This is a genomic window from Pseudomonas sp. BIGb0558 (genome assembly GCF_024807515.1).
Taxonomy (GTDB): Bacteria; Pseudomonadota; Gammaproteobacteria; order Pseudomonadales; family Pseudomonadaceae; genus Aquipseudomonas; species Aquipseudomonas yamanorum_A.
In genome coordinates this window covers 1-57671 of sequence record NZ_JANUEW010000014.1, presented here as the reverse complement: position 1 = coordinate 57671, position 57671 = coordinate 1, and the positions used below count along the sequence as shown (strand labels likewise).

Here is a 57671-nt window from a genome sequence, read left to right as displayed (position 1 = left end):
CTGACCCGCAGCCGGACTTCCCAAGGTTCCACCGTGCTGCGCGGCCCATGCAGGGAGTCCATGCCGATCAATTCGGCGCGTACGTCCTGCATTCGCACCCCGGTCAATTCCAGACGTTTGAGGACCACATCCCGAGCCAACTGCGCTCGGGCCACCGCGCCCGGGCCACCGTAGGAAATCTGACCTTCGCCGATCCAGCCGTCCAGATATCCGACACTGACTTTCAACTGCTCAGGCCGTGGCTGCCCGTTCGCGCCGCCGGCCCGCACCCGGTCCACTGCTTCCTCGGTAAACGACACCCGGGAAAAATCCGCGCACACGTCCGGCGTGAGGTACGCCGCCGGGTCGTGCACTTCGTAGATCAGTTGCTCGGTGCAGGTGGCACGGCTGACGCGCCCGCCGGAACCTGCGACCTTGGTGATCAAGGCTTCGCCGTCTGCGTCAATCTCGGCCAACGGAAAACCCAGGCGCGCCAGGTCGTCCACATCTTTGAAGCCCGGGTCGGCAAAGTAACCGCCACTGACCTGCCCCGCACATTCCAGCAAATGCCCCACCAACGTGCCGCGCCCCAGGCGCAGCCAATCATCGGCCGCCCAGCCGAATTCGAACATCTGCGGCGCCAGGAACAACGACGGGTCGGCCACCCGGCCGGTGATCACCACGTCGGCATCGGCGTGCAAGGCCTCGATAATGCCCTCGGCACCCAAGTAGGCATTCGCGGAAATCAGCCGCTCGCCCAATGAGCCAAGGGTCTGCCCATTGTCCAGCAACTGCTCCGGCTCGCGGCGCAACACCTCAAGCACGTCATCCCCCACCACCGCCAGTACCTTGAGGGTAAGCCCAAGTTCACTGGCGATCCGCCGCACTTCAACCGCCGCGGCCACCGGATTGGCCGCGCCCATATTGGTGATCACCCGCAAGCGCCGGCGCCCGTCAGGCTGGCCGACAAAGGGCAGCACGCGGCGCATGCGCTCACTCAACAGCGGGTCGTAACCGCCTTGTGGGTCGCTGATGCGTGCCTGTTGCGCCAGGGCAATGGTGCGTTCAGCCAGGCATTCGAAGACCAGGTAATCCAGGTCGCCCTGTTCGGCCAATTCCACCGCAGGTTCGATACGGTCGCCGGAGTAGCCGGCGCCGGAACCGATGCGCAAGGTTTTCATCTCAAATCACTCCCAGGAGCAAAGCCGTCAGGGTCATCAACACCGACGCGGCAAACAGAAAGGGGATGGTGAAGCGCTGGTGATCGGCCAGTTCAATCTTGCACAGGCCCACCAACAGGAAGGTCGCGGGCGTCAGCGGGCTGACCGGGAAGCCGGTGGTGTGCACCCCCAGCAGCGAGGCCTGGGCCACTTGCAGCGGGTCGACGCCCAAAGCCTTGCCGACTTCGGCGATCACCGGCATCACGCCGAAATAGTAGGAGTCGGGATCAAACAGCATGCTCAACGGCATCGACAGGAAACCCACCACCGCCGGGATCAGCTTGCCGTGGCCCGCCGGAATCTGCGCCACCGCCACTTCGGCGATGGCCTTGAGCATGCCGGTGCCTTGCATGATGCCGGTGAACACCCCGGCGGCGAGCAGGATGCTGGCCATGGTCAGGGCGGTTTTGGCATGGGCGTCGATCCGCGCGCGTTGGGCGTCGACATTCGGGTAGTTGATGCACAGCGCGACCACGGTGCCGAGCATGAACATCACCACCGGGTCGACCCAACCGGCGATCATCACCACCATCACCAGCACGGTCAGCACCAGGTTGACCCAGAACAGCCGCGGGCGACGCAGGGCGATGTCATCGTCGCTGAGCACCCGTTGCGGCACCGCGTCCACGCTGGAACCGGCGCCCAGGCCCAGGCGTTTTTCTTCGCGATGGCCCAGCCACCAGGCGCAGGCAAACACAAAGACCAGGCCGACGATCTGCACCGGGATCAGTGGCTGAAACAGGTCCGCCACCGGCACATGCAGTGCCGCCGACGAGCGCAGCACCGGGCCGGTCCAGGGCAGGAAGTTGACCCCGGCCGCCATCGCCGCCACGCAGGCCAGGATGCGTTTATCGATACCCAGCCGCGTATACAGCGGCAGCATCGCCGGTATCGTCACCAAAAAGGTCACCGCGCCGGAGCCGTCCAGGTGCACCAGCAGCGCCAGCGTCGCCGTACCGACGACAATTCGTGTAGGACGCGTCCCTACCGTGCGCAGGATGCGATCAATGATGGGGTCAAGCATGCCGGCATCGGTCATGATCCCGAAAAACAGGATCGCGAACACAAACATGCCCACCACGGGGGCGACGTTCTTGATGCCGGTGATGATAAAGGCGCTGGTTTGCAGGCCGAACCCGCCCAGCAGCGCGGCGATGATCGGCAAGGCAATCAGGGCCACCAGTGGCGAGAGGCGCTTGCTCATGACGGCAGTGAGCAGGCACAAGATGGTGATGACACCCAGGGTAGCGAGCATGGGGTAGCTCCAGAACGGCGTTTTCGGCCGGTTATTGTTTTCCCTGGAGTATTGGAATCGCGTTAGGCTTTGTAAATTGGAATATTCGGCACTCCATATTCGAAAAAACAAAACGCTCGAGCAAAATAAAAATGAAAAATTCGATCCAGCATATCCAGGCGTTTCTCGCCGTGGCCCGCACGGGCAGCTTTACCAAGGCCGCCAACGAACTGCACCTGTCGCCCTCGGCGCTGACGGTACAGGTACAGCAACTGGAGGAGTGGCTGGGGGTTGCCCTGCTCGACCGCAGCCCGCGCCACGTCAGCATCACCGCCGCCGGGCTGGACGCCCGCGGGCCGATGGAAAAGCTGTTGCTGGACCTGGACAACATCGTCACCGGCTCCCGCGACCTGGCGGCCTTGCGCCGGGGCGTGGTGACCATCGCCGCCCTGCCCTCGGTGTGCGCCGGCGCCTTGCCGCCGGCCCTGCGCCTGTTTCGCGAGCGCTTTGCCGGGATCGAGGTGCGGCTGCACGACCTGGTGGCCCATCGGATTCATGCGCAAGTGCGTTCGGGTGAAGTGGATTTCGGCATTGGTGTACGGGCGCGGCTGAGCCACGGATTGGCGTTTGTGCCGGTGCTGAATGACCGGCTGTGTGCGTTTGTGCCGCTGGATCACGCCCTGGCGCGCCATGGCCGGCTGACCCTGCCCCAACTGGCCGACCAGCCGATCATCCTCACCGGGCGTGACAGCAGCGTGCGCGAACAGGTGGACGCGTTGTTCGATGAGCGACAGGTGACGATGCAAGCCGGGATGGAGGCCAATTACATGTCGACGGTGTTGGCGCTGGTGCGACAGGGATTGGGGATCAGTATCTTGCCGGAGTCGGCGGCGGACAGCCTGGAGGGGTTGAAGCGGATTACGATTGATCATCCGGGGGTGAACCGGGAGATCGGGTTGATCAGCCGCAGTGGGCAGCCATTGAGCCCGGCGGCGCAGCGCTGTTTTGAGTTGCTGAATGAAGAACTGCGCCCCTTGTAGGAGCCCGGCTTGCCGGCGATGGCGTCCTTGAGGGCGCTATCGCCGGCAAGCCGGGCTCCTACAGGGTTTCGGTGATCAGCCCAGCATTGCCACATGCTTTGGATGGCTGGCCACGCGTTTCAACCAGGCCTGCACGCCCGGATAAGCGCCCAGGTCAAAGCCACCTTCATCCGCCACGTGGGTGTAGGCATACAGCGCCACATCGGCAATCGAGAACTGGTCGCCCACCAAGTACGGCGTCAACTGCAACTGGCGCTCCATCACCTTGAGGGCCTTGTAACCGCCCTTGTGCAGCTTCTTGTATTCCTCCATACGATCTTCCGGCAGCCCCAGGTAAAACTGGATAAACCGCGCCACCGCGATGTACGGCTCATGGCTGTACTGCTCGAAAAACTGCCACTGCAGCACTTGGGTGCGCAGGCGCGGTTCGGTCGGCAGGAACTCGCTGCCGTCGGCCAGGAAGTTGAGGATCGCGTTGGATTCCCACAGGCAGGTACCGTCTTCAAGCTCCAGCACCGGGATCTTGCCGTTGGGGTTCTTGGCCAGGAACTCGGCGGTCTGGGTGTCGCCCTTCAGGATGTCGACATCGATCCACTCATAGTCGATGCCCAGCAGGCTGAGCATGAGTTTGACCTTGTAGCAGTTGCCCGATTTGTAATCGCCGTAGACCTTATACATGGAGGCTCCCCTTATGCCGCTTGCGCGTGCTGTGCTTGACGGACCACCGCAGCGAGACGCTTGAGACCTTCGTCCAAACGCGCCGGGTCGATATGGCTGAAATTGAGCCGCAAGTGACCGTGATGGTTATCCGGCTCGGAAAAGAACGGTTCACCGGGCATGAACGCGATGTCCTGGTCGAGCGCAGGTGCCAACAAGGTGCGGGTGTCGAGCGGTTGTTTCAAGGTCAGCCAGAAGAATAATCCGCCCTGGGGTATTTGCCAGTCAGCCAGGTCGCTGAAATGCCGCTCCAGTGCCGCCTGGAACGCATCACGGCGGCCGCGGTAGAAACTGCGCAGCTCCACCAGGTGGTGCTGGTATTTTTCGGTGCCGATCCATTGCATGGCCTGCCACTGGCCAACACGGTTGGTGTGCAGGTCGGCCGACTGCTTGAGCTTGAGCAGATGCGGGAACAGGTCGGGGCTGGCGATCAGGTAACCGACCCGCAAGCCCGGCAACAGGGTTTTGGACACGGTGCCGGTGTAGATCCAGCTGGCCTTTTTCAACCGGCTGACGATGGGCTGCGCGCTGGCGCCGTCGAAGGTCAGCTCGCGGTAGGGTTCGTCTTCGATCAGGGTCACGCCGAACTCGTCCAGCAACGCGGCGACGGCCTCGCGCTTGGCATCGCTGTAGCGTACGGCCGACGGGTTCTGGAAGGTCGGGATCAGATACACGAAGGACGGCCGATGCTGCTCCAGGCTGTTGCGCAACGCCGCAAGGTTCGGGCCATCGGCCTCAAGCTGCACCGTCAGGCAATCGGCGCCGAACAGCTGGAAAATCTGCAACGCCGCAAGATAGGTCGGGCCTTCCAGAAGGATTTTGGTGCCCTTGTCGATATACAGCTTGGCCGCCAAATCCAGGGTTTGCTGGGACCCGCTGACCACCATGACCTGGCTGGCCTGGCAAGGAATGCCCAGCACTCGCGCCTCGGCCGCCAACAGCTCGCGCAACTGCGGCTCGCCTTCGCTCATGCCGTACTGGCCGATGTTCAAGGGCATATCCGTCCAATCCAGCTTGGGTAGCATCACTTCAGCCGGCAGGCCACCGGCGAAGGACATCACCTGTGGCTTTTGCGCCGCCGCGAGGATTTCACGGATCAAGGAGCTTTTAAGACGCGAAACACGTTCTGAGAAGGCCATAAGGGTCACCGGTAGCAAAGCCAGGGAAAAATACGTCAAACTGCTTGACCGAAATTACGACGACTTGGGCAGATACGTCAATATGCTTGACCTTAAAAACCAGACCAGCCAACAAACCGCCATGGAAGCCTTCTTCTTCGGCTACCAGGCGTTCACCGCCAAGGCCGACGAAATGCTCGAGCGCCGCGGCTTGAGCCGGGTGCACCAACGCATCGTGTTTTTTATCGCGCGCTACCCGGCCTTGAGCGTCAAGGAGCTGCTGGAACTGCTCGGGGTGAGCAAGCAGGCGTTGAACATGCCGTTGCGCCAATTGCAGGAAATGCACTTGGTGGACAGCGTGGCGTCCGAGACCGACAAGCGTAAGCGTTTGCTGGAGCTGACCGAGGAAGGGCGACGTTTCGAACAGTCCTTGCGACGCGAGCAGGTGAAGCTGCTGCAACGGGCGTTTGCCGGGGCTGGCGAGACTGCAGTTGAGGGCTGGCTGGCGGTGAACAAGGCACTCAGTGGCCAATCCTGAATTGCCTTTCATCCTTTTCGCACACAAAATAGAAAACATTATTTGCTTTATTTGTATACAAAAGCATAATTCGCTTCGTGCGAGTTCCTGACCTATTGGTCAACAAAACCCGCTGGTACCTCAAAGCGCTGCTGCCCACTCATGTGTCCGGCGCTGGAAATAACAATAAAACTCTTGAGGAGTACTTGCTGTGGAAAGCCGCAAATCCGAAGCCCCTACGCTCGACCTCTCGCCAACCCACAACGGTTGGCTGGAACGCCTGTTCAAACTCCGCTTGCATGGCACCACAGTGAAGACCGAGCTGATCGCCGGCCTCACGACCTTTATCACCATGGCCTACATCATCTTCGTCAACCCCAACATCATGGCCGACGCCGGCATCGACCATGGCGCGGCGTTTGTCGCCACCTGCATCGCTGCGGCACTGGGTTGCCTGTTGATGGGCCTTTACGCCAACTGGCCGGTAGGACTGGCGCCGGGCATGGGCCTGAACGCATTTTTTACCTACACCGTGGTCGGCACCATGGGCTACAACTGGGAGACCGCACTGGGTGCGGTGTTTATCTCCGGTGTGTTGTTCATGATCCTGACGCTCTCACGCATCCGCGAGTGGCTGCTCAACAGTATTCCGGTGAGCCTGCGCCACGCCATGGGCGCCGGTGTGGGGTTGTTTCTCGGGGTGATCGGCCTGAAAACCGCCGGCATCATCGTGCAAAGCCCGGCCACCCTGATCAAGCTCGGCTCCCTGCATGAACCCGCCCCGCTGCTGGCGGCCATCTGCTTCCTGCTGATTGCAATCCTCAGCTATCACCGGGTATTCGGCGCGATCCTGATCAGCATCATCGCCGTGACCCTCGCCGGTTGGGGCCTGGGCCTGGTGGAATACCACGGCATCCTGGCCACCCCGCCAAGCCTGGCACCGACCTGGATGGCCATGGACGTGATGGGCGTGTTCAACGTCAGCATGATCAGCGTGGTGTTCGCCTTCCTGTTTGTGCACATGTTCGACACCGCCGGCACCTTGATGGGCGTGGCCCAGCGTGCAGGCCTGGTGAATGCCAACGGCAAGATCGAAAACCTCTCCCGCGCCCTGAAAGCCGACAGTGCTTCCAGCGTGTTCGGCGCGATGGTCGGCGTACCGCCCGTGACCAGCTACGTGGAAAGTGCCGCCGGTGTGGCCGCCGGTGGCCGTACCGGGTTGACCGCCGTCACCGTGGGCGTGCTGTTTATCGCAGCAATGTTTTTCGCCCCGCTGGCTGGCATGATTCCCGCTTATGCCACTGCCGGCGCGCTGATCTATGTGGCGATGCTGATGATGAGCGGCATGGCCCATATCAACTGGGATGACGCCACCGACAGCATTCCGGCGATCGTCACCGCGATCATGATGCCCCTGACCTTCTCGGTCGCCGACGGTATCGCCCTGGGGTTCATCACCTACGTGGCGCTGAAAGCCGGCACCGGTAAACACAAGGAAATTTCCATCAGCCTGTGGGTGCTTTGCGCGATCTTTATCGCCAAGTTCGCGTTCCTGTAGGCCAACCCGTTTCACCCCGCCTCACCCCGTCGGGTGGGGCTTTTGTACGAATGGAGGAATGCAATGAGTCTGGAAACCTGGCTGCTGTTCAGCGGCGCTGCGCTGGTGGTGATCCTGATCCCCGGCCCCCTGTCCTTGCTGATGATCAGCAACAGCCTGAACTACGGCCTGCGCCGTTCGTACCCGGCCTTTCTCGGCGGGGTGATTGCTTCGATCTGCCTGTTGAGCGCGTCGGCGCTGGGTCTTGGGGCCTTGCTGTTGGCGTCGGAACAGCTGTTCAGTGCACTGAAAATCGTCGGTGCGGTGTACCTGTTCTACCTCGCCTGGCAGAGCTGGCAGCAATCCCGGCAACCCTCCCACGGCGCCGACGTGCCGCAAGTGGCCGCCACTCCGCGTTTTGGCGCGTTGTTTGGCCGGGCGTTTGTACTGGGTGCAAGCAACCCGAAAGACATTCTGTTTTTTGCCGCCTTCCTGCCGCAATTTCTCAGCGCCCAGCAGGCCTTTCTCCCGCAGTTGCTGATCATGATCGCCACCTGGACCGTGCTCGACCTGCTGTGCAAGCTGGCCTACGGCCTCGGTGCCCATGGCGCCGCGCGTTACCTGCGCAGCGGCAAGGGCCAGAGCTGGTTCAACCGGATCAGCGCGGGGCTTTTTTCCGGGGCCGGGGCGGCCTCGTTGTTGAGCCGCTAGAGGTCCGTCAGTTTGACGAAGTACACCGTGGCGCTGTTGGAGCGGGTGTCATGATGTATGCCCGCGACGATCCTGACCAGGCGCCCCTCTGCCAGCGCCCGGAGGACCGACTGGTGCGCTTGCGCCCGCCCCAGGACCTTCGACCCGGCGTTGCTGCGCAGCCAGGCGTCGGAGAGTTGCACCAGGCGTCCCGAGCCCAGGGCAATGCTCGGTGTTTCGGTCCAGCGCGTCAGCACGTAATACAGGTTGTTCGACTTCGGATGGGTGCAGACAAAGTTGACCAGGGTGGCCGGGCTGCCTTTGCGCAGCGTCTGCAGCACAAACCCCTGCCGCTCCAGCACTGACCTCACAGCGGCTTGCGCCGCAAGGGGCCGGGCGTTGTCCAGTGCCCTCGCCGTATGGGCGAATAACCTCGGATCAAGGGCGGTTGGCAACTGGAAGTCCACACGCTCCAGGCCCGGCGCTTGCCCTGCATGACCAATATTGACACTGACCTGGCGCCTTCTTGAAATAGGCCTGAGCAGGCGTAACAAATCATCCGTTTGCCCAGCCAGTGCGGGCGCAGGTGGCAGCCAGTCATCCAGCGTGGCGCGGATATTGAGGATCCGGGTTGCAGTCATCGAGCGTCCGGAATCCGCCAACTCAATCAGGCGCTCCGTCACAAAGCGCTGGCTGGCCTGGGTCAAGCCGGGGAACGCCATGCCCACCGACGTTGACAAGGGATGGCTGAACAACGGTTCGCGAGGGACCCACACCTGATCCGCGCCCCAGGTGGCCGGTATGGGTTGCTCGCTGACCACGCCAGGTATCAACCAGCGGCCCAGCTCATCCCGGGCGGGAGCGTAGGGCAACTCGGGAGCTCTTAAAAAGATCACGCCGTCCGGTACCGTCGAACCAGTGGGCAGCAGTTCGTAGTAATGGCTACCCAGTTTTACCGCGTCGTAGCCGGGCGCACCCGGTACCCGATGCAAGCGGCGTGACGCCGAAATATCCAGTACCGCCTGCTCGTTGAGGTGGCGGCCCCAGGGGTGCCAGTGGGTGGAGGCCAATGGTGGTTGCCGCTCCACCCGTTCGACAGGGGAGGCCGATGGCGCCACCCACTCTGTACCACCCGCCGGCGCTTCCCATGGACGCCGTATACCGGAGCTTGGGCCTGCACGAGGCGCTGGCGGCGCATCGGCGCCCAGCAGCCATTCGCCAGGCTCCTCGATGGACAGCAACAGTTCGTTCTGGCCGCTGTCCCCGGCATTTTTCAAGCGCAATGCTGGCTCGTTCCGGCGTCGATAAACCGGATAGGCATGGCTGCCCTCGACCACGAACTGCTCGCCGCCCTTCACATGGCTGCCTTTGTTGATAGGCCCGTGCAAGGCCACCGCGCCTTCCGGCGTGAGGTCCTTGCGATAGCCCTCAAACCCCTTGAAGCCTCGGGCTACAGGCGGTAATCCGGAACTCATGCCATAGGCCCGTTGCGGGCGGCGGATCACGTTCAAGGCCGACAACATCGAGACCCGCCTGACTGGCAACCCGGGTTTGGGAGCCCCTTTGGCCAGCGGGAATGCCGTCAGCGCGACGTCAGCAATCAAGATCAATGCGGCAAAGCCGGTAGCGATGCCATCGCGAGCGTCACCGCGGTGGTGAAAACGCCGGGCGGCCAGCAGCACCTCGTAGAGATTCACCCCGATACTCACCCCGGGGATGAACGACAACAGCCCGCGTACCCGCGCCGCCGATTGCTCGCCCAGGCGCAATTGCCGATAACTGACAAGGTTTCTGGCGGAGTTGGCAACCGCCTGTACATCGCGCTGCATCGCCAGTACCCGGGCGTGGGTCAGCATGCGCAGCAGGTCGCAGCCGGTGGTCGGGGTAATGCCCAGCCACTGCTGCGGCGCCTGTTCGATCTGTTCGCGAATCTCTTTTTCAATCTCCCCCAATGCCACCGCCGGCTGCGCCCGACGCACCCCGAACCAACCCCGGAGCACTTGCGCCATGGTCCACAGGGAGGCATAGGAAAAGGGCCAGATGGCGCCCCACGCCGACAAGACCTGATAGCTGCGGTCAGGCTTGCCACGGGTAGGCCGAACCGCCACCGGGTAGCTTTCCAGGGCTTGTGCCTCCCAGCCGGGAGCGATGGATTGAGCCAGTACTTCAAGGTTTCCAGGGCTCAGCGCCGCCGTCATTAATGCTTGCCGCGCCGCTGCCACACTGTCGTGCTCGGTCAGCGGTGGATAGCCCTTCACCGCCGGCCAGTAGAGCAGTGTCTTGCCCAGCACTCGGTCATCAATCACCAGCACCCCGGCGACATGCCGCGGCTGCTCCAGGGTGAGTGCCGCCAGATGCACACAGCACAGTTGTAAGTGATGACCATTTTTCTTCAAGTCCTCGGGCGTCCTGGCCGCCAGGGCCGTGGAGAACGCACTCAACGCACCCTCGCTCAAGCCTTGCTGTTGAGCGCTGAAATGATCCCGCCGCGCACGCTGCAACCACGGGCGCTCCAGCAGCGCAGTGGACAAGCTGGCCGGTGCCCCGCTGGCATCCGGATAGAACGTGCGGGCAATCAATCGCTCGTATTGGCCCCCCAGGTCCAGGCCGGCGATCAGCCGGGTCAAGTCCTCAGCCGGCAGATGCTGCGCCCACAAGGGCTCAAGGTAGCGGCTGTAGTGCAGGCGCTGGCGCGTCCAGGGCGCGTCGGCATCCAGGTTGTGCAAGGCCAATTGCAACAGGCTGTAGGTATGCCGCTCCTGGCTGACCACCGTCCGAACCCCGGAATCCCCGGCTGGACGCTGTGGATGAGATTCCCAATGGGTGCTGACATCGTCGGGCATATCTAGGAACGGCGTGGCGATATCCAGCTGCAAGGGCAACCCTTCGCGAATTAATGCCTCGACCAGGGTCTTGCGGGCGAATGCCTCAAGGCTCGGCAGCACACGCCCCAGTTCCTGCTCAAGAGCACTGGCACTGGCCAGGTAATGCGTGTGCAGACGCTGATAGCGCTTGCGCAGCGGGCGCGAAGCACTCGCAAGCCACGCCGGCAATGTGTTGGCCTGGGCCACCGCCAGGCGCAACACACTGATATTGGCGAACGCCTGGGCACGCGCGGTGCTGAGGGGCAGGCGCAGGCTGTCGGCCAGCTCGCGGGCGAGCAAGGTGCGTGTCAGCGCCAGGTCGGTGACCTCGCTGAACGGTCGCCCGCCCTGGCCTACCCAACGGTCGGTCTGCGCGTAGCGATTGATCTGTTCCTTGAACGGATCGGACAACACGTTGCCTTCCATCGCCTCGTAGTACACGAGTGTCGGCTCGCTGGCCGCCAGTGCCCGGATCAGCTCGCGGGCTTCGCGCCGTTGATCCTGCGGGATGCAGTGCCAGAGCATCGAACCGTCCGGGCTCCTGAGGCTCGCATCGAGGCTGGCGGACAACTCATCCAGCGAGCCGAAGGCCTGAAAGCCACCGTACTTTCCAGGCACCTGGAGCACTACAGGGTGCGGGCGATCAGCCTGGCTGACGGCTTCCCGGGTGGTGACGACCAGCACCCCGAGCAATCGGTAGAGCGGCTGCCGCGCGCGCCCGATGGACAGTTGCAGGACCCGGGTGGTGCTGGCCGCCCGGTCGCTGGCGAGTGGCGCTGTGTACACCTCGGTCAGCAACGTGCGCTCGACCTCATCCAGTAATCCCAGCCGATAGTAAAGGTGCGCGTCTTTGATCAAGGCCAAACGCTGGGCATTGAGGCGTTGTACGCCCCGACTGGCGATCGAGCCGGGCTCTTTTTCCAGCCAGAAAGCCCTGTCACCCAGCCGATGTTCCTGGCCGTCCAGCATCCCGTGCAGCGTCTCTACGCCTTCAAGCCATTGCCTTTGCAAGGTTTCAACCTCGCTGAAAGGCCGGAAGTCCCGGCTCAGGTCCGAAGGGTTCAGCAACGCCAACAACCCTTGCTCATGACGCCGCACCACCGCCTCGGCGGTGCCCATGGCCAGGCCCGGCGCCAGTGCTGCGCAGATGACTTGCGACGCCCGGCGCTGGCGGTCCCACTCCAGCAGTTGCTCCACGGCTACGCGCAACAGTTCGTCGGCAGGCGACCGACGCCGGGCCTGTTCAACCCGGCGCAATCGTTGGGACGCGCTCCACGAGACGCTTGCCCTATCCACACTCACCCTGGACGCATGACGTGCCAGCAGGCACTCCCACTCGTTGTTCCGCTGAAGGTACAACTGCGCCAACGCACTGTGCCTGAGTGCATCCCCTGCCAGCGCCGGCCCACGGTGTACGCTGAAATCCTCCGCCAACCCGTGCCGACGCCGCAGGGGCAACTGCTGCCAGAGGGTAGCTCGGTGTACACCGTTGATCAGTGCGGGCAACTTGACCTGCATCTGGGCCAGGCTGGCGAACTCATGAAACCCCTGGCCAAGCCCTGGCAGGTAAACCACCTGGCGTTTGTCCAGGGCGTCGTCGGAGCGGTAGATATGCAGCGCGCCGGCCAGGGGCACTTCGCTCCCGGCCTCCGACGGCCACAGCACCGGGCTGACCTGCAAGCGCTCCCAGGCACCGCCAGCCTGCGTACGGGCCTGCGGAGTCGGCGCATCGAGAATGCCCAGCGCCATGGCAAACCCATGATCCGACAAGTCGTACAGCGCATGGGCGAGGTACGCGCGTTCAGCAAAGGCCTCGAGGTGCACTTGCACCCACCGCTCCTCCCGGGACAGCGCGCTGCCAAATGCCAACCCTTGCCAATAACCGGACATCGCCGCCTGAATTTGCCCGGGCAATCCCAGGGCATTGACCTTGTTCAACACGTCGCTGACGCTGAACGGCAATGTACCCGTGGTATCACCTTGAAGGCTCAGGGTCGCGTAGCGATTGATGTTGATCGGGAACTGCGGGTTATCCAGCAGGCCCAGTGCCCGGTCGGTGAGGCTATCCACCGCCTGCGGCCCGCCCGGCGTCACCGGCTCGCTGAACAGCAGGCGGTCGGGGTCGAGGTCGAACGCTTCACGCAGCGCCTTGCGCACCACACGATGGATACTCGGCGCCTGTTCCAGCAACCGCCGCAGCTGCCTGTTGGCCTCGCGGCAGCGCACTTGGGCGCCCCGCAGCTGGTTGATGAACCGGCTGGGCCTGGGGCTTGATTCAATCCTGCGGGGCAGACGGTGACGAAGGCGTGCCAGCTCGTCCAGGGCGTCATCGGGGTCAGGTTGGGGAGAATCGGGGTCGGTAGTCATGTCGCCATCGGTTCCAGATGAAAAACCGAGGGTAAGCAGCGCCTTGATCTACAGGGCCTTACATAGTTAGGCCGATCACCAGGCAAAAAAAAGCCCGCAGTGTGAGCGGGCGAAAAACCAACGAAGAGCTTTGGGGGTGTGAAGCGCGGTGACGACTCAGCTACCGCGATAGGTCGAGTAGCTGTAAGGCGAAATCAGCAAAGGCACATGGTAATGATCCTGCTCGGCACTGATGCCGAAGCGCAGCACCACCACATCGAGAAACGCAGGCTCGGGCAGTTGCACACCGCGGGCGCGGTAGTAATCACCGGCGCTGAACTGCAACTGGTAGACACCACTGCGGTAGTCATCGCCTTGCAGCAGAGGCGCATCGCAGCGGCCATCGCTGTTGGTCAAGGTACTGGCCACCAGCTCAAGCTGCGTGCCTTCGACACGGTACAGCTCAACCTTGATCGCGCTGCCGGGGCAACCGTGCGCGGCGTCCAATACGTGTGTGGTCAAACGTCCCATAGCGTCTGCGCGCCTCCCGAAGTCAATAAAGTGAAAGACCGCACCTTTTCAGGGCACTGAAAAGGCCGGCGATGACTGATTAAGACACTTTTCAAAAAAATTGTACACAATAAATTCAACAAGCTCGTTTTCCGTTGCTGGCGCCGATTCTGTAGGAGCGAGCTTGCTCGCGAAGATCGTCAACGATAACGCAGCACTTGAGGGTTACCGAGGCGTTCTCAGGTTTTTCGCGAGCAAGCTCGCTCCTACAGTGAATGAGGTTTTTTCAATTTAGTTGACCAGTCAGGCAGGTTTCTTGCAATGCTATCCTGCAAAGACCCTGCGGAAAAAATGCAGAAATACAGGCTTACAAAGTGCGCATCAAGTTGTATACAATCAGTCATCGTCGTGACGCCATCCAGTCTTTCCGCTGCCCGGCCGCCACACACACCGCTACCACGAACAAGAAGGAAGACTGCAGTGAGCGCTGACTACCCACGCGACCTGATCGGTTACGGCAGTAACCCTCCTCACCCACACTGGCCAGGCAAGGCCCGTATCGCCCTGTCGTTTGTACTCAACTACGAAGAAGGCGGCGAGCGCAATATCCTGCATGGCGACAAAGAGTCGGAAGCCTTCCTCTCGGAAATGGTGTCGGCGCAGCCGCTGCAAGGCGAGCGCAACATGAGCATGGAGTCGCTGTACGAATACGGCAGCCGGGCCGGCGTGTGGCGCATCCTCAAGCTGTTCAAGGAATTCGACATCCCGCTGACCATCTTCGCCGTGGCCATGGCCGCCCAGCGCCACCCGGACGTGATCCGTGCGATGGTCGCCGCCGGCCACGAGATCTGCAGCCACGGCTACCGCTGGATCGACTACCAATACATGGACGAGGCCCAGGAACGCGAGCACATGCTCGAAGCGATCCGCATCCTCACCGAACTCACCGGCGAACGCCCGCTGGGCTGGTACACCGGACGCACCGGCCCCAACACCCGGCGGCTGGTGATGGAGGAAGGTGGCTTCCTCTACGACTGCGACACCTACGACGACGACCTGCCCTACTGGGAACCCAACAACCCGACCGGCAAGCCGCACCTGGTGATCCCCTACACCCTGGACACCAACGACATGCGCTTCACCCAGGTCCAGGGTTTCAACAAGGGCGACGACTTTTTCGAATACCTCAAGGACGCGTTCGACGTGCTGTACGCCGAAGGCGCGGACGCCCCGAAGATGCTCTCCATCGGCTTGCACTGCCGCCTGATCGGCCGCCCGGCACGCCTGGCCGCCCTCAAGCGCTTTATCGAATACGCCAAGGGTCATGATCAGGTGTGGTTCACCCGCCGCGTCGACATCGCCCGTCACTGGCATGACGTACACCCTTTCCAGGGAGCCGCCAAATGACTGCGTTCCAGACCTTGAAACCGTCGACCCTGAGCCGCGACGCATTCGTCGCAGCCTTCGCCGACATCTACGAACATTCGCCATGGGTGGCCGAAAAGGCCTTCGACCTGGGCCAGGACGCGTCGATCGACGAGATCGAAACCCTGCACCAGCGCATGAGCGACATCCTGTTGAGCGCCGATCACACCAGTCAACTGGCCCTGATCAACGCTCACCCGGACCTGGCAGGCCGTGCGGCCGTCCAGGGCCAACTGACCCAAGCCAGCACCGATGAGCAAGCTGGCGCGGGGATTCACCAATGCTCGAGCGACGAGTTTTCTCGCTTCACCGAGCTGAACGATGCCTACAAGGCCAAGTTCAAGTTTCCCTTCATCATGGCGGTAAAAGGCAGCAACCGGCATCAGATCCTCGCCGCGTTTGAAACGCGCATTCACAACTCGGTAGACGCCGAGTTCAAATGCGCGCTGGCCGAGATCAATAAAATCGCGTTGTTCCGATTACTGACCCTTTAGCAGACCTGGCCCGAGCGGTTCATGAACGCCCAGGGCCTCGCGAGCATCCCAAGCCACTTACTTTAAGGCAGACAAGAAGAATGAAAGCTTACGCCGTACCTTTCGAGAAGTTCGTCAACCTGGCCGACGCACGCCTGGGCACCAAGATCATCTCGGTGACCGATGACTGGTTCGCCGACGCCAACCGCCTGTTCCAGCCGACCCCGGCCGTGTGGAAGGAGGGCGTTTTCGATGACAACGGCAAGTGGATGGACGGCTGGGAGTCGCGCCGCAAGCGCTTCGAAGGCTACGACAGCGCCGTGATCCGCCTGGGCGTACCGGGTTCGATCAAGGGCGTGGACATCGACACTTCATTCTTCACCGGCAACTTCCCGCCATCGGCGTCCCTGGAAGCCTGCTTCCTGGCGTCCGGCGAGCCGGATGACAACACCCAGTGGGTTGAAGTGCTGTCGGCCGTGGAGCTGCAAGGCAACAGCCATCACTTCCACGAGATCAACAACGACCAGGCCTTCAGCCACCTGCGTTTCAACATCTACCCGGACGGTGGTGTAGCCCGTCTGCGTGTGTACGGCATTCCGTTCCGCGACTGGTCGGCCGTGGGCGACAACGAACAGGTTGACCTGGCTGCGGCACTGAACGGTGGCCGTGCACTGGCCTGCTCCGATGAACACTTCGGGCGCATGAGCAACATCCTCAACCCGGGCCGTGGCATCAACATGGGCGACGGCTGGGAAACCGCACGTCGTCGTACGCCGGGCAATGACTGGGTGATCGTCGCACTGGGCCACCCGGGCGAGATCGAGAAGATCGTGGTCGACACCCTGCACTTCAAGGGCAACTACCCGGACACCTGCTCGATCCAGGGCGCGTTCGTGAAAGGCGGCACCGACAGCCAGATCGAAACCCAATCGCTGTTCTGGCGCGAACTGCTGCCGGCGCAGAAACTGGAAATGCACGCTGAACACACGTTTGCCGAGCAGATCAAGGCGCTGGGCCCGATCACTCACATCCGCCTGAACGTGTTCCCGGATGGTGGTGTGAGCCGCCTGCGGGTTCTCGGTAAGGTAGCGAAATAAGCGGCGAACCGAAATCTGTAGGAGCCCGGCTTGCCGGCGATGGCGGTCTCACGGACGCCATCGCCGGCAAGCCGGACTCCTACACAGAAATCACATCATTCAAAAGATTAAGAAGACAGCCATGCGCACACTGATGATCGAACCCCTGACCAAAGAAGCCTTCGCCCCTTTCGGAGACGTTATCGAAACCGATGGCAGCGATCACTTCATGATCAACAACGGGTCGACCATGCGCTTTCATAAACTGGCGACGGTGCAAACCGCCACGCCAGAAGACAACGCGATCATCAGCATCTTCCGCGCCGACGCGCAGGACATGCCGCTGACCGTGTGCATGCTGGAACGACACCCGCTGGGCAGCCAGGCTTTCATTCCGCTGCTCGGCAACCCCTTTCTGATCGTGGTCGCGCCCGTTGGCGATGAACCTGTATCGGGCTTGGTCCGCGCCTTCGTTACCAACGGCAGGCAGGGCATTAATTACCATCGCGGCGTCTGGCACCACCCGGTGCTGACGATCGAAAAGCGGGATGACTTCCTGGTGGTTGATCGCAGTGGCACAGGCAATAACTGCGATGAGCATTTTTTCAAAGAGGATGAGCGGTTGATCCTCGCCCCCCACCAATAAGAGAAGGTCTGATCACTCGACGACAGAGTGACAGGCGAGAGGTAAAGACTGTGGAAGCACATTTGATGGAATGGCTGAACCTTAGCGTGCGCTGGGTTCACATGATCACCGGCGTCGCCTGGATCGGCGCTTCGTTCTACTTCGTCTGGCTGGAAAACAACCTCAATCGCGTCAACCCCAAGGACGGCCTCGCCGGTGACTTGTGGGCGATCCACGGTGGCGGTATCTACCACCTGGAAAAATACAAACTGGCCCCGCCGACCATGCCGGACAACCTGCACTGGTTCAAATGGGAAGCCTATTTCACCTGGATGTCCGGCATCGCGCTGCTGTGCGTGGTGTTCTACGCCAACCCGACCTTGTACCTGCTGGCCCCGGGCAGCAGTCTCAGCGGTCCGGAAGGTGTGTTGCTGGGCCTCGGCTCGTTGCTGGCCGGCTGGTTCATCTACTCCTTTCTGTGCGACTCGGCCCTGGGCAAGCGCCCTGCCCTGCTCGGTTTGATCCTGTTCGTGCTGTTGATTGCCGCCGCGTACGGCTTCAGCAAAGTGTTCAGCGGCCGTGGTGCGTACCTGCATGTAGGCGCCGTGATCGGCACCATCATGGTGGGCAACGTGTTCCGCATCATCATGCCGGCCCAACGTGCGCTGGTGGCGGCGATTGCGGAGAACCGCACACCCGACCCGGCGCTGCCGGCCAAGGGTCTGCTGCGCTCACGTCACAACAACTACTTCACCTTGCCGGTGCTGTTCATCATGATCAGCAACCACTTCCCGAGCACCTACGGCAGCCAATACAACTGGCTGATCCTGGCGGGTATCGCGGTGGCGGCGGTGTTGGTGCGTCACTATTTCAACACCCGTCATAACAGCCAGAAATATGCCTGGACCCTGCCTGTGGGCGCGCTGGCGATGATTTGCCTGGCCTACGTGACCGGCCCAAAACCGGTGGCGACTGCACCGGATGTGGCCAAGGCGCCAGCAGCCATCGAGTACCAGCCGCTGCCGGAAACGGCGTTGGGTGGCGGGCTTAAGCCAGCTGCGCCAGCAGCACCTGCACCGGCACCCGCCGAAGCGGCACCGGCCCAGGCGTCGATTGATTTTGACAAGGTCCACGGGGTGATTCAGGAGCGCTGTGCGGTGTGCCATTCGGCCAAGCCCACCAGCCCGCTGTTCAGTACGGCACCGGCCGGCGTGATGTTCGATACGCCGCAGCAGATCCAGCAAATGGCGCCGCGCATCCAGGCACAGGCCGTGGCCAGCCAGATCATGCCGCTGGGCAACATCACCCAGATGACCCAGCAGGAACGGGACTTGATTGGCACCTGGATCACTCAGGGGGCGCGTACCAACTGACTGATTAACGCAGGACCCAATGTGGGAGCTGGCTTGCCTGCGATAGCGATGTTGAATTCACCGCCGCTATCGCAGGCAAGCCAGCTCCTACAGTTGAGAGTTGCGGTGTGCTTTGACGAATGAGTTCCACCCGGCAATTGAATGCCGAACAACACAACAATAAAAAGATTCGAGGTGTTGCATGTCCCAGTTAGAAACGCAGATTCCTGCCGCGCCTCCCATGGTGCGGCTTCCCCTCTTGCAACTGATTCTGGTAGGCCTGCAACACGTCTTGCTGATGTACGGCGGCGCCGTTGCCGTGCCTTTGATCATCGGCCAGGCCGCGGGCCTCAGCCGTGAAGAAATCGCCTTCCTGATCAACGCCGACCTGCTGGTAGCGGGCATCGCAACCATGGTGCAGTCGTTCGGCATCGGCCCCGTCGGCATCCGCATGCCGGTGATGATGGGCGCCAGTTTCGCCGCAGTCGGCAGTATGGTGGCCATGGCGGGCATGCCCGGTATCGGCCTGCAAGGGATCTTCGGCGCCACCATCGCCGCCGGCTTTTTCGGCATGCTGATCGCGCCGTTCATGTCCAAGGTCGTGCGCTTCTTTCCGCCGCTGGTGACCGGCACCGTGATCACCGCCATCGGTCTTTCGCTGTTTCCCGTCGCGGTCAATTGGGCCGGCGGCGGTGCTGCGGCTTCCACGTTTGGCTCACCGATTTACCTGGCGATCGCCGCACTGGTGCTGGCCACCATTTTGCTGATCAACCGTTTCATGCGCGGCTTCTGGGTGAACATCTCGGTGCTGATCGGCATGGCCCTGGGCTACGGGTTGTGCGGCATGATCGGCATGGTCGACCTCAGCGGCCTCGCGCAGGCGCCGTGGGTGCAAGTGGTGACGCCGCTGCATTTCGGCATGCCCAAGTTCGAGTTGGCGCCGATTCTGTCGATGTGCCTGGTGGTGGTGATTATCTTCGTCGAGTCCACCGGGATGTTCCTCGCCCTGGGCAAGATCACCGGCCAGGACGTCACGCCGAAGATGCTGCGTCGCGGCCTGTTGTGTGATGCCGGCGCGTCGTTTTTTGCCGGATTCTTCAACACCTTTACCCACTCCTCGTTCGCGCAGAATATCGGCCTGGTGCAGATGACCGGCGTGCGCTGCCGCTCGGTGACGATCATGGCCGGTGCGTTTCTGATTGTGCTGAGCCTGCTGCCCAAGGCCGCGTTCCTGGTGGCCTCGATTCCTCCCGCAGTACTGGGCGGAGCGGCGATTGCCATGTTCGGCATGGTGGCGGCCACCGGGATCAAGATTCTGCAGGAAGCCGACATCGCCGATCGCCGCAATCAGTTGCTGGTGGCGGTGAGTATCGGCATGGGGCTGATCCCGGTGGTGCGTCCCGAGTTCTTCGCGCAACTGCCGCTGTGGATGAGCCCGATCACCCACAGCGGTATCGCCATGGCCACGATCAGTGCGCTGTCGCTGAACCTGTTATTCAACATTCTGGGTGGCGCCGAACGCGCTGCCGCAAGCGAACACGCTCACCAACATTGATTCCTGCGTCACAACAAAAACAATAACGATCAGGGAATACACCATGCACGCCATTCACCCGGGGCCGGCCACGCGCCGTGCCCCATTCTCGCCCCGCGCGCTCTGTAACGGCGCACTTGAGCACCAGCCTCTGAGTCAGTATTCTCGGCGCCCGCTCAAATCGACTCAAAAAAAAACAGCAAATGTAAAAGCTGACTGCAAGGCCAACTTATCCCGGCCCCAAGTCCGCAGCCAATGTGTGCAAAAACTCTCCGAATTCGACTGTGTTCATCACAGCCGACGGGGATTTTTTGGCTTTTTAAACACCTTGGCGCAGCTCTTGCTAAAAGCATTAAAGCTGACCGAACAGACGATTTTTGCGGCAAGCCAAAAGACGCCACACCAGAGCGTCCGCTTAGAAAAAAAACCAGAAACCTTTACCTCGGGAGCAACCGAATGAAACGTACTGTGAACAGCCTGATGCTGGCAGGATCCCTGCTGGCCGGGGGCCAGGCCATGGCGGGTGATCTGCTGCAGTGGCAGAACAACAGCCTGACTTATCTGTGGGGCAAGAACTTCACTGTTAACCCGCAGATCCAGCAAACCGTGACCTTCGAACACGCCGACGCGTGGAAGTACGGTGACAACTTCTTCTTTCTCGACCGCATCTTTTACAACGGCAAGGAAGACGGCAACGTAGGCCCAAGTACTTACTACGGTGAGTTCAGCCCGCGCTTGTCGTTCGGCAAGATTTTCGACAAGGACTTGTCGTTCGGTCCGATCAAGGACGTGTTGCTGGCGTTCACTTACGAGTTCGGTGAAGGCGATAACGAATCGTACTTGCTGGGCCCGGGCTTCGACTTGGCAATCCCTGGTTTCGACTACTTCCAGCTGAACTTCTACCAGCGCCAGACCGAAGGCAATCGCCCGGGTGACGGCGTGTGGCAGATCACTCCGGTGTGGTCGTACACAATCCCGGTGGGCAACTCCAATGTGCTGATCGACGGCTTTATGGACTGGGTGGTGGACAACGACAAGAACGCCCGTGGCACTTACCACGCCAACCTGCACTTCAACCCACAGATCAAATATGACTTGGGCAAGGCGTTGCATTGGGGCGAGAAGCAGTTGTATGTCGGTATCGAGTACGACTACTGGAAGAACAAGTACGGCATCCAGGACAGCGGCGCGTTCGAGACCAATCAGGACACGGCGAGCCTGTTGGTGAAGTACCACTTCTAACCACACCGCATATCCCCTGTGGAATCGGGCTTGTGTGGGAGCCGGGCTTGCCCGCGATAGCATCACCTCGGTATGTCGGTTACACCGAGGTGATGCTATCGCAGGCAAGCCAGCTCCCACACAAGCCCGCCATATTCAGTTCGGTGTCAGGCCCAGAAACCGCTTCAGCTCTTCGCGCTTGGCCAGCGCATCCCGCCGTCCCAGTTCGATCAACTCGCTGCAATACCCCGCCTCGAACAGCAAATAGCTGAGCACACCCGCGCCACTGGTTTTGGTCGCCCCCGGCCCACGCAGGAACAGGCGCAATGCCGCCGGCAATTCCTGACGGTGACGCGCCGCGATTTCGTCGATCGGCTGGCTCGGTGCAATCACCAATACCTCCACCGGCGCCAAACCTTGTATCGCCGCATCGGCAGGTAGTACATGACTGAACTGGTTCAGGCGTTCGAGCAATTCAATGTCGCTTTCCAGGCTGTCGATGAACGTGCTGTTGAGCATGTGCCCACCGATCTGCGCCAACGTCGGCTCCTGGCCGGTGAAGGTGCGTGCCGGGTTCGAAGGGTCGTTGCCGCGCGGGTTGCCACTCACGCCCACTACCAGCACACGGCTGGCTCCCAGGTGCAGCGCTGGGCTGATCGGCGCCGACTGCCGCACGGCACCGTCACCAAAATATTCCTGATCGAGTTTCACCGGCGCAAACAGCAACGGAATCGCCGAACTGGCCAGCAGGTGCTCAACGGTCAATTGGGTGGGAATGCCTATACGCCGATGCCGCAGCCATGCATCGATGGTGCCGCCGCCCTGATAGAAGGTCACGGCTTGCCCGGACTCGTACCCGAAGGCCGTCACAGCCACCGCATGCAGGTGCTTTTCGCGGATCGACTGTTCGATGCCTTCCAGATGCAGCTTGTCCCGCAACAAGTCCCGCAGCGGCGAACTGTTGAGCAGCGCCACCGGCACCTGTGCGCCGAGCCCCAGCAGGCTGTGGATAAGAAACCGGCTCGCCTGGCTGATCACCCCGGGCCAGTCGCTGCGCAGCACCAGGTGGCTGCGAAAGCCTTGCCAGAAGGCGGTCAGGCGCTGGATGGCCGCGGTAAAATCCATCGCGCCGCTGGCCAGGCTCACCGCATTGATCGCCCCGGCCGAGGTGCCGACAATCACCGGAAACGGGTTGGCTGCCCCCGGCGGCAACAACTCGGCAATCGCCGCCAATACCCCCACCTGATAGGCGGCCCGCGCCCCGCCTCCGGAAAGAATCAAGCCTGTGACCGGTTCAGCTGGGCGCATTGCATCACTCCATGTTGCTTGGGGACTTCAGATCAACGACGGCGTTTTTCATACAGCTTAGGCTCACCCGGCGGCCGGCTCTTGAAGCGGCGGTGGGTCCACAGGTATTGCTCGGGGCATTCGCGCACAGAGGCTTCGACCCACTGGTTGATGCGCAGGCAATCGATCTCGTCGGTTTCACCGGGGAAGTCGGTGAGCGGAGGATGAACCACCAGGCGATAACCGCTGCCGTCAGCCAGGCGTTCCTGGGTGAACGGCACCACCAGCGCCTTGCCCAGGCGCGCAAATTTGCTGGTGGCGGTCACGGTGGCCGCCTGAATGCCGAACAACGGCACGAAGATACTTTGCTTGGCGCCGTAGTCCTGGTCCGGTGCATACCAGATCGCACGGCCGGCCCGCAGCAGCTTGAGCATGCCGCGCACGTCTTCGCGCTCTACGGCCAGGGAGTCGAGGTTGTGCCGCTCGCGGCCACGGCGCTGGACGAAATCGAACAGCGGGTTGCCGTGCTCGCGGTACATGCCGTCGATGGTGTGCTTCTGCCCCAGCAACGCGGCGCCGATTTCCAGGGTGGTGAAATGCAGGGCCATGAGGATCACGCCCTTGCCTTCCAGTTGCGCCTGCTTGAGGTGCTCCAGCCCTTCGACATGGGCCAGGCGCGCCAGGCGCGGCTTGGACCACCACCAGCTCATGGCCATCTCGAAGAAGGCGATGCCGGTGGAGGCAAAGTTTTCCTTGAGCAAATGTTTACGCTCTTTGGCGGACTTTTCCGGGAAACACAGCTCCAGGTTTCGCGCGGCGATGCGTCGACGTTCACCGGCCACCCGGTACATTCCCGCCCCCAGGGCACGGCCAATCCCCAGTAAAGCCCGGTATGGCAATTGCACAATCAGCCACAGCAAACCGAGTCCCAGCCATAACAGCCAAAAACGCGGGTGAAAAAATTCAGCTCGAAAACGCGGGCGATCCATTAATGATTCCGGCAAAGACAACGGCCGCGCATTCTACAACGGTTCGACCCGGCTTGCGGCTAGCGGATGTTCTCGTTATAAGTCTCGACACTTTTCGTGACAAGCCGCTTTGCCGACCATGAGCCAAACCGAACCGCTAGACCAAGATCCCGTGTTCCAGTTGAAAGGCAGCATGCTCGCCATTACCGTGCTGGAACTGGCCCGCAACGACCTTGACGCCCTGGACCGCCAGCTCGCCGCCAAGGTCGCCCTCGCGCCGAACTTCTTCAACAACGCGCCGCTGGTGCTGGCCCTGGACAAACTCCCGGCCGGCCAGGGCGCTGTCGACCTGCCCGGGTTGATGCGTGTGTGCCGCCAGCATGGCCTGCGCACCCTGGCGATTCGTGCCAGCCGTATCGAAGACATTGCCGCGGCAATCGCCATTGAACTGCCAGTACTGCCTCCGTCCGGTGCTCGGGAGCGTCCGCTGGACCTGTTGGTCGGCGAAGAGAAGAAAAAACCGGAAAAACCGCCGGAGCCGACGATCAAGCCTACAAAGATCATCACCTCTCCCGTGCGGGGCGGGCAGCAGATTTACGCCCAGGGTGGCGACCTTGTGGTCATCGCCCCGGTCAGTCCGGGGGCGGAACTTCTCGCCGATGGAAACATCCATGTATACGGTCCCATGCGGGGTCGTGCACTGGCCGGCATAAAAGGTGACACAAAGGCCCGTATTTTTTGCCAGCAGTTGACCGCTGAGCTAGTGTCCATCGCAGGCCAGTACAAGGTTTCGGAAGATTTGCGCCGCGATCCGCTGTGGGGGGCCGGGGTACAAGTCAGCCTGTCGGGCGATGTGTTGAACATCGTTCGTCTTTAACGGATACTGCCGCATTTTCCAAGCATCTCTGGACTCTGATAGCACAGCGAAAACGGCAAAACTTGTGTAGGAACAATTTAAAGGCGGGGTTTGCCTAGGCAAACCGTGCTTTCTCCTACAAGAGCTGCCCGCCTGCCGCGAGTTTCAAGAGATGTTTTTCAGGGGCTAAAAAGTCCTTTTTCCTTAGGGGTGAAACACCTTGGCCAAGATTCTCGTGGTTACATCCGGCAAGGGTGGTGTGGGTAAGACCACCACCAGCGCCGCTATCGGTACCGGCCTCGCTCTGCGCGGCCACAAGACAGTCATCGTCGACTTCGACGTCGGTTTGCGTAACCTCGACCTGATCATGGGCTGCGAACGCCGCGTGGTGTACGACTTCGTCAACGTCGTCAACGGCGAAGCCAACCTGCAACAGGCCCTGATCAAGGACAAGCGCCTTGAGAACCTGTACGTACTGGCCGCCAGCCAGACCCGCGACAAAGAAGCGCTGACCAAGGAAGGCGTGGGCAAGGTCCTCGCCGAGCTGAAAGAAACCTTCGAATACGTAGTGTGCGATTCCCCGGCGGGTATCGAGACCGGTGCTCACCTGGCGATGTACTTCGCCGACGAAGCCATCGTCGTGACCAACCCTGAAGTGTCTTCGGTACGTGACTCGGACCGCATGCTCGGCCTGCTGGCCAGCAAGTCCCAGCGCGCCGAAAAAGGCGAAGAGCCGATCAAGGAACACCTGCTGCTGACCCGCTACAACCCTGAGCGCGTGAGCAAGGGCGAGATGCTTGGCGTTGAAGACGTCAAGGACATCCTGGCCGTGACCCTGCTGGGCGTGATCCCGGAATCCCAGGCCGTGCTCAAGGCGTCCAACCAGGGCGTGCCGGTGATTCTCGACGACCAGAGCGACGCCGGCCAGGCGTACAGCGATGCAGTTGATCGCTTGCTGGGCAAAACCGTGGAACATCGCTTCCTCGATGTAGCGAAGAAGGGATTCTTCGAGCGTATCTTTGGAGGCAACTAAACAATGAAATTTCTCGACTTCTTTCGCGCCAACAAAAAGCCAAGTACCGCGTCGGTAGCGAAAGAGCGTCTACAGATCATCGTGGCGCACGAACGCGGCCAACGCAGCACCCCGGATTACCTGCCAGCCTTGCAGAAGGAGTTGGTCGAGGTGATCCGCAAGTACGTCAATATCGGCAACGATGACGTGCATGTCGCCCTGGAAAATGACGGCAGCTGCTCGATTCTGGAACTCAATATCACCCTGCCTGATCGTTGATCGAAAAGGCGGTCGCCACGGCGGCTCGGTTACTGGACTTCTGTAGGAGCGAGCTTGCTCGCGATGGACGTTAACGATAACGCGCTCATCCTGAATGAACGTGTTGTTCTTAAGTTTTTCGCGAGCAAGCTCGCTCCTACAGAAACTTCGGCAACCCAGCCGCCGTTGGCGTTTGTTACGAGGCTGTTTTAATGCCGTTGTCCAATGTCCATATCCTTCATCAGGACGCTGCTGTCCTGGTGGTGAACAAGCCTACCCTGCTGCTCTCGGTGCCCGGTCGCGCCGACGACAACAAGGACTGCCTGATCACCCGCCTGCAGGAAAACGGCTACCCCGAAGCCCGTATCGTTCATCGCCTGGATTGGGAAACGTCCGGCATCATCCTGCTGGCCCGCGACGCAGACAGCCACCGTGAACTGTCCCGCCAGTTCCACGACCGGGAAACCGAAAAAGCCTACACCGCGCTGTGCTGGGGCCAACCGGAACTGGACAGCGGCAGCATCGACTTGCCATTGCGCTACGACCCACCGACCAAGCCACGGCACGTGGTGGACCATGAGTTCGGCAAGAACGCACTGACCTTCTGGAAAGTCCTGGAACGTTGCGGCGATTGGTGCCGGGTTGAGTTAACGCCGATTACCGGGCGCTCCCATCAACTGCGGGTGCACATGTTGTCCATCGGGCATCCGCTGCTGGGCGATGGCTTGTACGCCCATGAACAGGCATTGGCCGCCTGGCCACGCCTGTGCCTGCACGCCAGCATGCTGAGCTTCACCCATCCCCAGAGCGGCGAGCGGTTGCGCTTCGAGTGCCCGGCACCGTTTTAAGCTGCAAACCCGATCAAATGTGGGAGCTGGCTTGCCTGCGATAACGGTGTGTCAGCCCCCAATTGGTTACTGGCAGACCGCTATCGCAGGCAAGCCAGCTCCCACATGGGTTTTGCGCCCGTCTCAAGACAGCAGCTTCCCTCCAAATTCTGAGCCAATACGGTAAACTCGCGCCATTGCTGTCTGGAGCTACTTATGCGCGAAGAGTTGAACCAAGGCCTGATCGACTTCCTCAAGGCCTCCCCTACCCCGTTCCATGCCACCGCCGCCCTTGCACAGCGCCTGGAAGCGGCCGGTTTCCAGCGTCTTGACGAGCGCGAGACCTGGACCACCGAGGCCAACGGGCGCTATTACGTCACCCGTAACGACTCCTCGATCATCGCCTTCAAGCTCGGCCGCCACTCGCCGCTGCAGGGCGGCATTCGCCTGGTCGGCGCCCACACCGACAGCCCGTGCCTGCGGGTCAAGCCACAGCCTGAACTGCAACGCCAGGGCTTCTGGCAACTGGGGGTGGAAGTGTACGGCGGCGCGCTGCTGGCACCGTGGTTCGACCGCGACCTGTCCCTGGCCGGCCGCGTCACTTTCCGGCGTGACGGCAAGGTCGAAAGCCAACTGATCGACTTCAAGCTGCCCATCGCGATCATCCCCAACCTGGCCATTCACCTGAACCGTGAAGCGAACCAGGGTTGGGCGATCAATGCCCAGACCGAACTGCCGCCGATCCTCGCGCAATTTGCCGGTGACGAGCGTGTGGACTTTCGCGCCGTACTCACCGAGCAGCTGGCCCGTGAACACGGCCTGAATGCCGACGTGGTGCTCGACTACGAGCTGAGCTTCTACGACACCCAGAGCGCCGCGGTGATTGGCCTCAATGGCGACTTTATCGCCGGTGCCCGCCTCGACAACCTGCTGTCGTGCTACGCCGGCCTGCAAGCCTTGCTCACCGCCGAAACCGACGAAACCTGCGTGCTGGTGTGCAACGACCACGAAGAAGTCGGCTCGTGCTCCGCCTGCGGTGCCGACGGCCCGATGCTGGAGCAGACCCTGCGCCGCCTGCTGCCGGAAGGTGATGAATTCGTACGCACCATCCAGAAGTCGCTGCTGGTGTCTGCCGACAACGCCCACGGCGTGCATCCCAATTACGCCGAGAAACACGACGCCAACCACGGCCCGAAACTCAATGCCGGCCCGGTGATCAAGGTCAACAGCAACCAGCGCTACGCCACCAACAGCGAAACCGCCGGGTTCTTCCGCCACCTGTGCATGGCCGAAGAAGTGCCGGTGCAGAGCTTTGTGGTACGCAGCGACATGGGTTGCGGCTCGACCATCGGCCCGATCACCGCCAGCCACCTGGGGGTGCGCACTGTGGATATCGGCTTGCCGACATTTGCCATGCACTCGATTCGCGAGCTGTGCGGCAGCCACGACCTGGCGCACCTGGTGAAGGTGTTGAGTGCGTTTTACGCAAGTCGTGATTTGCCATAATTGGCAGGCTGAAACCCATCAACTGTAGGAGCCGTGCTTGCCCGCGATGGCGTCGGCACAGTCAACATGTATGTTGGCTGGCCCACCGCTATCGCAGGCAAGCCAGCTCCCACAGTTGATCTTCATTGTTTGATAGATCGGGCTCAGTTCAACACTTCACTCAACGGAATGAAGTTGACCCGGTCACCGATCGTAAGCGTCGTCCCTTCCAACACTTCCACCAACCCCTCGGCCCACGCCGCACTGCGCAGCACACCCGAGCTCTGGTTGCGGTAAATGATCGCCTTGCCCTGCTCCAGCCGACCGCGCAGGTACTCGCGACGATTCCCCGGCTTGGCCCACACAAACCCCACCGGCACTTCAACGCGCAACGGTGCCACGTCCTGCACGCCCTGGCGACGCAACAGGTAAGGCCGCGCCAGCAAGGCGAAGGTCACCAGCGTCGACGCCGGGTTGCCCGGCAAACCGATCACCGGTACGCCACGGAAATGCCCGAACGTCAGCGGCTTGCCCGGCTTGATCGCCAGCTTCCACAGCGCCAGTTCGCCCTCTTCGCGCAGGGCAATCCCGAGGAAGTCCGCCTCGCCCACCGACACACCGCCGGTGGACAAAATCAGGTCCACCGAGCCCAGCGCGCCCATGCGCTCGCGGGTTTGTTCCAGGTCGTCCGGCAGGATCCCGGCGTCCACCACTTCGCAGCCCAGGCGTTCGAGCCAGCTGCACAGTACCCGGCGATTGCTGTTGTAGATCTGCCCGGGACCCAGCGGCAGGCCCGGCTCGATCAACTCGTCGCCGGTGGACAGCACGGCCACCCGGGCACGTCGTATCACCTCCAGGCGATCACGGCCCAGGGAAGCCGCCAGGCCCAGTTCGATCGGGCCCAGGCGCGTGCCAGAAGGCAGTACCAGCTCGCCCACCGTGGTTTCCTGGCCTTGGGGACGGATGTTCTGATCCACCTGCAACGCCTCGGTAAAGCTCACGCGCTCGTCCGCGTGGACCACTGCGTTTTCCTGCATCTCAACGCAGTCCGCGCCTTCCGGCACCGGAGCGCCGGTGAAGATCCGCGCACAAGTACCGGCGGCCAAGGGCTCCGGTGCCGTGCCGGCAAAAATGCGCTGGCTGACCACCAGCGGCTCGCCGGTCCAGTCCGCCAGGCGCAGGGCGTAACCGTCCATGGCGCTGTTGGGCCAGGGCGGCAGATCGAGGGTAGAGACCAGCGCCTGCGCCAGAACCCGACCGTCACACTCGGCCAGCGGCAAGGTTTCCTGCTCGCGAATCGGCGCAGCCTCGGCCATCGCCAGCAGTTGTTCCAGGGCATCTTCCACCGGCATCAACGCGCCGGTCTTGCCCGGCTTACCCACGGGATTCACAAGGCTCGGCCTGTTTCAAATGTGGGACGAAGTTGCACGGGCGGTGACGGTTATCCAGTTGCTCGGCGAGGATCCCGTCCCAGCCGGTGCGCACCGCGTTGGTGGAGCCCGGCAGGCAGCACACCAGGGTGCCATTGGCCAGGCCGGCCAGGGCTCTGGATTGCACGGTGGAAGTGCCAATATCGGCCACGGAGATTTGCCGGAACAGCTCGCCGAAACCATCTACCTGCTTGTCCAACAGGCAGCTCACCGCTTCAGGGGTGCTGTCGCGGCCGGTGAACCCGGTGCCGCCGGTGATCAACACCACCTGCACCACGTCCTCGGCGATCCAGTGCGCCACTTGCGCACGGATTTTGTACAGATCATCTTTAAGCAAAACCCGCTCGGCCAGCAGGTGGCCAGCGGCGGTCAGGCGGTCGACGAAGACCTGGCCCGAGGTGTCGGTTTCCAGGGTGCGGGTGTCGCTGACCGTCAGTACAGCGATATTCAGGGGTACAAAGGGCGCATCAGCCTTGGCTTTCATGGCTCGGTCCGGTTGTCGAAGGAACAGCCCGATGTTATATCACAGCCCCCCATTTCACTGCCCGCAGGAGCCGTCATGCCCAGCCATTTTTCCCCACTGCCCTGCTCCGTATTGCTACTGGCCGGCGGCCGCGGCCAGCGCATGGGCGGCCTCGACAAGGGCTTGCTCGACTGGCACGGGCAGCCGCTGATCGCGCATCTGCATCGCCTGGTGCGACCGCTGACCGACGACCTGATCATCTCCTGCAATCGCAACCAGGCGCAGTACGCGGCCTACGCCGATCAAGTGGTCGGCGATGACAGCCCGGACTTCCCCGGCCCGCTTGCCGGCATCCGCGCAGGACTGGCAGCGGCGCGGCACGGGCATCTGCTGGTATTGCCGTGCGATGTGCCGCAAATCGATGAGCGATTGCTCGCCGACCTGCTCCACACGGCGCAGCAGAACCCGTTGCTGCCGGTAATGGTGCGCCACGGCGATTTCTGGGAGCCGTTGCTCTGTGTGATACCCACTCTGCTACATGAAACTTTCGAACAGGCCTGGGAGGCCGGCGAGCGCAGCCCGCGCCAGATCATGCAGGCGCTGGGCGCCAAGGCCCTGGATTGCCCCTCGAACGACCCGCGCCTGGCCAACTTCAACACACCTGAGTTGTTGCACCAGCCACCCAGCGTGTCAGAATGAGCGTCGCACAAGGAACTTTGCCGACGTTGCACACGTCACAAGGTCAGTACTCAAAAAAGCATTCTCTCGGAGACAAACTCATGACTCAACGGACCATCGCCGCTCTCATGCTTGCACTGGGCCTCGCTACCCTTGCCGGTTGCGCCTCGCCTACAGTGATCACCCTGAATGACGGTCGCGAAATCCAGGCCGTCGACACTCCTAAATTCGACAAGTCCACCGGCTTCTATGAATTTGAACAGCTGGATGGCAAGCGCACCCAGATCAACAAGGATCAGGTTCGCACCGTTAAAGACCTGTAAGTCTTAACGCCGGATACGAAAAAGCCCGCTTGATGCGGGCTTTTTCGTGCCTGGGGTTTACCAGCCCAGGCTGATCTCGCTGCGAAAACTGCGCTCCTGGCCAGTGACCGGGTCGATGAACCGCACGCCCTGGGCCAGCAGCTTGAGCGGATTGGCGTAGTCGTCCTCGGCATCCTGGATGACGTCGGGGTAGAACGGATCGTTGCAGATACTCGCCCCCAGCGCCGTCATGTGTACCCGCAACTGATGCTTCTTGCCGGTCACCGGGAACAGGCCGTAGCGCCACAGGTCGCCGTTCTTTTCCCGCACCTCGAGCGCCGTCTCGGTGTTGCTCGCCCCCTCTCCTTCCTGCATGCGAAAGAATGGCTCGCCATCCACCAGCCGGCTTTTATGCACCAACGGAAAGGTCAGCCCAGGCAATGCCGGGGCGATGGCTTCGTAGAACTTGTCGATCTTGCGCGTGGGAAACAGCTGTTGATACGCCGAACGGGTCTGGGGGTTGGCCGAAAACAGCACCAGCCCGGCGGTATGCCGATCGATGCGATGCAGCGGCACCAGGGCCGGGTTGTCCAGGCGACGGATCAAGCGCCGCAACAGGGTCTGCTCGACGTACTCACCGGCGGGCGTTACCGGCAGGAAATGCGGTTTGTCGGCCACCACCAGGTGTTCGTCGGCGTACAGGATGGTCTCCTGCACCGGGATCACTTTCTCGTTCGGCACTTCGCGAAAGTAGTAGATGCACAGGCCTTCGCGGTAGGCCAGGTGCTGGCTGATGGGCGTGCCGTTGATGTCCAGCACCCGGCCCCGGGCGATGCGGTCCAGCCAGTGCTCACGGCTGATGGCCTGGAAGTGCTCGCAGAGGCAATCCAGCACGGTCGCCCAATTGCCCGGGGGCAGGTACAAGGTGCTGGCTTGATGCTGGGCAGCGGAAAAAACGGACATGGGCAGGCTCAGAGCTTGGAAATACAGGCGGGCATTATCCCGCATGCAGCCGGATCAGGCCCAGCACAGATTCACGCCTTGGCCAATTCCGCGCGCAACACCGGCGATGCACTGGCCGCCTCGGTGAATTCCTTGAGCCAACGCAACACATCCACCGCTTCCCAGCGGCCTGGGTCATAAAGCGCGTAGAGCAAGCCCTGATAACCCACTACATCCAACTGCTTGTGATAACCGGCGCGCTGGAACAACGCCTCGATCTCGGCAAAGCAGGTATTGAAATGCACTTTGTTAAACGGTGTCTTGCCTTCCGTGACCAGGCCATCGAGGCGCAGCTCGTTCACCGCGTCGCGCACGACGTCGGCGGACATGCGATTGACGCTGCTTTTCAGTTGTTCAACATTCACCACGGGCGTTCCCTCTCATTCAATCGCTGTACAAACATACAGTAACCGAATAATCGAGAACTCGCCATCGCCGAGTGCTAGAGCAGGAAGGTCACCACCTGCGCTTCATCGAACGGCCAATCCAGCTCGGCGCCCGTATCCACCCGGCGCAGCACCGGAATCCGCAGGCCGTAGGCTTCGAACAGGGACTCGGAATCGGCGATATCCACCAACTCCACCAGCAGGCCGTGTTCGACCAACGGCATGATTTCGGCTTCGGCAAACTCACAAAGATGGCAGCCCAGGGTGCCGAACAACTGACATTCAGGAAGCATGGCAAAGGGTCCGGGAAGAATCAGGCGCCTATTCTAACAGCGTCGGGGCACCGCAAAAGCCTGATCCAGATCACCATGGCGTATAACTGATTCAGCGACTCTCGCGACTTTTTTCCCCTGATACCTGCAATGGAGCTGCGCGTGTTTGCCAACCTGCTGATTATCCTGGCCTCCTCTCTCGTGGTAATTGCGCTGTTTCGTCGCCTGCAACTGCCCCCGGTGCTGGGCTATCTGTGTGTTGGCCTGGCCGTAGGCCCCACCGCCCTGGACTGGGTCAATGACAGCGAAGAGCTGCCAGACCTTGCCGAACTGGGGGTGGTCTTCCTGCTGTTTTCCCTGGGCCTGGAGTTTTCCCTGAGCAAAATGCTCAGCCTGCGCCGGGTGGTGTTTGGCCTGGGCAGCCTGCAGGTGCTGTGCTGCGGGTTACTGTTGGGGGGCTTGCTGGCGCTGTTCGGCCTGTCGCCGACTACTGCCCTGTTGCTCGGTGCCGGCCTGGCGTTGTCGTCCACTGCGATCGTCAGCAAAGAGCTGACCAGCCTCGGCGAAATCTTCAGCAGCCACGGCCAGAATGCGATCGGGGTATTGCTGTTCCAGGACGTGGTTGCCGTGTTGCTGCTGACCCTGGTACCGGTGTTCGCCGGCAACAGCGAGCAAGCCTGGTACTGGGCGTTGCCGTTGACCCTGGGCAAAACCGTGGTGCTGTTCCTCGGCCTGCTGCTGGCCAGCCGCTGGTTGCTGCCGCGGCTGTTCCGTGAAGTGGCGGCCTCCCACTCGGCGGAATTATTCGTACTGCTGGCACTGGTCATTGTGCTGCTCACCGCCTGGCTGACGCACCTGCTGGGCCTGTCCCCGGCGCTGGGCGCCTTTCTCGCCGGGATGCTGCTGGGGGAAAGCCATTACCGCCACCAGATCGAAGCCGATATCCGGCCGTTTCGCGACATCCTGCTGGGTTTGTTTTTCGTCAGTATCGGCATGCTGATCGACCTGCAACTGTTCATCAGCCACAGCCTGTTGATTCTTGGCCTGACCCTCGCCCTGATGTTGATCAAAGGCTGCGTGGTCGCCCTGCTGGTGCAATTGCGCGGCAGCGACGGCGAAACCGCCTGGCGCAGCGGCCTGGCCTTGGCCCAGGGCGGTGAATTCTGTTTCGCCTTGATGGCGCAAATGCAGCAGAGCCGCCTGCTGCCCGCCGACATCAGTGGCCTGTTGCTGGCCGCCACGTTCTGCTCGATGCTGCTCACCCCGCTGCTGCTCAGGGCTGCACCCGCCATCGCCCTGCGCCTGCACCACAAGCCCAACCAGCAAGTGCAGCTTGAAGAGATAACCGCCCTCAACGCCGAGCTGCGAGGCCATGCGGTGATCTGCGGTTATGGCCGAGTTGGCCAGTCCATCGGACGATTCCTGTACCGCGAACAACAGGCCTTCATCGCCCTGGATGACGACCCGGAGCGGGTCCAGGAAGCCGCCAGCGAAGACAGCGCCGTGCACTACGGCGACTGCCGCCGTGGCGCCCTGCTCAGCGCTGTCGGCCTGGAACGTGCGCGCCTGGTGGTGATTGCGGTGGACAACAGCGACGTCGCCCTGACCGTGCTCAACGAAGCACGGCGCCTCAACCCGAAGGTGCCGATCCTGGTGCGCACCCGCGACGACAGTCAGTTGGCCGAACTGAAAGCCGCCGGCGCCACTGAAGTGGTGCCCGAGTTACTGGAATCGAGTTTGATGCTCGCCTCCCATGCGCTGATCCTGCTGGGGTTGTCGGAGCAGCAGGTAAAGTGCCGCGTGGATGAAGTGCGGCAAAGCCGGTATCGGCTGCTGCATGGCTGCAACCCGAACGAAGGTGACTCCTCCCTCAATCCTGACTGACGGCGCCAATCTTGTGGATCGACAGATCGGCGCCGTAGTACTCCTCTTCCTGACTCAGGCGCAGGCCGTAGACGCGCTTGATCACGCCGTACACCAGCAAGCCGCCGGCCAGCGCCACCACCACACCCAGTGCGGTGCCGATCAACTGGCTGATCAAGCTCACGCCGCCCAAGCCACCCAACGCGGTCTGGCCGAAGATCCCGCAGGCGATCCCGCCCCACACACCGCACAGGCCGTGCAGCGGCCACACACCCAGCACGTCATCGATCTTCCAGCGATCCTGGGCCGCGATGAAGCACCAGACGAACAAACCGCCCGCCACCACGCCGGTCACCAGCGCGCCCACCGGGTGCATCAAGTCGGAGCCGGCGCAGATCGCCACCAGCCCCGCCAACGGACCGTTGTGCAAAAAGCCTGGGTCGTTACGCCCGATCACCAACGCCGCTACGGTGCCGCCGACCATGGCCATCAACGAATTGACCGCCACCAGCCCGCTGACCCCGGACAGGGTCTGCGCACTCATGACGTTGAAGCCAAACCAGCCGACGATCAGAATCCACGACCCCAGCGCCAGGAACGGAATGCTCGACGGTGCGAACGCCACCAGGCGCCCTTCCCGATAACGCCCCTGGCGTGGCCCCAGCAACAACACGGCCGCCAGCGCCAGCCAGCCGCCCATGGCGTGCACCACCACGCTACCGGCGAAGTCGTGAAAGCTGGCGCCGAAAGTGCCCAGCAACCAGGCTTGCAGGCCGTAGTTGCCGTTCCACACCATGCCTTCGAAAAACGGATAGATAAACGCCACGATCAAGGCGGTGGCACACAGTTGCGGAACAAAACGTGCACGCTCGGCAATACCCCCGGAAATGATCGCCGGGATCGCCGCCGCGAAGGTCAGCAGGAAGAAGAATTTCACCAGGCCATAACCGTGGTCGGCGCTGATGACCGCCGCCGGTTGCATGAAGGTCACACCGTAGGAGATCCAATAGCCTATAAAGAAATAGGCCAGTGTGGAGATGGCGAAGTCACTGAGGATTTTCGACAGGGCGTTGACCTGGTTCTTCTGCCGTACCGTGCCGACTTCCAGGAAAGCGAAGCCGGCGTGCATGGCCAGGACCATGACCGCACCAATCAGAATAAACAGCGTGTTGGAACTATGGACGAGGGTGTCCACCGCGCTTTGCAAATTTTCCATGGAGAATGGCAGGCCTGCACAGGCAGGAAAAAGCACCAAAGCAGTTCATGACCTTCATGACGCGCACTAAATTGGCACCGACGGTCCGACCCTCTTTTGAGGCCGTGAACCGCTTTGGCGCAGCGTTCAGGGTGAAAGGCAGAATCCGACAGGGTTTTTCCGCGAATTTTAGTTATTTAGGGTAAGGTTTTTCAGGGTTTAAGCCCCAACCGCCCGGATTCAGCGCAAGGCCACCGGCCTGCGCACCAAGGCAAAGCAAAAGCTGTACCAGACAATTGCAGTGAACCTTCACCGACACCGGTGACTCGAAACCAAAAGTAAACAGACCAGCCACTCACGGAGATAACCATGGCCAGAAAAACGGCAAAGACTGCTCAGGAAATATTGATGGCGGATTTTCAAACCCTGGTCAGCGATACCGAGAAGCTGCTGGACGATACCGCGATCCTCGCCGGTGACCAGGCGGACGAACTGCGCAGCAAGATTCACGAAAGCCTGCTCAAGGCCCGTGAAACCCTGCAACTGACCGAAGACTCCCTGCGCGAACGCGGCCAGGCGGCTGTCACCGCCACTGAGGACTATGTTCAGGCCAACCCCTGGCAGTCCGTCGGCATCGCGGCCGGTGTGGGCTTTTTGATCGGCCTGCTGGCCACAAGGCGCTAATTTATGTCTATCGGCGAATCCGGCTCGTCCACGGGCCCAAGTTCTACCTCACGGCGCCTGGGCGCGGCTGTCCTGGGTTTGCTGCACAGCCACGTCGAGCTGTTTGGCATCGAGTTGCAGGAGCAGAAAGCCCGCACCGTCAGCCTGCTGCTGTTCGCAGGCCTGGCGCTGGTGTTTGCCTTGCTGTTGCTGGTGGGCTTGTCGGCACTGGTGATGATTCTGGTGTGGGATACCTACCGCCTGACCGGGATCATCAGCCTCTGCGTGTTCTACATACTGGCCGCGGCCTTCTGTGGGTTGCGCTTGAAGGCGGCAGTGTTCGATGAGTCCACGCCGTTCCACGCCACCCTCGAAGAGCTGGCCAACGACCGGGAGCGCCTGCTGCCATGAGCCTGACTGAATTGCCGCACAACACTTCCCGGCGGGAGATGCGCAAGGCGTTGATCCGCTTGCGCATGGAAATGCACCGTCAGGAAATTCGTCACGAGTCCCAGCAATTGATGCTGCCGCTGCAAAAGGTCCGCAACATGGGCCAGAGCTGGCAGGACGGTTTTGGCATCAAGCACGCGCCGCTGTGGGGCGTGGGCGTGGTGACACTGCTGGGCTTCCTCACCGGCAAAGGCGCCAAGGGCGGCGGGATCGGCACCATGACTCGCCTGGTGCGGCTTGGCGCCGGTCTGATTCCTCTGATCAAACTGGCCATGCAAGGCGCATCGCGCAAAAGTTGAGCCCGCTGGCTGCATTCTTGCAAACAGATCAGGCCCGGCCCTCTCCATCGAGGGCCGGGCCTTTTTCATTTCCGGTCTTTTAAGGAGGCCCCGTGATCGACGGGCAACCGCTCGCCTGCTTCCAGCCCTTCATCGACACCGCCACCGGCCGCATCGCCGGCGTAGAAGCCTTGGGCCGCCTGCGCCAGGCGGATGGCCAACTGCGCTCGGTGGGTCCGCTGTTCGCCGACCCGCGCACGCCCTCCGTGGCCTTGCGCCGCCTGGACCGGCAGATTCGTGACAACGCCCTGAGCCGCCTGCATGAAGCACCGCAAGAGTGGTTCCTGAGCCTGAATATCTCGCCACGCTGGATCACCCGCCTGCGCCCGGGGCAGGCCCTGCCGAGCCTCAAACAACTGCAGGTACACAACGTCGACCCGCGCCGCATCGTGTTCGAGATCACGGAACTGGGCGGCGATATCCTGCGCCTGGCCGAAGTGGTGGAGCGCTACCGCGAGGCCGGGGCGCGGATTGCCATTGATGACTTCGGCGCCGGCTATTCCCAGCTGGACCGGGTGCTGGCCTTGCAGCCAGACATCCTCAAGCTGGACATGCGCCTGTTCCAGGCCGCTGCCCGGGGCGGCCCAAGTGGTGAGGTGGTACGCGCACTGGCGCAGATGGCGGAAAAAACCGGCTGCTGGATCATTGCCGAAGGCGTGGAAACCGAGGCACAGCTGAATTTCGCCCTGGAATGTGGTTCACGTTATGTCCAGGGCTACCTGTTTGCCCAGGCCCAGCTGGACTGGTTCGCCACCGACGCGTTCGTGTCGCGTTTCGCCCAGCTGCGCACCGGGTATGTCCAACAGAAGCTGGCCGAGCGCGGCCGGATCATGCACCTGCGCCACCAACTGGCAGAACTGATGCAGATCCTGCAAACCTGGGCGCAGGCACAGGCGCCCCTGAGCCAGCTGCCGCAATTGCCGGCGTTTCCCTGGCTGCTGCGTTTTTACCAGTGTGATCGGCATGGCACGCAACTGACGCCCAATTTCGAATGGCACCAGGGCGCCTGGCAAGCCGACAGCCGCTACCTGGGCCACAACTGGTCATGGCGCCCGTACTTCTATCATCTGCTCGCCGAGGGTTGGGAGGAGCGGCGCTTGAGCCTGTCATCGACCTATCGCGATGCCACGACCAACCAATACTGCCTGACGGCCGGACAATTCTTTGATAACGGTCAGCGCCTGCTGTTAATCGATATCGACGCCGTCGGCCTGTAGTTTTTCGCTTGCGAAGGCCTGGCTGAACCGGGAAGCTGGGCGGTGTCATTCACCGCACGGAGAGTACCCGCCTTGGATTGGCCCACCCTGCTTACCCGCGAACGCCTTGGAAAACCCCTGCACAGCCCGGAAGAACTGGGCCGCAGCCCCTTTCACAAAGACCACGACCGCATCATCTTTTCCGGCGCGTTTCGCCGCCTGGGCCGCAAGACCCAAGTGCACCCGGTGACCAGCAACGATCACATCCACACCCGCCTGACCCACTCCCTGGAAGTCAGTTGCGTGGGCCGGTCCCTGGGCATGCGTGTGGGCGAAACCATCCGCAGCGCATTGCCCGACTGGTGCGACCCGAGCGACCTGGGCATGGTGGTGCAATCGGCCTGCCTGGCCCACGACATCGGCAATCCGCCCTTCGGCCATTCCGGTGAAGACGCAATCCGGCATTGGTTCCAGCAGGCGTCGGGGCGTGGCTGGCTGGACGACATGACCAGCGCCGAGCGCAATGACTTCCTCAATTTCGAAGGCAATGCCCAGGGTTTCCGGGTACTCACCCAGCTGGAATACCACCAGTTCGATGGCGGCACCCGGCTCACCTACGCCACTTTGGGCACCTACCTGAAATACCCCTGGACCGCACGCCACGCCGACTCCCTGGGTTATAAAAAACACAAGTTCGGCTGCTACCAGAGCGAACTGCCGATTCTCGAACAGATCGCCCACAAACTTGGCTTGCCGCAACTGGAAGAGCAACGCTGGGCCCGCCACCCGCTGGTGTACCTGATGGAGGCCGCCGACGATATCTGCTACGCGCTGATCGACCTCGAAGACGGCCTGGAAATGGAGCTGCTGGAATACGCCGAGGTCGAGTCATTGCTGCTGGACCTGGTGGGCGACGACTTGCCGCAAACCTATCGGCAACTCGGCCCGCAGGACTCCCGGCGACGCAAGCTGGCGATTCTGCGGGGCAAGGCCATCGAGCACCTGACCAACGCCGCAGCCCGGGCGTTCGTCGAGCAACAGGACGCGCTACTGGCCGGTACCCTGCCGGGAGACCTGGTGGAACACATGCACGGCCCGGCCAAGCGCTGCGTGCTGGATGCCAAGGACATGGCCCGCAAGAAAATCTTCCAGGACAAGCGCAAGACCCTGCACGAAATCGGCGCCTACACCACCCTGGAAATCCTCTTGAACGCCTTCTGCGGTGCGGCCCTGGAACAACATGGCGGGCGTACTCCGTCGTTCAAGAACAGACGCATCCTCGACCTGCTGGGCAACAGTGCCCCCGACCCGTCGTGGTCATTGCACGCCTCGTTCCTGCGCATGATCGACTTCATCGCCGGCATGACCGACAGCTACGCCAGTGAAATGGCCCGCGAGATGACCGGGCGCTCCAGCCCGCAATGAACCCGAGCCCTGGCTTATGGCCAGGGCTGCTTTTCAAAGAATCGCCCTACGCACGGAACAGAGCGGCCTGATCGAAGTTCTTCCCCGCCGCGATGAATAATCGCGCGCCCTGACCGCAGTCTTTCGACCTGTTCCTACGCCCGATGGCTGGCAGGCCCACTAACTTCTTACTACACGCCCTGGTGGAGCATCTTCAGGGCTCTTGTCCATTTCATGGAAAACCCCATGCTCGAACAACTTCGTATCCTGTTGGTGGAGGATCATCCCTTTCAATTGCTGGCCACCCAATGCCTGCTAAGAAACTATGGCTATCACGACCTGACCCTTGCCGAAAATGCCGAACAGGCAATGCGGCTGATGACGCAAACCGAAACGCCATTCGATATTCTGCTCTGTGATCAATGCTTGCCCGACTTGCCGGGGCTTGAGTTGATTGAAATCGCCAAACGCAGAGGCTTTATAAGATCGGCGATATTGCTCAGCGGCCTGCCGATTAATGAACTGGAGAACCTCAAGGCCCAGGCATTCCAGCGTAATTTTCCGTTACTTGGCTACTTGCCAAAGCCATTGAACCCCATTGGGTTGAACCAACTCATCCACCAACTCCCTTCTCCTCCGCTCAACAAAAAAGTAGGAAGTTAAACGTTCCTCCAATACGAAAGTTCTTCGTAATAAAACCACTCGCCCGTTGCCGCCGACTTTCAAATTCCACCCACGCGAAATTCTCACGCCAAAACAACAAACACCCTGCGAAGCGTAATCCTTTGCTTTTTTTAATGTAGGAACATTCTTGTTTTACGTTTGTTCCACGTTCGGTTCATCCTCCTTCATTGCCATGTGGGCTAATGTGCCGACTTTATTTGCGCTTGTATGGAATTTGATCATGAACTCAGTTTTTATTATCGACGACCACCCTGTTATCCGGCTTGCCATTCGAATGTTATTGGAACATGAAGGCTATAAAGTAGTGGGTGAAGCCGACAACGGTTGTGATGCAATACAAATGGTCAAGGAATGTCAGCCGGACCTGATCATCCTTGATATCGGTATTCCAAAACTCGACGGCCTGGAAGTGTTGTGCCGGTTCAACGCAATGAGCACGCCCACCAAGACGCTGATCCTGACGGCTCAGACGCCCAAGCTCTTTGCCACACGGTGCATGCGCTCCGGCGCCGATGGTTATGTGTGCAAGGAAGGAGACCTGAGTGAGCTGCTCAGTGCCATCAGGGCAGTCTTGTCCGGTTACAACTACTTTCCGAGCCAGGCCCTTAACGGCAACAGCAATGAAACAGATTGCAATGAAGAGCTTGAACTTTTCAAAATAGTGAATGATCGCGAACTCATGGTATTACAACTTTTTGCACAAGGCCGGACAAACAAGGAAATAGCCAAAGGCATGTTCCTCAGTAACAAAACCGTAAGCACTTACAAAAAAAGGCTCATGCAAAAACTAAAAGCCAAATCCTTGGTAGAACTTATCGAGATGGCAAAACGTAACGCGCTAGTGTGAGAAATCGGATGCCCAGGCGTATAAAGGACTATCTAATCATTTTGAGCATCGGGGTATGCCTCAGCACGGCCGTGGCTGGCGAACAAACGGTTCCCGAGCAATACGCACTGCTGGGGCGTGCCGGTGCGGTTCAACTGGACACCCCGCTGAATAAGACACAACGCCAGTGGCTGCAGAACAAGCGGGACCTGATACTGGGCACCTCCGGGCCAGACTACCCGCCCTTCGACATCACCTCCAGCGGGCGAGACTATGAAGGGCTGACTGCCGATTACGCCGGCCTGGTGGCCAGGACCCTGGCGATACCGTTGAAGGTGCTGCGCTATTCCTCCCGGGAGGCAGCGATCCAGGCGCTGGAAAACGGCGAGATCGACTTTCTTGGCTCATCCAACGGCTTTGAAGCGGCGAATCCCGACATTGTCCTGTCATTGCCCTATGCGGTGGATCAGCCGGTACTGGTCACTCGTGAAGGTGAGCGTCGTAACCTGGGTGACGGCCTGGCAGGCCTGCGCCTGAGCCTTGTCTACCACTACCTGCCCATGGACGAAGTGCAAGCGTTGTATCCAAAAGCAACCATCCATGCCTACCCGTCCTATCAAAATGCCTTGAATGCGGTGGCATTCGACCAGGCCGACGTCTTCCTGGGCGACACCATTTCCACCCACTACATGATCAACAAGGGCTACCTCAGAAATATCCGCATGGCCAACTTCGGCAAGCACGAGGCCAATGGCTTCAGCTTCGCCCTGCGCAAGGACCAGCCCATTCTCCTGAGCATCGTCGATTCGGTGCTCGATGGCGTGTCGACCTATGAACGCGACAGCATCGCCAAACGCTGGAGCGCCGGCAGCGACATCCTGCTGACGGACCGCAAGCTGCAGTTGACCCAGCGCGAAGAACGCTGGCTTCGGGACCACCCTGTGGTCAAAGTCGTCGTCAACGAAACCTTCGCACCGCTGACCTTCTTTGACAACGACGGCAACTTCCGGGGCGTCACCGCCGACCTGCTGGAGCTGATCCGGCTACGAACCGGCCTGCGCTTCGAGATTCAACACATGCGTGATCTCACCAGCATGATTGACCAGGTCAATTCCGGCGCCGCCGACATCATCGGAGCAATCACGCCCAGCACCGGCCGCGAGTCCCACCTGAACTTCAGCCGCCCTTACCTGGAAAACTCCTATGTACTGCTGACACGCAAGGAAGCCGGTGCACCCACAAGCCTTCAAGAGATGACAGGCAAGCGCCTGGCAATCACCCAAGGCAATCCGCTGGAGAGGTTTCTACGGCAGGAATTTGCCCAGATAACCCTCGTCGAAACAGGTGACACCTTCAAGGCATCGGAATTGTTGGCACAGGGACAGGTGGACGGTGCTGTGAACCCCTTGGTGATCGCCAACTATCTGCTTTCGTCTCCGGCATTCCAGGACAAATTGCAGATCAGTTCCAGCATCGGCACGTTGCCTGCGACGTTTGCCCTGGCGACGTCACGCCACGCCGTCGAGCTGAGTTCGATCCTGGACAAGGCGTTGCTGAGCATTGCCCCGGATGAGATGACGGCGATCAACAGCCGTTGGCGTGGCTACAACGCGGCGTCTGATGGCTATTGGCGCAACTATCACCGCCTGATTGCCCAGATCATCATCGGCACAGGGCTGCTCCTGTTGATTTCCCTGACGTGGAACGGCTATCTGCAGCGCCAGATCAAACACCGGAAACTGGCCGAACGCGCCCTGAGCGACCAGTTCGAGTTCATGCGGGCGCTGGTCAACGAGACCCCGCATCCCATCTACGTACGTGACCACAACGGCTTCTTGCAGACCTGCAACGACAGCTATCTGCAAACCTTCGACGTCAAGCGTGAAGACGTCATCGGCAAAAGCATTACCCAGATGGGCATGGCCCTCGAGACGGAGGCGGCTCAGTACCATACCGACTATCAACAGGTCGTGGCCGAAGGCAAACCGTTGATCCTTGATCGCACCCTGCACGTTCATGGAAAAAAACTCACGATCTATCACTGGATTCTTCCTTACCGCGACTCCATGGGCGAGGTCCAGGGCATCATTGGCGGCTGGATCGATATCAGCGAGCGGCGCCAGTTGTTCGATGAACTGCGCGCCGCCAAGGAACGCGCCGACGAGGCCAACCGGGCGAAAAGCACATTCCTGGCCACCATGAGCCATGAAATCCGCACGCCGATGAACGCCGTGATCGGCATGCTGGAGTTGACACTCAAGCGTGCCGACCAGGGCCACCTGGATCGCCCCGCCATCGAGGTGGCCTACAACTCGGCCAAGGACCTGCTGGAGCTGATCGGCGACATCCTGGACATCGCCCGCATCGAATCCGGTCGCCTGAGCCTGGCCCCGGAGCGGGTCAACCTGCGGGAGGTGATCGAGTCGGTGGTCCGCGTATTCGATGGCCTGGCACGCCAGAAAACCCTGAGCCTGGTGCTGGAGTTCACCCCCGATGTGGACGACACCGACGTACTGATCGACCCCTTGCGGTTCAAGCAGGTGCTGTCGAACCTGGTGAGCAATGCGATCAAGTTCACTGAACGCGGGCAGGTGAAAATCAAGGTCCAACTGAAGGCCACCGGGCACCCCCAACAGATCGAGATGAAACTGGTGGTGGAGGACACCGGCATCGGGATCAATCGCGAAGACCAGCGGCGCCTGTTCGAGCCTTTTGCCCAAGCCGACAATTCCGGGCACCTGGCCAGGAGTGGCGCCGGCCTGGGCCTGGTGATTTGTCGCAGCCTGTGCACGATGATGGGCGGGCAATTGAGCCTGAGCAGCGTGCCCATGGTGGGCACCCAGGTCCACGTCAGCCTGAAGATGCCCAGCCTGCAACCGCTCAAGGCCGTCGATAAACTGGAGCCGGCCGCGACCACCCCTGCGCCGGTTCTCAATGTACTGGTGGTGGACGACCATCCCGCAAACCGCCTGCTCATGTGCCAGCAACTGGGCTTCCTGGGGCATCAGTTCACCGCCGCCCATCACGGCGCTGCGGGGTTCCAGGCCTGGCGAGAAGCGCACTTCGACCTGGTGATTGCCGACTGCAACATGCCGATCATGAACGGCTACGAGTTGAGTCGTTCCATTCGCGAGTATGAGCAGCGTGAGCAAAAAACACCCTGCGTGATACTTGGTTTCACCGCCAATGCCCAACCTGAGGAGAAACAACGCTGTTTCGATGCAGGCATGAATGATTGCCTGTTCAAACCCATCAGCCTCACTGCGCTGGAGGAGCACCTGGCGCAAGTCGATCCGCTACCCACCCGCAACGTGTTTACCCTTCAAAGCCTGGATGCGATGACGGGCGGCGATCCACAGCTGAGCCGGCGCCTGCTTGAAGAACTGTTGAGCAGCAGCCGCAATGACCGGGTAGAGCTGATGGCCATGCTGGTCCGACAAGCCGCCTACCAGGACCTGATCGAGCAGGCACACAAGATCAAGGGCGCTGCCAGGATCATCCAGGCCGATAACCTGGCTGGGCAATGCGAAACCCTCGAACAGGCCTGTGGCCAAGGCGAGAATCGACACGTTATCGAGGCGGGCATCAAGGCCATGGAGAAATCCATGCTTGAGCTGGAGAGGATGCTGCAGATGCAACTGGACGTCCTGGACCGTCTGTAGGAGCGAGCTTGCTCGCGAACATTGTCAACGATAACGCGGGGCTCCAGATGCCGCGCGATGCCCTTGATTTCTTCGCGAGCAAGCTCGCTCCTACAGGAGGCTCACCCCATCAGCAATCGGTCAACCGCAGGAAAATCGCCGCCAACTGCTCGATGCCGGCCTGGTCCTGCGGCGTAAACCGCGACAGCGACGGACTGTCCAGGTCCAGTACGCCGATCAGGCGCCCTTCCTTGACCAGCGGAACCACCAGTTCGCTGTTCGACGCGCTGTCACAAGCAATATGCCCCGGGAATGCGTGCACGTCTTCCACCCGCTGGGTTTGTCGCGAGGCCGCCGCCGCACCGCAAACACCGCGGCCAAACGGAATACGTACACAGGCGATCTGCCCCTGGAAAGGCCCGAGCACCAACTCTTCATTACGGTTGAGGTAGAAGCCCGCCCAGTTCAAATCGTCCAGCTGGTTGAACAGGAACGCGGAAAACTGCGCGGCATTGGCAATGAAATCGCGCTCATCCGCCAGCAAGGATTCCAGCTGTGCATGGAGCATGGCGTAGCCATCAAGGCCGGTTCCGGCCTGTTGCAAATCGATCATGGTTGACGCTCCAGCAATTTGAGGCCCACCCAATAGCGGGCGAACTGATAGGCACAACGGCCGTTGCGATTGCCGCGGCCGGTGGCCCAGCGCACCGCGAGGATGTCCAGCTCTTCATCGCGCTGCCATTGCAAACCGGCCTTGCTCGCCAACTCACCGATCCAGTGCTCGACCACATCCAGGAAGTGCTCCTGGTTGAACGGGTAAAACGACAGCCATAGGCCGAACCGGTCAGACAGGGCAATCTTGTCCTCAACCGCTTCGTTGGGGTGCAGTTCACCGTCTATGTTCTTCCAGTTTTCGTTATCGCTCTGGTTCTCGGGCACCAGGTGACGACGGTTGGAGGTGGCATACAACAGGACGTTTTCCGGTGCCTGCTCCAGGGAGCCATCGAGCACGCTCTTGAGCACACGGTAATCACTCTCGCCGGCTTCAAAGGACAGGTCATCACAGAACAGCACAAACCGCTGTGGCAATTTGATCAGTTGCTCGACCACCCGTGGCAAGTCCGCCAGGTGATCGCGCTCGATCTCGATCAGGCGCAAACCGGCCTTGGCATGCTGGGCCAACAAGGCGCGTACCATGGACGACTTACCCGTGCCGCGCGAGCCCCAGAGCAATGCATGGTTGGCCGGCAGGCCGTCGAGAAACTGTTGAGTGTTACGGGCCAACTGCTCGCGCTGTTTATCCACACCGATCAGGTCGGACAGGCGCATGTCCAGGCTGACTTCCAGCGGTAGCAAAAAGCCGCTGCGGCCTTCGCGCTGCCAGCGGGCAGCCAGGCAATGGTCCCAGTCAACGGCTTCACGGGGGGCCGGCAAAAGGGGTTCCAGGCGAGCAAGTACCGCGTCGGCACGCTCAAGAAAGGCATTCAATCGAGAATCCACGACTATTCCTCTGGCAAGTTCTTGTAAAAGATGGCGTATTGGCAACCCTGAGGCAGACCGTGCAGGGCTGCACCGAATAAAGTCGATTCGTGCCGGGCAAGTTCGAGCCTGTGGATGTTCAGCTATGCTTGCCGGGCGAAAGGAAACGTAAAGTGGTACAGCACCCGATGGATATCAAGTTCGCCCACCGCTTGTCTTATAAACAAGCCAGACTGACAGTGCTGGTCGGATTCGTCTTGGGAACCTTGCTCAGCCTGATACAGATTGGGATTGATTATGCCAGCGAAGACGCTTCCATCAACCGGGAAATACGTGCGCTGATTGAAATCAGCCATAACCCGGCTTCGCGCATCGCCTATAACATCGACGCTGAACTGGCTCAGGAACTGACCCTGGGACTGCTGCACTCCCCTGCCATCACCCGTGCACAACTGGTCGACAACAACGGTTTGGTACTGGCCGATGTGAATCGCCCGCGCAAGGAAAGCACCTACCGCCCCATCAGCGATTTCCTGTTTGGCGCCAACCGCCAATTCGAAGACCGGTTGTACCTCACCCACATGCCCAATGACGCCCTCGGTGTATTGCAGCTTGACGTCGATACCTACGCATTCGGCAGCCGCTTCCTGCGCCGCGCCGAGATCACTCTGCTCAACGGCTTTGCCCGCAGCCTGCTGCTCACCGGGATTCTACTGGCGCTGTTCTACGTGATGCTGACCAAGCCGCTGGTGCGGATTATTCGCGAGCTGAGCTCCCGCAAGCACGAGCGCCTCGACTGCCCGCCGGGGCACGAACATGACGAGATCGGGGTGCTGGTCAACGTCGCCAACCAACAGTTTGAAACCATGGAGACGGAAATCCAGCAACGTCGGCACGCCGAGAACCGCCTGACTGAATACCTCGGGCAACTGGAAGACATCGTTTCCGCGCGCACCACCGAGCTCAAGGCCATCAATCATCGACTGACGCTGTCGAACGACGAACTGGAAGCGGCGAAGATGACGGCCCTCGCCATGGCTCAGGCACGGGCAGCGTTCCTGGCCAACATGAGCCATGAAATCCGTACGCCGCTCAACGGTCTGTTGGGGATGATCGCCCTGTCCCTCGACAGCCCGCTGAATGCCGAGCAACGCCAGCAACTGTCGATCGCCCATGACTCGGGCAAAGTGCTGGTGGAGCTGCTCAACGATATCCTCGACCTGTCCAAGTTCGACGCGGGCCAGCTGGAACTTGAAAGTATCCCGTTCGACCTCGGCGCACTGGTGGAAGACACCGCCAACCTGCTCTCGCAAAACGCCGCGCCCAGCGTGGAATTGACGTGTTTGATCGACCCGCAGTTTCCCGCCCAGGTGCTGGGCGACCCGACGCGGGTACGGCAGATTGTCAGCAACCTGCTGTCCAACGCCCTGAAGTTTACGCGCTTTGGCCGGGTGGACGTGCGCCTCAGCGCGCAGGCCGGTCGGGTCAGGATCGAGGTGTGTGACACCGGTATCGGGATCGCCCAGGACGCCCAGGTGAAGATCTTCCAGCCATTCACCCAAGCTGGTGCGGGCATCACTCGCCAATTTGGCGGGACCGGCCTGGGCCTGGCGTTGACCCATAACCTCTGCGAGGCCATGAAGGGCCGCCTGAGCATCAGCTCCGAGGCCGGCTTTGGCAGCCAGTTCTGCGCCGACCTGCCATTGCCGACGCATTTGCCGGCGACGCGCCAGACACCGTTGTCGGGCGACGTGATCGCAATCACCAGCACCAACAGCGGCCTGGCGGAACTGCTCGGCAGCCTCCTGCCAAGCTGGGGGCTGGCGCCGCGCGTCTACTCCATCGAAGATGACTTGACCGGGCAGACCCCGGACCTGTTGATCACCGATTGCCCCGAGTGCCTGTTTCGCCTGCGCCCGACGATCACCGCGCCGATCCTGCTGGTGACTGCCTACGGCAACTTCATGCCCAGTGAAGAGGTCGCCGCCCTGGCGCCTTTGCAGCAACAAGCCCGGCCGCTGAGCCGCACGGCGCTGTACCAGATTCTGCAACGCAACTTGCGCACCGATCCGGACCTGGTCCTTGACCTGATCCAACTGGAAACCGCCCCCCTCGCCCACCGGGCGCGCATCCTGCTGGTGGAGGACAACCCGGTCAATCAACTGGTGGCCAAGGGCATGCTCGGCAAGCTCGGCTGCGAGGTGATCGTCGCGGCCCATGGTGGCGAAGCCCTCAAGCTGCTTGAAGAACAAAGCTTCGACATGGTGTTGATGGACTGCAACATGCCGGTGATGGATGGCTATGAAGCCAGCCGGCAGATCCGCCGCAGCGGGCGCTGGCCGGACTTGCCGATTGTGGCCCTGACCGCCAACGCCATGTCCGAGGAACGCGAGCGTTGCCGGGCGGCGGGCATGAATGACTACCTGGCCAAGCCGTTTCGCCGCGAAGAACTCAAGGCCTTGCTCGACCTGTGGGTGCCGACTACGACAAGCCTTTGATCTGGCGTAATAGCTCATCCAGGCCGTCACGCAGGGCATCGGCCTGGTTCAGGTCAACCCCGCTGTCGCACAGCAGCCGTGCCTTCAGCGGTTGCACCCGGTCGCGCAGGATGCGGCCTTCATCGGTCAGGCTCAGGTGCACTTCTCGCTCATCCAGGGCACTGCGCTGACGCCTCACCAGGGCAAGCTGCTCCAGGCGCTTGAGCAGCGGCGTCAGCGTGCCGGAATCCAGCAACAGACGCTCGCCCAAGGCCTTGACCGTGGGCTGCGGCATGGCTGCATCCTGCCATTCCCACAGCACCAGCATCACCAGATATTGCGGGTAGGTCAGGCCCAGCTGATCGAGCATCGGCTTATAGGCCCGGGTCACTGCGCGTGAGGCGGCGTACAGCTTGAAGCACAGTTGGTCGTCGAGGGCCAGGGACAGGTCGGTCATTTGAGCAGGGCTTCAATCTCTTGGGTCAGGTCCTGGGGCTTGGTAGTGGGGGCGAAACGCTTGACTACCTTGCCGTCGCGTCCGATCAGGAACTTGGTGAAGTTCCACTTGATGCCCTTGGAACCCAGCAAACCCGGGGCCTGCTTTTTTAGCTGCACGAACAACGGGTGGGCGTCGCCGCCATTGACGTCGATCTTCTTGAACAGCGGGAAACTGACACCGAAGTTCAGCTCGCAAAATTCCGAAATGGCGCCTTCGTTGCCCGGCTCCTGCTTGCCGAACTGGTTGCAGGGAAAGCCCAACACCACCAGGCCCTGGTCCTTGTAGTGCTGCCAGAGTTCCTCGAGCCCCTTGTATTGCGGGGTGAAGCCGCACTTGCTGGCGGTATTGACCACCAGAATCGCCTTGCCGGCGAAATCGGCCAAGGTCTTTTGCTCACCCTTGATGGTGGTGCAAGGGATGCTCAGCAGGTTGTCGCTCATGGCAGTGCCTCGAAAGAAATGGGAAGAACCGAAAGATAGTAGGCAATTTAATTGTGTGCAATTGAATTGCCCGGACTTATAGCTGGGTATAACGGCCCCTGCGGGCGCGAAGGCCCGCAGAAGGCGTACGGTCTAGCGCGGTACCAGGTCCAGGCACACCGAGTTGATGCAATAACGCAGGCCGGTGGGCGGCGGGCCATCCGGGAACACATGGCCCAGGTGCGCATCGCACTTGGCGCAGGTGACTTCGGTACGGATCATGCCATGGCTGATGTCGCGAATCTCGACCATCGCCTGCTCGGCAATCGGCTCGTAGAAGCTGGGCCAGCCGCAGCCGGAGTCAAACTTCGCGTTGGAATCGAACAGCGGCTCATTGCAGCAGATGCAGTGGTACACGCCGTCGGTCTTGGTGCCGTTGTACTTGCCGCTGAACGGTCGCTCGGTGCCCTTGAGACGGCACACGTTGTACTGCTCCGGGTCGAGCATGGCTTTCCATTCATCAACGGTTTTCTGCAACTTTTCCATCGGTACACCTCGGCAACTGAAAAAGCCTGATCTGTGTCTTTTCCATGGATCAGGCGGCACGTATGATTGCGCCTCTTCAAAACGCCAGTCTGGCACCCGCGTAACCGGCATTCAAACGTATTTATGGGTCAGGCCAACGCAGGATTCTCAGCACGGTAGTCTTCACACCGTCTGGATCGTTCATTTTCAGGATCACATCGCCATGCAGGTCAGCAAATCGAACAAGCTCGCCAACGTCTGCTACGACATTCGCGGCCCGGTGCTCAAGCACGCCAAACGCCTGGAAGAGGAAGGCCATCGCATCCTCAAGCTGAACATTGGCAACCCGGCACCCTTTGGTTTCGAAGCGCCGGACGAAATCCTCCAGGACGTGATCCGCAACCTGCCTACCGCCCAGGGCTACAGCGACTCCAAAGGCCTGTTCAGTGCCCGCAAGGCGGTGATGCAGTACTACCAGCAAAAGCAGGTTGAAGGTGTCGGCATCGAAGACATCTACCTGGGCAACGGCGTGTCCGAACTGATCGTCATGTCCATGCAGGCCCTGCTCAACAATGGCGACGAAGTGCTGGTACCGGCGCCCGACTACCCGCTGTGGACCGCCGCCGTAACCCTGGCCGGCGGCCACCCGGTGCATTACCTGTGTGACGAGGGCGCCGACTGGTTCCCGGACCTGGCCGACATCAAGGCCAAGATCACCCCGAACACCAAGGCCCTGGTAATCATCAACCCGAACAACCCGACCGGCGCGGTGTATTCCAAAGAAGTACTGCTGGGCATGCTCGAACTGGCCCGACAGCACAACCTGGTGGTGTTCTCCGACGAGATCTACGACAAAATCCTCTATGACGATGCCGTGCACATCTGCACCGCCTCCCTGGCGCCGGACCTGTTGTGCCTGACCTTCAACGGCCTGTCGAAATCCTATCGGGTGGCGGGTTTCCGCTCCGGCTGGATCGCCATTTCCGGCCCCAAGCACAATGCCCAGAGCTATATCGAAGGCATCGATATGCTGGCCAACATGCGCCTGTGTGCCAACGTGCCAAGCCAGCACGCCATCCAGACCGCACTGGGCGGCTACCAGAGCATCAATGACCTGGTGCTGCCACAAGGCCGCCTGCTGGAGCAGCGCAACCGTACCTGGGAACTGCTGAACGCGATTCCGGGTGTCAGCTGCGTCAAGCCCATGGGCGCGCTGTACGCCTTCCCGCGGATCGACCCCAAAGTGTGCCCGATCCTCAACGATGAGAAGTTCGTGCTCGACCTGCTGCTGTCGGAAAAGCTGCTGGTGGTCCAGGGCACGGCGTTCAACTGGCCGTGGCCGGATCACTTCCGAGTGGTCACCTTGCCGCGGGTGGATGACCTGGAAATGGCCATCGGTCGTATCGGCAACTTCCTGAAGTCCTATCGCCAGTAACGGGCATTGCGCTGTACGGCCCACCCGCGGTCGTACAGCGATTATCTGGCAACACTTCTTTGCCCTGCGCGGGCCCCTTCGCCTTTTACACTCACCGGTTCCCCCCCTGTTCGGGCATCACCCTATAATTACAGGGCGGCAAGGAAGTGGAGCGAGACGCCCGTGCCGTCCCGGGTGTCGGAAATTCCCTTCAAGGCTCTACATTCAGGCTGTAGGACACAGTTTGAAATAGTCCCTCGGTTGAATAGCCCCATGCCGCACCTTATATACCCCGCAGTACGCGACATATTAAGCATGAGGAGAATTCTACAACCATGATGCGCATTCTGCTGTTCTTGGCCACTAACCTGGCGGTCGTGCTGATTGCCAGCATCACGCTGAGCCTTTTCGGCTTCAATGGGATCATGGCGGCCAACGGGGTTGATCTGAACCTCAATCAGCTGCTGATCTTCTGTGCGGTCTTTGGTTTTGCCGGTTCGATTTTCTCGCTGTTCATCTCCAAGTGGATGGCGAAGATGAGCACCAGCACCCAGATCATCACCCAGCCACGTACCCGGCATGAGCAATGGCTGCTGCAAACCGTCGAGCAACTGTCCCGCGAAGCCGGGATCAAGATGCCCGAAGTCGGGATTTTCCCGGCCTATGAAGCCAACGCCTTCGCCACCGGCTGGAACAAGAACGATGCACTGGTGGCGGTCAGCCAGGGCTTGCTGGAACGGTTCTCGCCCGACGAGATCAAGGCGGTGCTGGCCCACGAGATCGGCCACGTGGCCAACGGTGACATGGTCACCCTGGCACTGGTCCAGGGTGTGGTGAACACCTTCGTGATGTTCTTCGCGCGGATCATCGGCAACTTCGTCGACAAGGTGATCTTCAAGAACGAACAGGGCCAGGGCATGGCCTACTACGTGGCGACCATCTTCGCCGAACTGGTGCTGGGCTTCCTGGCCAGCTCGATCGTGATGTGGTTCTCGCGCAAACGGGAGTTCCGCGCAGACGAAGCCGGTGCTCGCCTGGCCGGTACCGGCGCGATGATCAGCGCCCTGCAACACCTGCGCTCCGAACAGGGCTTGCCGGTGCACATGCCGAACACCCTGACGGCCTTTGGCATCAACGGTGGTATCAAGCAGGGCATGGCTCGCCTGTTCATGAGCCACCCGCCGCTGGAAGAGCGGATTGACGCACTGCGTCGTCGCGGCTGATAGCGACAAAAAAAGGGGCGATTCAATCGCCCCTTTTTTTGTGGGCGCGATTCAGCCTTTGGCCAGGCGATACACCCGCTCGTCCAGGCGCGTGACGCCATCCTGAACAAACTTCCAGCTGTCCCCCAGGATGTCCTGCTCCTCCAGCACATCCAGTCTCCACTGCCCGCCAAGCAGCAGCCTCACCTCGTCGTCACTCACCGCAAACGGCGGGCCGGCTTTCTGCGATTGTTCATAGTCGAGGGTGATCAACATGCCTCGGCTGCCTTCAGCCAGCACCCGGTTCAAATGCGCTGCGTACTGCTCGCGCATCAGCGGCGGCAAGGCAATCAATGCTGCCCGGTCGTATAACGCCGTGCACTCAGTCACTGCTCCAGCATCCAGCGCAAAGAAATCCCCGCACCACAGCTCGATGGCCCCCGCCTGGAAGACCTTGAACGCGCCGCGTTGATGGATCTGCGGCGTCAGTCCCTGCTCGCTGAAAAATTCCTCAATGGCCTTTTCCGACAGCTCAACCCCCATCACCCGATGCCCGATGCTCGCCAGCCATGCCAGATCCAGACTCTTGCCACACAACGGCACCAGCACCTGCGCCCCGTTCGACACGCCCAGGCCCGGCCAGTGGCGTAGCAGGTAAGGGTTCACCTCGCTCAGATGAAAGCCTGTCTGATTACGCGCCCAGCGCTCATGCCAAAATCCCGGCTCCATGATTCACCCTGAAAATTCGATCAAATAGCGCTAAAACTTATATTAGATTTAGATCAATGATCTGATTGAAGATGGTCCCATCTTAACCCTCAGGACCCGCTCATGCTCCCCAGCCTGTTTATCTCCCACGGTTCGCCCATGCTTGCCCTGCAACCCGGCGCCAGCGGCCCCGCGCTCAAGCGCCTGGCGGCCGAGCTGCCACGCCCCAAGGCCATTGTGGTGGTCTCGGCGCACTGGGAAAGCCAGGGCCTGCTCGTGACGGGCAGCGCTGCCCCCGAGACCTGGCACGACTTCGGCGGCTTCCCGCGGGAACTGTTTGCCGTGCAATACCCGGCCCCTGGTGACCCACAACTGGCAGCCCAAATCGTGGAACTGCTCAAGGCTGACGGCCTGGAGGCGCGTATTGATGACCAGCGCCCCTTCGACCACGGCACCTGGGTGCCCCTGTCGCTGATGTACCCGGCCGCCGATATCCCGGTGGTGCAGGTATCGTTGCCAAGCCGCATGGGCCCTGCCCTGCAGACCCGCGTCGGCCACGCACTGGCGAGCCTGCGGGAACAAGGCGTGCTGCTGATCGGCTCCGGCAGCATCACCCACAACCTCGGCGAACTGGACTGGCACGCCGGGCCGGAAAGCATCGAGCCATGGGCCCGGGATTTTCGCGATTGGATGGTCAGCAAACTGGCGGCCAACGATGAAGCCGCGCTGCACGACTATCGCCGCCAGGCCCCCCATGCCGTGCGCAGCCATCCCAGCGACGAGCATTTGCTGCCGCTGTATTTCGCCCGGGGCGCAGGCGGTGAATTCAGCGCCGCGCACCAAGGCTTCACCATGGGCGCGCTGGGCATGGACATCTACCGGTTCGCTTAATAGCAGGCAAAAAAAATCCCCGAACCAGTCGGGGATTTTTTATGTTCGATCAATCAGCCCAGGGGCGGATCAATCTTCGCGGTAGCGACGCAGCTTCAACTGCTTACCGGCAACGCGAGTGTCCTTCAGCTTGGTCAGGAGTTTCTCCAGGCCATCTTCCGGCAGCTCCACCAGGGAGAAGCTGTCACGCACCTGGATGCGACCGATCGCTTCACGTGCCAGGCCACCCTCGTTGAGGATAGCGCCCAGCAGGTTCTTGGCGGCGATGCCATCACGCGCGCCCAGCGCGGTACGGCAGCGAGCACGGCCTTCAGCCAGTGGAACCGGAGCACGACGCTCACGATCACCACGGTCTGGACGGTCGCCAGTACGTTCTGGACGATCACCGCGCGGAGCGTTGTTCGGCACCAGTGGACGTTCTTTCTCGATCGCAGCCAGGGTCAGGGCCTGACCGTTGGTCGCCTTGCGCAGCAGGGCAGCAGCCAGGGCACGCGGGGTGCAACCGATATCGGCAGTCAGGCGGTCCAGCAGGTCGCCGTGGGTCGATTCAGCGTCAGCCACCAGCGGCGACAGGCTGTTGGTCAGTTTCTTGATGCGGGCATCGAGAACGGCCTGGGCATCCGGCAGGCGGACTTCGGCAACTTTCTGACCGGTTACACGCTCGATCACTTGCAGCATGCGGCGCTCACGTGGAGTCACCAGCAGCAATGCACGACCTTCGCGACCGGCACGGCCGGTACGGCCGATACGGTGAACGTAGGACTCTGGATCGTAAGGCATGTCAACGTTGAACACGTGGGTGATACGTGGAACGTCGAGGCCACGGGCAGCAACGTCGGTCGCCACAACGATGTCCAGACGGCCATCCTTGAGGGAGTCGATCACGCGCTCACGTTGGTTCTGGGCAATGTCACCGTTCAGCGCAGCGGCTTTGTAGCCTTTGGCTTCCAGGGCACTGGCCAGGTCCAGGGTCGCTTGCTTGGTGCGCACGAACATGATCAGGGCATCGAAGTCTTCGACTTCCAGCAGGCTCAATACAGCCGAGGTCTTCTGGTCAGCGTGAACCAACAGGTGAGCCTGTTCGATCGCGGTAACGGTCTGAGTCTTGGTCTGGATCTTCACGTGTTGCGGATCGCGCAGGTGGCGTTCGGCAATGGCACGGATCGACTGTGGCAGGGTAGCCGAGAATAGTACGGTCTGACGGGTGGCTGGCAGCGCCTTGAAGATGACTTCCAGGTCGTCCATGAAGCCCAGCTTGAGCATTTCGTCAGCTTCGTCCAGAACCAGGTGGTTCACGGTCGACAGTACTTTTTCATCGCGACGCAGGTGGTCGCACAGACGGCCCGGAGTGGCGACAACGATCTGTGCGCCGTTACGGATTGCTTTCAGTTGTGGGCCCATAGGCGCGCCGCCGTAAACGGCCACAACGGTAACGCCCGGCATTTGCTTGGCGTAGGTTTCGAAAGCGGTTGCTACTTGCAGCGCCAACTCACGGGTTGGCGCCAGGATCAGGGCTTGCGGCTCGCGCTTGGCAGGATCGATGCAGTGCAGGATTGGCAGGGCGAACGCGGCGGTTTTACCGGTACCGGTTTGCGCTTGGCCAATCATGTCTTGGCCGGCCATGATGATCGGGATCGATTGCTGCTGAATAGCCGAAGGTTCTTCGTAGCCAGTCGCGATGACGGCAGCAAGAATATTCGGGTTAAGATTAAAAGCGGCGAAGCCGCCGGTTTCCTGGGTCATGGGTCTGCCTCTAAGTGCATCCGCAAAGACCCATGCTCCAAAGCTGCGCATGCCGTGTTGAGACTCAAGAGTCGCCCTGGCTGCTTTGTCGGCGGGGATTTGCGAAAACGAATGAATGAAAAAGATTCGTCAAGGAAGAGTCCGCTGTGCGGACGTGCAGCCGAAGCTGACTTCGGGGAATTGCGCTACCTAAACGCGGCCCGGTTAAAGGCCGGCGCGCACTATACCGGAAATCGCTGAAAAAGGGAGCTTTTTTTATCGGAAAACCCAGGTGAACGGCTCTGCATCAAAGGCTTTGCGCATCCAGGCAGCAGGGTCTATTTTTCAAAGGCCCGGCCCTGTTGGTCATGACGCTTAAACGGTTCACCCTTAACAGCGGGCCCTTCGGTCCGAAACCTCCCTTTGCGCCCGAGGGCACACCCCATGAACCAACCCACCAGCAGCCGCGTCAGCCGTGAACAGCAGGGGCATATCCTGTTGCTGGGCCTGGATCGCGTGGCCAAGCGCAATGCGTTCGACCTGGAACTGCTCAACGAGCTGAGCCTGGCGTATGGCGAATTTGATCGTAATGACGAGGCGCGGGTGGCCATTGTATTTGGGCACGGCGATCATTTTACCGCCGGGCTGGACCTGGCCAATGTGGGCCCGACCATGGCGCAAGGCTGGCAGCCGCCTCTGGGTGGTTGTGATCCGTGGGGTGTTTTTGCGGGGCCCCGGGTGAGCAAGCCGGTGATTGTGGCGGCCCAGGGGTATTGCCTGACCATCGGGATCGAGCTGATGCTGGCGGCGGACATCAACCTGTGTGCCAGTAATACGCGGTTTGCGCAGATGGAAGTGCAGCGTGGGATCTTTCCTTTTGGGGGGGCGACGTTGCGTTTTCATCAGATTGCTGGCTGGGGGAATGCCATGCGTTGGCTGCTCACGGGGGATGAGTTTGATGCCCACGAGGCGCTGCGGTTGGGGTTGGTGCAGGAGGTGATGGCCAGCGAGGATTTGTTGCCTCGGGCGGTGGCGTTGGCGAACCGCATTGCTCAGCAGGCGCCGCTGGGGGTACAGGCCACGCTGATGTCGGCGCGACAGGCGCGGATTGAGGGGGAGACCGCGGCGGCGGGGTTGCCGGTGTTGGTGGAGAAACTGTTGAACAGTGAGGATGCCAAGGAGGGTGTGAGGGCGATGGTCGAGAAGCGGCCCGGGGTGTTCAGGGGGTGTTGATTGGGGGGGCGGGGACATATCCGTTTTTTCGGGTGTTGCTGAAATGGGTTCCGCTCTTACAGCGGCTCACTTTTGAAAAGCGCAAAAGTAAGCAAAACGCTCTTGCCCCACCACTCGGCACCTCGCCTAGGCTCGGTG

At 61.1% G+C, this 57671-nt stretch carries 54 protein-coding genes (1 of these 54 running past the window's edge); 33 read left to right on the top strand and 21 right to left on the bottom strand.

From position 1 onward, the window contains the following. Positions 1–1160, bottom strand: partial view of an acyclic terpene utilization AtuA family protein gene (locus M2400_RS18175; RefSeq protein ID WP_259197454.1) — the 5' portion only. The gene continues 172 nt to the left of window position 1, outside the view; the window shows 1160 of its 1332 coding nt (coding positions 1–1160); its start codon is at positions 1158–1160; its stop codon lies beyond the left edge, outside the window. Position 1161: 1 nt separating this feature from the next. Continuing rightward, on the bottom strand, positions 1162–2454 hold the full coding sequence (locus M2400_RS18170) for a CitMHS family transporter (protein ID WP_177046277.1): 1293 nt from the start codon (positions 2452–2454) through the stop codon (positions 1162–1164). 131 nt (positions 2455–2585) lie between these two features. On the opposite strand from M2400_RS18170, the gene M2400_RS18165 reads away from it, so the two are divergent. After that, a complete protein-coding gene (locus M2400_RS18165; protein ID WP_177046279.1) occupies positions 2586–3473 on the top strand; it encodes a LysR family transcriptional regulator in 888 nt (295 codons plus the stop codon). Between the two features lie 75 nt (positions 3474–3548). Here M2400_RS18165 and M2400_RS18160 read toward each other — a convergent pair whose 3' ends face one another. Beyond that, positions 3549–4151, bottom strand: a complete 603-nt coding sequence (locus tag M2400_RS18160) for a glutathione S-transferase family protein (protein WP_259197453.1) — start codon at positions 4149–4151, stop codon at positions 3549–3551. Between the two features lie 11 nt (positions 4152–4162). Further along, a complete protein-coding gene (locus tag M2400_RS18155) occupies positions 4163–5329 on the bottom strand; it encodes a PLP-dependent aminotransferase family protein (protein WP_177121041.1) in 1167 nt (388 codons plus the stop codon). Positions 5330–5411: 82 nt separating this feature from the next. On the opposite strand from M2400_RS18155, the gene M2400_RS18150 reads away from it, so the two are divergent. The 3 genes from M2400_RS18150 to M2400_RS18140 all read left to right on the top strand — a co-directional run bounded on the left by M2400_RS18150 (position 5412) and on the right by M2400_RS18140 (position 8073). Next, positions 5412–5846, top strand: coding sequence for a MarR family winged helix-turn-helix transcriptional regulator (locus tag M2400_RS18150; RefSeq protein WP_259197452.1), 435 nt, complete (start codon positions 5412–5414; stop codon positions 5844–5846). Positions 5847–6036: 190 nt separating this feature from the next. Next, complete coding sequence (locus M2400_RS18145) at positions 6037–7383, top strand: NCS2 family permease (RefSeq protein WP_259197451.1); 1347 nt, start codon at positions 6037–6039, stop codon at positions 7381–7383. Between the two features lie 63 nt (positions 7384–7446). After that, on the top strand, positions 7447–8073 hold the full coding sequence (locus M2400_RS18140; RefSeq protein WP_259197450.1) for a LysE family translocator: 627 nt from the start codon (positions 7447–7449) through the stop codon (positions 8071–8073). On the opposite strand, the gene M2400_RS18135 is transcribed toward M2400_RS18140, so the two are convergent. Together M2400_RS18135 and uraH are read right to left on the bottom strand one after the other, a co-directional pair. Continuing rightward, positions 8070–13283: a dermonecrotic toxin domain-containing protein gene (locus tag M2400_RS18135; protein ID WP_259197449.1), complete on the bottom strand. Its 5214-nt coding sequence runs from the start codon at positions 13281–13283 to the stop codon at positions 8070–8072. The two genes, M2400_RS18140 and M2400_RS18135, sit on opposite strands and share 4 nt — an antisense overlap. 156 nt (positions 13284–13439) lie before the next feature. After that, positions 13440–13793: a hydroxyisourate hydrolase gene (uraH, locus tag M2400_RS18130; protein WP_088426303.1), complete on the bottom strand. Its 354-nt coding sequence runs from the start codon at positions 13791–13793 to the stop codon at positions 13440–13442. A gap of 459 nt (positions 13794–14252) precedes the next feature. Here uraH and puuE point away from each other — a divergent pair, with 459 nt between their 5' ends. The 8 genes from puuE (at position 14253) to M2400_RS18085 (ending at position 21499) form a co-directional block, all read left to right on the top strand. Beyond that, a complete protein-coding gene (gene puuE / locus M2400_RS18120) occupies positions 14253–15179 on the top strand; it encodes an allantoinase PuuE (RefSeq protein ID WP_008432189.1) in 927 nt (308 codons plus the stop codon). Then, positions 15176–15691, top strand: coding sequence for a 2-oxo-4-hydroxy-4-carboxy-5-ureidoimidazoline decarboxylase (uraD, locus tag M2400_RS18115; RefSeq protein ID WP_259197448.1), 516 nt, complete (start codon positions 15176–15178; stop codon positions 15689–15691). The genes puuE and uraD overlap by 4 nt, the downstream gene beginning before the upstream one ends. 80 nt (positions 15692–15771) lie before the next feature. Next, positions 15772–16767 carry an allantoicase gene (gene alc / locus M2400_RS18110; protein WP_010176096.1) on the top strand — a complete coding sequence of 332 codons (996 nt, stop codon included), beginning with the start codon at positions 15772–15774 and terminating at the stop codon, positions 16765–16767. Between the two features lie 121 nt (positions 16768–16888). Then, entirely contained in the window at positions 16889–17392 is a 504-nt protein-coding gene (locus tag M2400_RS18105) for an ureidoglycolate lyase (protein ID WP_010176097.1), read from the top strand. A 50-nt stretch (positions 17393–17442) separates the two neighbouring features. Next, complete coding sequence (locus tag M2400_RS18100; RefSeq protein WP_087694785.1) at positions 17443–18744, top strand: urate hydroxylase PuuD; 1302 nt, start codon at positions 17443–17445, stop codon at positions 18742–18744. Positions 18745–18925: 181 nt separating this feature from the next. Continuing rightward, complete coding sequence (locus M2400_RS18095; protein WP_177115838.1) at positions 18926–20278, top strand: nucleobase:cation symporter-2 family protein; 1353 nt, start codon at positions 18926–18928, stop codon at positions 20276–20278. Between the two features lie 43 nt (positions 20279–20321). Next, positions 20322–20717: a hypothetical protein gene (locus M2400_RS18090; protein ID WP_177132329.1), complete on the top strand. Its 396-nt coding sequence runs from the start codon at positions 20322–20324 to the stop codon at positions 20715–20717. Next, positions 20714–21499 carry an outer membrane protein OmpK gene (locus M2400_RS18085; RefSeq protein WP_003209104.1) on the top strand — a complete coding sequence of 262 codons (786 nt, stop codon included), beginning with the start codon at positions 20714–20716 and terminating at the stop codon, positions 21497–21499. Before M2400_RS18090 ends, M2400_RS18085 begins: the two co-directional genes overlap by 4 nt. A 135-nt stretch (positions 21500–21634) precedes the next feature. Here the strand turns inward: M2400_RS18085 and M2400_RS18080 are convergent, their stop codons facing one another. Further along, entirely contained in the window at positions 21635–22786 is a 1152-nt protein-coding gene (locus tag M2400_RS18080) for a patatin-like phospholipase family protein (protein ID WP_177046292.1), read from the bottom strand. Between the two features lie 32 nt (positions 22787–22818). After that, the gene (locus M2400_RS18075) at positions 22819–23754 is read right to left on the bottom strand and encodes a lipid A biosynthesis lauroyl acyltransferase (RefSeq protein ID WP_259197447.1); all 936 of its coding nucleotides are present in this window, start codon (positions 23752–23754) and stop codon (positions 22819–22821) included. A gap of 118 nt (positions 23755–23872) precedes the next feature. On the opposite strand from M2400_RS18075, the gene minC reads away from it, so the two are divergent. The 5 genes from minC to M2400_RS18050 all read left to right on the top strand — a co-directional run bounded on the left by minC (position 23873) and on the right by M2400_RS18050 (position 28192). Beyond that, positions 23873–24610 (top strand): septum site-determining protein MinC, encoded by a 738-nt coding sequence (gene minC, locus M2400_RS18070; protein ID WP_259197446.1) that lies wholly within the window; start codon positions 23873–23875, stop codon positions 24608–24610. Positions 24611–24809: 199 nt separating this feature from the next. Next, entirely contained in the window at positions 24810–25622 is an 813-nt protein-coding gene (minD, locus tag M2400_RS18065; protein ID WP_010176105.1) for a septum site-determining protein MinD, read from the top strand. 3 nt (positions 25623–25625) lie between these two features. Further along, positions 25626–25880: a cell division topological specificity factor MinE gene (minE, locus tag M2400_RS18060; RefSeq protein WP_003175252.1), complete on the top strand. Its 255-nt coding sequence runs from the start codon at positions 25626–25628 to the stop codon at positions 25878–25880. Positions 25881–26071: 191 nt separating this feature from the next. Continuing rightward, positions 26072–26707, top strand: coding sequence for an RluA family pseudouridine synthase (locus M2400_RS18055; protein ID WP_177046296.1), 636 nt, complete (start codon positions 26072–26074; stop codon positions 26705–26707). A 195-nt stretch (positions 26708–26902) separates the two neighbouring features. Further along, positions 26903–28192: a M18 family aminopeptidase gene (locus tag M2400_RS18050; protein WP_003209095.1), complete on the top strand. Its 1290-nt coding sequence runs from the start codon at positions 26903–26905 to the stop codon at positions 28190–28192. A 143-nt stretch (positions 28193–28335) separates the two neighbouring features. On the opposite strand, the gene glp is transcribed toward M2400_RS18050, so the two are convergent. Then, positions 28336–29562, bottom strand: coding sequence for a gephyrin-like molybdotransferase Glp (glp, locus tag M2400_RS18045; RefSeq protein ID WP_259197445.1), 1227 nt, complete (start codon positions 29560–29562; stop codon positions 28336–28338). Beyond that, entirely contained in the window at positions 29546–30085 is a 540-nt protein-coding gene (gene moaB, locus M2400_RS18040) for a molybdenum cofactor biosynthesis protein B (protein WP_003209092.1), read from the bottom strand. Before moaB ends, glp begins: the two co-directional genes overlap by 17 nt. A 75-nt stretch (positions 30086–30160) precedes the next feature. Here moaB and mobA point away from each other — a divergent pair, with 75 nt between their 5' ends. Further along, a complete protein-coding gene (gene mobA / locus M2400_RS18035; RefSeq protein ID WP_259197444.1) occupies positions 30161–30763 on the top strand; it encodes a molybdenum cofactor guanylyltransferase MobA in 603 nt (200 codons plus the stop codon). An 80-nt stretch (positions 30764–30843) separates the two neighbouring features. Then, positions 30844–31065 carry a YgdI/YgdR family lipoprotein gene (locus M2400_RS18030; RefSeq protein ID WP_003209090.1) on the top strand — a complete coding sequence of 74 codons (222 nt, stop codon included), beginning with the start codon at positions 30844–30846 and terminating at the stop codon, positions 31063–31065. Between the two features lie 57 nt (positions 31066–31122). Here M2400_RS18030 and M2400_RS18025 read toward each other — a convergent pair whose 3' ends face one another. The 3 genes from M2400_RS18025 to M2400_RS18015 form a co-directional block, all read right to left on the bottom strand. Continuing rightward, positions 31123–32013 (bottom strand): pseudouridine synthase, encoded by an 891-nt coding sequence (locus M2400_RS18025; RefSeq protein ID WP_259197498.1) that lies wholly within the window; start codon positions 32011–32013, stop codon positions 31123–31125. A 65-nt stretch (positions 32014–32078) separates the two neighbouring features. Further along, complete coding sequence (locus tag M2400_RS18020; protein WP_003209087.1) at positions 32079–32414, bottom strand: hypothetical protein; 336 nt, start codon at positions 32412–32414, stop codon at positions 32079–32081. Between the two features lie 74 nt (positions 32415–32488). After that, positions 32489–32725, bottom strand: a complete 237-nt coding sequence (locus tag M2400_RS18015; protein WP_259197443.1) for a glutaredoxin family protein — start codon at positions 32723–32725, stop codon at positions 32489–32491. A 141-nt stretch (positions 32726–32866) separates the two neighbouring features. Here M2400_RS18015 and M2400_RS18010 point away from each other — a divergent pair, with 141 nt between their 5' ends. Continuing rightward, positions 32867–34588: a monovalent cation:proton antiporter-2 (CPA2) family protein gene (locus M2400_RS18010; RefSeq protein WP_259197442.1), complete on the top strand. Its 1722-nt coding sequence runs from the start codon at positions 32867–32869 to the stop codon at positions 34586–34588. On the opposite strand, the gene M2400_RS18005 is transcribed toward M2400_RS18010, so the two are convergent. Beyond that, positions 34575–35783 carry an ammonium transporter gene (locus tag M2400_RS18005; protein ID WP_259197441.1) on the bottom strand — a complete coding sequence of 403 codons (1209 nt, stop codon included), beginning with the start codon at positions 35781–35783 and terminating at the stop codon, positions 34575–34577. The two genes, M2400_RS18010 and M2400_RS18005, sit on opposite strands and share 14 nt — an antisense overlap. 348 nt (positions 35784–36131) lie before the next feature. Between M2400_RS18005 and M2400_RS18000 the strand changes: the two genes are divergently transcribed. The 8 genes from M2400_RS18000 to M2400_RS17965 all read left to right on the top strand — a co-directional run bounded on the left by M2400_RS18000 (position 36132) and on the right by M2400_RS17965 (position 44985). Beyond that, a complete protein-coding gene (locus M2400_RS18000) occupies positions 36132–36446 on the top strand; it encodes a YqjD family protein (RefSeq protein ID WP_003209080.1) in 315 nt (104 codons plus the stop codon). Positions 36447–36449: 3 nt separating this feature from the next. Then, positions 36450–36836 carry a phage holin family protein gene (locus tag M2400_RS17995; protein WP_003209078.1) on the top strand — a complete coding sequence of 129 codons (387 nt, stop codon included), beginning with the start codon at positions 36450–36452 and terminating at the stop codon, positions 36834–36836. Beyond that, positions 36833–37174 carry a hypothetical protein gene (locus tag M2400_RS17990; RefSeq protein ID WP_088426394.1) on the top strand — a complete coding sequence of 114 codons (342 nt, stop codon included), beginning with the start codon at positions 36833–36835 and terminating at the stop codon, positions 37172–37174. The genes M2400_RS17995 and M2400_RS17990 overlap by 4 nt, the downstream gene beginning before the upstream one ends. 92 nt (positions 37175–37266) lie before the next feature. Beyond that, a complete protein-coding gene (locus tag M2400_RS17985; protein WP_177115842.1) occupies positions 37267–38430 on the top strand; it encodes an EAL domain-containing protein in 1164 nt (387 codons plus the stop codon). A gap of 72 nt (positions 38431–38502) precedes the next feature. Further along, positions 38503–39834 carry a deoxyguanosinetriphosphate triphosphohydrolase gene (locus M2400_RS17980; protein WP_177046309.1) on the top strand — a complete coding sequence of 444 codons (1332 nt, stop codon included), beginning with the start codon at positions 38503–38505 and terminating at the stop codon, positions 39832–39834. Positions 39835–40059: 225 nt separating this feature from the next. Further along, positions 40060–40476 carry a response regulator gene (locus tag M2400_RS17975; RefSeq protein ID WP_259197440.1) on the top strand — a complete coding sequence of 139 codons (417 nt, stop codon included), beginning with the start codon at positions 40060–40062 and terminating at the stop codon, positions 40474–40476. 241 nt (positions 40477–40717) lie between these two features. Next, positions 40718–41344: a response regulator transcription factor gene (locus M2400_RS17970; protein ID WP_177046313.1), complete on the top strand. Its 627-nt coding sequence runs from the start codon at positions 40718–40720 to the stop codon at positions 41342–41344. An 8-nt stretch (positions 41345–41352) separates the two neighbouring features. Next, entirely contained in the window at positions 41353–44985 is a 3633-nt protein-coding gene (locus tag M2400_RS17965; protein ID WP_259197439.1) for a transporter substrate-binding domain-containing protein, read from the top strand. Between the two features lie 109 nt (positions 44986–45094). Here the strand turns inward: M2400_RS17965 and M2400_RS17960 are convergent, their stop codons facing one another. Together M2400_RS17960 and M2400_RS17955 are read right to left on the bottom strand one after the other, a co-directional pair. Beyond that, positions 45095–45577, bottom strand: coding sequence for a GAF domain-containing protein (locus M2400_RS17960; RefSeq protein ID WP_010176138.1), 483 nt, complete (start codon positions 45575–45577; stop codon positions 45095–45097). Then, complete coding sequence (locus M2400_RS17955) at positions 45574–46464, bottom strand: ATP-binding protein (RefSeq protein ID WP_177046316.1); 891 nt, start codon at positions 46462–46464, stop codon at positions 45574–45576. Before M2400_RS17955 ends, M2400_RS17960 begins: the two co-directional genes overlap by 4 nt. Before the next feature lie 167 nt (positions 46465–46631). On the opposite strand from M2400_RS17955, the gene M2400_RS17950 reads away from it, so the two are divergent. Continuing rightward, positions 46632–48941: a response regulator gene (locus M2400_RS17950; protein WP_259197497.1), complete on the top strand. Its 2310-nt coding sequence runs from the start codon at positions 46632–46634 to the stop codon at positions 48939–48941. Here M2400_RS17950 and M2400_RS17945 read toward each other — a convergent pair. From M2400_RS17945 to msrB, 3 genes are all read right to left on the bottom strand, one after another. Further along, the gene (locus M2400_RS17945) at positions 48925–49377 is read right to left on the bottom strand and encodes a MarR family winged helix-turn-helix transcriptional regulator (protein WP_177046318.1); all 453 of its coding nucleotides are present in this window, start codon (positions 49375–49377) and stop codon (positions 48925–48927) included. The genes M2400_RS17950 and M2400_RS17945 overlap by 17 nt on opposite strands. Continuing rightward, positions 49374–49859, bottom strand: a complete 486-nt coding sequence (locus M2400_RS17940; protein WP_177046320.1) for a glutathione peroxidase — start codon at positions 49857–49859, stop codon at positions 49374–49376. Before M2400_RS17940 ends, M2400_RS17945 begins: the two co-directional genes overlap by 4 nt. A gap of 132 nt (positions 49860–49991) precedes the next feature. Continuing rightward, a complete protein-coding gene (gene msrB / locus M2400_RS17935) occupies positions 49992–50384 on the bottom strand; it encodes a peptide-methionine (R)-S-oxide reductase MsrB (RefSeq protein WP_177046322.1) in 393 nt (130 codons plus the stop codon). A gap of 202 nt (positions 50385–50586) precedes the next feature. Here msrB and M2400_RS17930 point away from each other — a divergent pair, with 202 nt between their 5' ends. Then, the gene (locus M2400_RS17930) at positions 50587–51798 is read left to right on the top strand and encodes a pyridoxal phosphate-dependent aminotransferase (protein WP_063032067.1); all 1212 of its coding nucleotides are present in this window, start codon (positions 50587–50589) and stop codon (positions 51796–51798) included. Positions 51799–52112: 314 nt separating this feature from the next. Beyond that, positions 52113–53000: a protease HtpX gene (gene htpX / locus M2400_RS17925; RefSeq protein WP_003209055.1), complete on the top strand. Its 888-nt coding sequence runs from the start codon at positions 52113–52115 to the stop codon at positions 52998–53000. Between the two features lie 51 nt (positions 53001–53051). Here htpX and M2400_RS17920 read toward each other — a convergent pair whose 3' ends face one another. Beyond that, positions 53052–53708 (bottom strand): thiopurine S-methyltransferase, encoded by a 657-nt coding sequence (locus M2400_RS17920; protein ID WP_259197438.1) that lies wholly within the window; start codon positions 53706–53708, stop codon positions 53052–53054. Positions 53709–53810: 102 nt separating this feature from the next. On the opposite strand from M2400_RS17920, the gene M2400_RS17915 reads away from it, so the two are divergent. Then, the gene (locus M2400_RS17915; RefSeq protein WP_177132351.1) at positions 53811–54578 is read left to right on the top strand and encodes a class III extradiol ring-cleavage dioxygenase; all 768 of its coding nucleotides are present in this window, start codon (positions 53811–53813) and stop codon (positions 54576–54578) included. 69 nt (positions 54579–54647) lie between these two features. Here M2400_RS17915 and M2400_RS17910 read toward each other — a convergent pair whose 3' ends face one another. After that, a complete protein-coding gene (locus M2400_RS17910; RefSeq protein ID WP_003209050.1) occupies positions 54648–56321 on the bottom strand; it encodes a DEAD/DEAH box helicase in 1674 nt (557 codons plus the stop codon). 423 nt (positions 56322–56744) lie between these two features. Between M2400_RS17910 and M2400_RS17905 the strand changes: the two genes are divergently transcribed. Beyond that, positions 56745–57533, top strand: a complete 789-nt coding sequence (locus tag M2400_RS17905; protein ID WP_259197437.1) for a crotonase/enoyl-CoA hydratase family protein — start codon at positions 56745–56747, stop codon at positions 57531–57533. Positions 57534–57671 lie beyond the last annotated feature (138 nt).

Bases quoted from the DNA above. Each gene is read 5' to 3' on its own strand.
- M2400_RS18085 (WP_003209104.1), top strand. From the start codon at position 20,714: ATGAAACGTACTGTGAACAGCCTGATGCTGGCAGGATCCCTGCTGGCC.
- uraH (WP_088426303.1), bottom strand. From the start codon at position 13,793: ATGGGACGTTTGACCACACACGTATTGGACGCCGCGCACGGTTGCCCC.
- M2400_RS18030 (WP_003209090.1), top strand. From the start codon at position 30,844: ATGACTCAACGGACCATCGCCGCTCTCATGCTTGCACTGGGCCTCGCT.
- M2400_RS18075 (WP_259197447.1), bottom strand. From the start codon at position 23,754: ATGGATCGCCCGCGTTTTCGAGCTGAATTTTTTCACCCGCGTTTTTGG.
- M2400_RS18055 (WP_177046296.1), top strand. From the start codon at position 26,072: ATGCCGTTGTCCAATGTCCATATCCTTCATCAGGACGCTGCTGTCCTG.
- M2400_RS18135 (WP_259197449.1), bottom strand. From the start codon at position 13,283: ATGACTACCGACCCCGATTCTCCCCAACCTGACCCCGATGACGCCCTG.
- M2400_RS18095 (WP_177115838.1), top strand. From the start codon at position 18,926: ATGTCCCAGTTAGAAACGCAGATTCCTGCCGCGCCTCCCATGGTGCGG.
- M2400_RS18160 (WP_259197453.1), bottom strand. From the start codon at position 4,151: ATGTATAAGGTCTACGGCGATTACAAATCGGGCAACTGCTACAAGGTC.
- M2400_RS18170 (WP_177046277.1), bottom strand. From the start codon at position 2,454: ATGCTCGCTACCCTGGGTGTCATCACCATCTTGTGCCTGCTCACTGCC.
- htpX (WP_003209055.1), top strand. From the start codon at position 52,113: ATGATGCGCATTCTGCTGTTCTTGGCCACTAACCTGGCGGTCGTGCTG.
- M2400_RS17945 (WP_177046318.1), bottom strand. From the start codon at position 49,377: ATGACCGACCTGTCCCTGGCCCTCGACGACCAACTGTGCTTCAAGCTG.
- M2400_RS18105 (WP_010176097.1), top strand. From the start codon at position 16,889: ATGCGCACACTGATGATCGAACCCCTGACCAAAGAAGCCTTCGCCCCT.
- uraD (WP_259197448.1), top strand. From the start codon at position 15,176: ATGACTGCGTTCCAGACCTTGAAACCGTCGACCCTGAGCCGCGACGCA.
- msrB (WP_177046322.1), bottom strand. From the start codon at position 50,384: ATGGAAAAGTTGCAGAAAACCGTTGATGAATGGAAAGCCATGCTCGAC.
- M2400_RS17930 (WP_063032067.1), top strand. From the start codon at position 50,587: ATGCAGGTCAGCAAATCGAACAAGCTCGCCAACGTCTGCTACGACATT.
- M2400_RS17975 (WP_259197440.1), top strand. From the start codon at position 40,060: ATGCTCGAACAACTTCGTATCCTGTTGGTGGAGGATCATCCCTTTCAA.
- M2400_RS18015 (WP_259197443.1), bottom strand. From the start codon at position 32,725: ATGCTTCCTGAATGTCAGTTGTTCGGCACCCTGGGCTGCCATCTTTGT.
- M2400_RS18140 (WP_259197450.1), top strand. From the start codon at position 7,447: ATGAGTCTGGAAACCTGGCTGCTGTTCAGCGGCGCTGCGCTGGTGGTG.
- mobA (WP_259197444.1), top strand. From the start codon at position 30,161: ATGCCCAGCCATTTTTCCCCACTGCCCTGCTCCGTATTGCTACTGGCC.
- M2400_RS17970 (WP_177046313.1), top strand. From the start codon at position 40,718: ATGAACTCAGTTTTTATTATCGACGACCACCCTGTTATCCGGCTTGCC.
- M2400_RS17915 (WP_177132351.1), top strand. From the start codon at position 53,811: ATGCTCCCCAGCCTGTTTATCTCCCACGGTTCGCCCATGCTTGCCCTG.
- M2400_RS18165 (WP_177046279.1), top strand. From the start codon at position 2,586: ATGAAAAATTCGATCCAGCATATCCAGGCGTTTCTCGCCGTGGCCCGC.
- M2400_RS18000 (WP_003209080.1), top strand. From the start codon at position 36,132: ATGGCCAGAAAAACGGCAAAGACTGCTCAGGAAATATTGATGGCGGAT.
- minC (WP_259197446.1), top strand. From the start codon at position 23,873: ATGAGCCAAACCGAACCGCTAGACCAAGATCCCGTGTTCCAGTTGAAA.
- M2400_RS18090 (WP_177132329.1), top strand. From the start codon at position 20,322: ATGCACGCCATTCACCCGGGGCCGGCCACGCGCCGTGCCCCATTCTCG.
- M2400_RS18150 (WP_259197452.1), top strand. From the start codon at position 5,412: ATGCTTGACCTTAAAAACCAGACCAGCCAACAAACCGCCATGGAAGCC.
- M2400_RS17995 (WP_003209078.1), top strand. From the start codon at position 36,450: ATGTCTATCGGCGAATCCGGCTCGTCCACGGGCCCAAGTTCTACCTCA.
- moaB (WP_003209092.1), bottom strand. From the start codon at position 30,085: ATGAAAGCCAAGGCTGATGCGCCCTTTGTACCCCTGAATATCGCTGTA.
- M2400_RS17960 (WP_010176138.1), bottom strand. From the start codon at position 45,577: ATGATCGATTTGCAACAGGCCGGAACCGGCCTTGATGGCTACGCCATG.
- M2400_RS18080 (WP_177046292.1), bottom strand. From the start codon at position 22,786: ATGCGCCCAGCTGAACCGGTCACAGGCTTGATTCTTTCCGGAGGCGGG.
- M2400_RS17940 (WP_177046320.1), bottom strand. From the start codon at position 49,859: ATGAGCGACAACCTGCTGAGCATCCCTTGCACCACCATCAAGGGTGAG.
- minE (WP_003175252.1), top strand. From the start codon at position 25,626: ATGAAATTTCTCGACTTCTTTCGCGCCAACAAAAAGCCAAGTACCGCG.
- M2400_RS17905 (WP_259197437.1), top strand. From the start codon at position 56,745: ATGAACCAACCCACCAGCAGCCGCGTCAGCCGTGAACAGCAGGGGCAT.
- M2400_RS18005 (WP_259197441.1), bottom strand. From the start codon at position 35,783: ATGGAAAATTTGCAAAGCGCGGTGGACACCCTCGTCCATAGTTCCAAC.
- M2400_RS17950 (WP_259197497.1), top strand. From the start codon at position 46,632: ATGGATATCAAGTTCGCCCACCGCTTGTCTTATAAACAAGCCAGACTG.
- alc (WP_010176096.1), top strand. From the start codon at position 15,772: ATGAAAGCTTACGCCGTACCTTTCGAGAAGTTCGTCAACCTGGCCGAC.
- M2400_RS17910 (WP_003209050.1), bottom strand. From the start codon at position 56,321: ATGACCCAGGAAACCGGCGGCTTCGCCGCTTTTAATCTTAACCCGAAT.
- M2400_RS17965 (WP_259197439.1), top strand. From the start codon at position 41,353: ATGCCCAGGCGTATAAAGGACTATCTAATCATTTTGAGCATCGGGGTA.
- M2400_RS17920 (WP_259197438.1), bottom strand. From the start codon at position 53,708: ATGGAGCCGGGATTTTGGCATGAGCGCTGGGCGCGTAATCAGACAGGC.
- M2400_RS18050 (WP_003209095.1), top strand. From the start codon at position 26,903: ATGCGCGAAGAGTTGAACCAAGGCCTGATCGACTTCCTCAAGGCCTCC.
- M2400_RS17990 (WP_088426394.1), top strand. From the start codon at position 36,833: ATGAGCCTGACTGAATTGCCGCACAACACTTCCCGGCGGGAGATGCGC.
- M2400_RS18155 (WP_177121041.1), bottom strand. From the start codon at position 5,329: ATGGCCTTCTCAGAACGTGTTTCGCGTCTTAAAAGCTCCTTGATCCGT.